Below are 41,777 nucleotides of genomic sequence, written 5' to 3' on the forward strand. Positions count from 1 at the left end.
CCAAAAGTTCCTTCTCAATGGCCATGTGATGATTCTCCTTTCCATCATCATGGCCTCAGACACAAAATTCCTGACAGTCCCGCGCCGCAAAGCCTAAACGTCCGCGCCGGTCAACAGAGGAACAAAGCCGTTTTCCGCATTCTAATCGAAGACGCTCTTCGTCGGGGGTACCAGGCGTTGGGTTCCACCACTCCCCAAGCTGAACCTTCGATCTGTGGGCATTGCCCATGAGGGATGAGTGAATCTCCAGATTAGGATCCAGCTCTTCCACGACGGACTTGGTTCTATCAATCGGCCCCCGAACTGTCCGCCTCCGGTTGAGGTGGCCGGACGACCAGACGCCTGAGCACTCGCCCGAGCCGCCGTTCAAGCTCGTCCATGAACGTATAGACAACCGGCACGTAGAGAAGGCTAAGCGCGGTCGAACTGACGAGACCACCGATCACGACGATCGCCATCGGGGCGCGAAATTCGGCGCCAGCGCCGATACCGAGCGCGATCGGCAGCATGCCGGCGCCCATCGCCACCGAGGTCATGATGATTGGCCGGGCCCGCTTTCTTGCCGCATCGATGAGCGCGGAAGTCCGGTCGAGCCCGCGCTCGCGGCGCGCGAGAATGGTGTATTCGACGAGCAGGATCGAGTTCTTCGCCGCGATCCCCATCAAGAGCAGAATGCCGATCAGCGCGGACACGGCGAGGGATTGCCCGGCAATAGCGAGCGCGCCGAGGGCGCCTCCGAGCGACAGCGGCAGCGCGGTAAGAAGGGTGATCGGCTGGATGAAGGTGCCGAACAACAGGACCAGCACCGCGTACATCAGCACGACGCCCGATGTGATCGCCATGGCGAAGCCACCGAACAGTTGCCCCATGCGCTCCGCGTCTCCGCCCGGGATTTCGACGACGCCGGGGGGAAGGTTGCGCATGGCTGGCATTGCGCGAAGCTGCTCCAGCGCTTGGCCGAGCGTAAGCCCCACAAGCTCGCCCTCGACTGTGGCACTCCTCTGCCGATCGAGCCGGGCGATCTCCGTCGGGCCGACGCCGAAGCTGATATCCGCCACCGAGCCGAGCGGGACGATCGCGCCGCCGGCAGGAAGCTGCAGACCGGCGATCCAGCCGACATCGTTGCGGGCCTTCTCGTCCAGCATGACGCGGATCGGGATCTGCCGGTCGGGCAGGTTGAACTTTGGCAGACTCTGCGCCGGCGCGCCGAGCGTGGCGACGCCCACCGTCTGGGCGAGTGCCGCTGCGGACACGCCGAGCTCGGCTGCCTTGTCCGGCTTCGGCATGATGAGGAGCTCAGGCTGTGCCAGGCTCGAAGTCGAGGCGGCGTTCCTGATGCCTGGTACCTTCCGCATATCGCGCTCGAGCGCATCGATCGCAAGCGACAGTGCGTTCGGGTCGTCGCTTGCAAGCCTGATCGCAATCGTGGCGCCGGATTGCCCCTCCCCGCCGAAGCGCATGCGGGCCCCGGGGATGGCCGCGAGCGCCTCCGCGGCAGCCCGCTCGAAGGCCTGCTGGGACCGGCCACGCTCGCCGCGCGGCTTCAAATTGACGGTCACCGTGGCCTTGCGGACCTCGCCGGCAGCACCGCCGCCGCCACCATGAAGCACCGCCATGCCGCCGGCGGCAACCGGCGCGCCGACAGAGGCATAGACCGTTTCGACCTCCGGGAATCCCTTCAGAATATCGGTCGCCCTCACAACCGCCGTGTCGGTCTCGGCCAGGGTCGCGCCCGGAGGCAATTCGACGGAGAGCACCGAACGGCCGCGATCTTGGACCGGGGCAAACTCGGTTGGCAGGAAGCGCATGAGCGCAAGCGAAGCGGCAAAGAAGGCGATGCCGATGACAAGAGTGATCGCGCGGAAGCGCAACGCCGTTCGGAGCAGCCAGAGATAGGTCGGCAGCCAGAACGGCTCGTCGCGCCCCCTCCGCCCGTCCTTCAGGAGGAAGGCGCCCATCAGCGGCGTCAGCATTCGCGCCGTGAGCAGCGAAAAACCGGAGGAAACGCAGGCGACGATGGCGAAGTCGCGGAAAAACTGCCCGGGCACACCAGGCACGAAGGCGACTGGCAGAAAGACGGCGACGATCGTGGCGGTGGTCGCCACGACGGCAAGCCAGATTTCGTCGGCCGCCTCCATCGCTGCCCGATGGACGCTCTTGCCGCTCTGCCGCATGTGGCGCACGATGTTCTCGATCTCGACGATCGCATCGTCGACGAGAATGCCGACCATGAGCGCCAGGGCGAGCAACGTGATGTTGGTGAACGATATGCCGAGGATGCCCATCACCGCGAAGGTGGGAATGAGCGAAGTCGGCAAGGAGACGGCGCCGATGACCGTCGCCCTTCCGTCGCGCAAGAACAGCCAGATCGCGACGACGGTCAGCAGCGCGCCGAGCCACAGTGCCTCCAGCGCCGCGTTGTAGCTCTCCACGACATGATCCGTCGACGACGTCACCTCCTCGATGGTTACGATGTCGCGCGCCCGGTCGATCTCATTGACCTTTGCCCGTGCGGCTTGGGCCACTTCGACTTCGCTCGATCCGGTCGTCCGGTAGACGCTGAAGGCCACGACCTCCTCGCCATCGAGCCGCGCGCGCTGGCGCGGCTCCGCCCACCGATCCTCGACGCGGCCGACATGCTTGAGGCGGATCGCCCGCCCGTCGGAAAGCGCAATGCGCGTATTGGCGAGCGCCTCGACGGTCGGTGCGGAGCCGAGCATACGGATCGCCTGCTCGCCTTCGCCGATGGTGGCGCGGCCACCGGGCTGGTTGGTATTGACTTGGCCAAGCTGCCGGCTGATCTCGGCGGCCGTCACCTCGAGCGCCATCAGGCGACCGGGATCGAGCGACACGCGGATTTCGCGGTCGACGCCGCCGGAGCGCTCGATCTTTGAAACGCCTGGCACGGAAAGAACGGCCTTGGCGACATCGCTATCGACGAACCAACTCAACTCCTGCGGGTTCATGGTCGGCGCGCTGACGACGAAGGTCAGGATCGCACCGCCGGACACGTCGAGTTCCTGAACAAGAGGTTCCTCCGCGTCGGCCGGCAGGTTCCCCCGGATGCCGGAGACCGCGTTGCGAACGTCGTCGACGGCTTCCTGCATATCGATCCCCAGCGCGAACTCGACATTCGTCGTCGAGACGCCCTCGGTGACGGTGGAGCGGATGTGGTCGACATTGCCGAGACCGGCCACGGCATCTTCCACGATTCGCGTCACCTGGGTCTCGAGCTCCGAAGGCCTTGCGCCGGGCTGCTCGACCGTCACCGTGATCGTGGGAATGTCCATGTCCGGCATGTTGTTGATGCCGAGCGTGCGGTACCCGGCTATACCTGCCAGCACCAGGATGACGAAGAGAACGATCGTCGGAACCGGATGCCGGATCGACCATGAGGAGAGATTGCTCACCGGGCAGTCTCCGCGGTTTGGCCGGCCGCGGCAAGCTCGACCCGCACGCGGTCGCCGTCCTTCAGGAAGGCGGCGCCGGCGACGGCCACCCGGTCGCCTGGAGCGAGGCCCTCCCCGATCTCGATCCAGCCGTCGCTTTCAATTCCGGTCTCGACCGGCCGGAGAGAGGCAGTCCCCTCCTGAACGGTAAAGACCGCATTCCGGCCGTTCCGCCAGATCACCGCTTTCTGCGGTACCGCAAGGGCGACCGCTTGGTCGGTCGCGATCTCAACACGCGCGAACATTCCTGGCTTCAGTCCGGTGTCCGGCGGCAACGCCACATGCACGGTACCGAGCCGCGTTCGCGGATCGACGAGGGGAGCAATGGTGCGCACACGCGCCTCGATGGCCCGGCCGGCGGGGTCGGTGACACGCACTGGCTGGCCGGAGGCTATGTCGAACAGATCGCCTTCGGGCACCTTGGCCTCGACCTCAAGCCGCCCCTCGCGCACGATGCGGAACAAGGGAGCGCCGGTCTGGACCACCTGCCCGATGACGGCCGACTCCTCCAAGATGTAACCGTCAGCGGGCGCGAGGATCCTGGTTTGCGCGCGTTGCGCTTCCAATCGGGAAAGACCCGCCCGGGCGACACCAAGGCGGGCCTCCGCGGTCTTGGCCGCGGTGGCGCGAGCCTCCAGGTCTTGCCTGCTGATGGCATTGCGCGCGGCAAGCTCCTGCCCCCGCCGCAACTCCGCCCGCGCGGCCTCCAGAGTGGCCTCCGCTTCGGCGATCGAGGCCTTCTGCTGCTCGATCTGGGTCCGCAGCTGAATGTCGTTCAGGCGCGCGAGGAGCTGTCCTTCTTCGACGCGATCACCCTCCTCGACCGGCACCTCCGTGATCGCCAATCCGGCGATTTCCGTGGATACCGGCAGGTCCTCCCAGGCGACGACGGTGCCGGTGGCCAGCACGCTGGTCTCCACGGAGCGCGGCTCGACGGAGACGACTGTCACGGTGAGAGCGGTCTGCTCCGCGGCAGCCAAGGGCGAGACCTCCTCCTTAGCTTCACTCGACTGAAAATGGCGAACGGGGCCGTGGAGACCGCCGAGACCGCCAAGGAGGCCGCGTGCAAGCACCAGGATGACGACCAGCAGGGCCAGCACCACGGCAGTGATCCCGAGTGCCTTCATCCAGCGCACGCGGGGCTTGGCCTCAGCCATACGCATCTCCTTTTTCGCACCTCGTCGAAGGTTCCTGGCGGCAGCGGATCGACCGGCCCCCGCTCGGGATGGCGGTCACCCTGCGGCACCGATGCGCGCCTGCCGGCTGCGGGCGCGACCTTGCGGAACGGTTTCGGCCAGAATAGCCGTTCGCCGGAGGGTCCGGTTTTAATTGATGTTAAGAAATGTTGCGGTGCGGGCGGAAAACTGTGCCGATCCCAAAAAAAACATATCTAAGCAGCTGACGTCGCCGCGCCCCCCTGTGAAAATAGGCCGAACTTTCAAGCCGGTGAGAACAATGTCGTCCGTTCACTCGACGCATCCTGAAACGAGGTCGCATATCCTGCTCGTCGAGGACGACCCGGAAATCTCCAGTATGCTGGAGGACGTGCTCTCGGAGAGTGGATTCGTAGCCTCCTCAGTCGGTTCGGCGACCGAAATGGACGGCGTTCTTAAGCGCGGCGGGATCGACCTTGTCCTGCTCGACATCATGCTGCCGGGCGAGGACGGGCTCAGCATTTGCCGGAGGCTCCGGGCGGGGTCTCAGATCCCCATCATCATGGTCACCGCGCGCAGCGAGGACATAGACCGCATCGTCGGCCTGGAAATCGGCGCCGACGACTATGTTTCCAAGCCGTTCAATTCGCGCGAGCTGGTCGCGCGCATCCGCGCGCTCCTGCGCCGTGCGCAAGGAGGCCACGAGGGAGCGAGCGCCGGAGTGCACCCGTTGGCATTCGCCGGATGGCGGATCGACCCAGTCTCGCGCCAGCTCCGCAGCCCGGAGGATGTGCAGGTGGCGCTGACCAGTGCCGAGTTCGATCTGCTCCTGGCCTTTTGTCGGACCCCGGGGCAGGTGCTCTCGCGCGAGCGGCTGCTCGAGCTCACGCATGGCGGAGCGGCCGGGCCGATCGAGCGCAGCATCGACGTTCACGTGAGCCGTATTCGGCAAAAGATCGAGCCGAACCCTCACGACCCCATTTTCATCAAGACGGTACGGCTGGGCGGCTACATCTTCACGCCCGCCGTGAAGGAGGTCTGATGCGGCTTCTGTCCCGCCTGGCGTCGTTGAGCATCGCCACCCAGATCACCGGCATCGTGGCCGTTTCCGTTCCGCTCGGTGTCGCGCTCGTAATGAGCGGCCTGTACTTTTTCGCCGATGGTGCCCGGCACAATCCATCTACCGCAGCCGCGAGAATCGCCGAAACGTCGACTGGCGGCCTGTGGCACCTGATTTTGGCGCCGACCGTCCTGACGGTAAGCATTGTTCTGGTCTTCGTTACGCTCCTTTCCGTCTATGCGGTCCGCTGGATCATCGCACCGCTGTCGGAGGTCGCAGCCGCCGCGCATTCCTTCGGCCGGTCTCCCGACGACGACCGAGCCGTGAGCCGCAGCGGCCCGCGCGAGATCGCGCAAGTGGCCGACGCCCTCGACGACATGCGCACCCGCATCCGCGCCCTCATTGACGACCGGACGCGCATGCTCGCGGCCGTCAGCCACGACCTGCGCACACCGCTGACCCGCCTCCGGCTCCGGGCCGAGCGAATCGCCGACGAGCAGTTGCGCGAAAGTATGCTGAACGAGATCACGCGGATCACGCGAATGATCGACGAAACCCTCGATTATCTGCGCGAGGACGTCCGTTCGGAGGGCATGTCCCGCATCGACCTGCCGAGCGTCCTGCAGACGATCTGCGCCGAGTTCGCTGACGTCGGCCACGCGGTCGCCTACCAAGGCCCGGCACGGCTGACCTGGACCGGCCGGCCCGCCGCCCTGCGGCGGGCAATCGCCAATGTCGTCGAAAACGCCGTGAAGCACGGCTCCGCCGTGACGGTCGCATTGCACTCAGAGGACGATGGCGCGGTCGAGATCGAAGTCGCCGACGATGGTCCGGGCATACCTGCGGCGATGCGTGAGAAGGTGTTCGACCCGTTCTTCAAGGGTGATAACGCCCGCGGCTCGGCAAAGCCCAGCGGCTTCGGCCTTGGGCTGTCGATCGCCCGCGACGTTGTCGCAAGCCATGGTGGCACAATCGAACTTCTCGATCGGCAACCTTGCGGACTGATCGTGCGCCTCTCCTTACCCTGCGAGACCTTCTGAACTTGAGCGGCAGTCGCCTGTATGACCCGCGGCTTATGTCCATTTCCGGACGTTTTTTCTATTAGCAGGGACATAATGGCAAGCTCTGCCATGCAAACGCAACCAGTGATTTTCCACCCCTGCCTGCCGGGCGGCTCAGCGTCGCGCGCTGCTCCCGGAGCTTCTGTCGTGCTTCGCGGCAGTGGTCTCCGCCCGTCCAGGCGACGATCCCGCAGCCTAAAGCCGTCGAACACCGAGCACCCGGCAGAACGGATTACGTGGCCGCTGCGTTTCAATGGCGTGCCCAGGGCATCAATCTGCTGATGCTGTAAGCCGTGGCCAAGCGCTTTGCTGCGCCCATCTGGATGACCTTCCGGCAGGGCGGGCACCTATGAACCCGCAACAGGCAATGCCGTGCGATGCACGACCTGCCGAAGCGCAAAGCTGCTCTGGATGTTGGCAATGCCGGGGATGGGCGTGAGCACCGATTTCAAGAATCGCTCATAGGCGAAGAGATCGGCGGCCACGACGCGCAACAGATAATCGCTGGTGCCGGTCATCAGGTAGCATTCCATTACCTCGGGGCAGGCCGCGACAGCGGCTTCAAAGGCCTCGAGTTCGGACTCGACCTGGCGCACCAAAGTGACATTCACAAACACGCTGACCGGCAAGCCGACGACGACCTGATCAACATGGGCTGCATAACCCTTGATAACGCTATCCTCCTGCAACCGTTTGACACGGCGCAGGCAGGGTGTCGGTGATAGGCCCACCTTCTCGGCCAGGTCGTTGATGGTCATGCGGCCATCATTCTGAAGTTGGGCGAGGATGTTTCGGTCGATCTGGTCAAGCTTCATTTTGCATTATTTCGCTATTTTGCCGGTGTTTCCAGAATTCTTCTGCTATATCGATCGCATTTCAAGCAGCATTTGCAGGGACTCACTCATGCCGTTGCCTGTAAGCTTTTCATTGTCACTGGTGGCCAGACCGGGAGGTGAGCGATGTCGGCTTTGCCTGTGTTGGAGGATGGACAGCAGAAGGCGGGCTGGGCTGAACGCCTCGAAATGCTGCGCGCGCTGGAGCGTCAGGTGCTCTGGCTTTCAACCTGGGCGGTCCATCACGCCAACGCCATCCGGCCGAAGCGCGACGGCCTGAAAGTCGGCGGCCACCAGTCGTCCAGCGCATCCATCGTCAGCCTGATGACGGCGCTTTATTTCCATGCTCTGCGGCCCGAGGACCGGGTCGCGGTCAAGCCGCATGCGTCGCCGGTCTTTCACGCGATTCATTATCTGCTCGGTCGCCAAAGCCTCGATCAGCTCATCAACTTCCGCGCGGTCGGCGGGGCGCAGTCCTACCCGTCGCGCACCAAGGATGCCGTCGAGGTCGACTTCTCTACCGGCTCGGTCGGCCTCGGCGTGGCGGCAACGCTCTTCGCCTCGCTCGCCCAGGATATGGTGCTCGCCCGCGACCTTCTGCCGGCGGGACGCCGGCCGGGCCGCATGGTGGCACTGATGGGCGATGCCGAGTTCGACGAAGGCAATATCTTCGAGGCCGTGCTCGAAGGCTGGAAGCACGATCTGCGCAATTGCTGGTGGATCGTCGATTACAATCGCCAGAGCCTCGACGGCGTGATCAGCGACCAACTCGCCCCGAAACTGCGGCGACTGTTCGAGAGCTTCGGCTGGCGGACCAAGACGCTCAAATACGGCCGCAGGCTGGAAGCCTCCCGCGAGGGGCCGGCCGGCGAAGCATTGCTGAATTGGATTGATGCCTGCCCGAACCAGCTTTATTCGGCGCTCTGCTTCAAGGGCGGAGCGGCCTGGCGCGAGCGGCTGAAGATCGATCTGTCGGGAACCGCCGGGATCGGCGAATTGCTCGATGCGCATGACGACGAGGCCCTCGGTGAATTGATGGGCAATCTCGGCGGACACGACCTGGATACCATTCTCGACGCCTTCGAGAAGGCCGATGACGAGCAGCCGACGCTCTTCCTCGCCTACACCGTCAAGGGCTACCGGCTGCCGCTCGCCGGCCATAAGGACAACCATGCCGGTCAGTTGACTGCCGCCCAAGTGGCGACCTTCCGCGACTCTCTCGGCATTGCCGAGGGGCAGGAATGGGAGCCGTTCGCGGCGACGAGGCTGCCGGAACCGCGCGTTCGGGCATTCCTCAGCTCAGTCCCCTTTGCCGGCCGGAAACCACAACCCGTTGCTCCGGCTATGCCGGTCAAGCTGATCGCCGTGCCGGAGGGCACAGAAATGTCGACCCAAGAGGCCTTCGGCAAGATCATGACGGCACTCGGTCGCGGTGGCGGAGAGCTGGCCGAACGGATCGTCACAACCTCGCCCGATGTCACGGTTTCGACCAATCTGTCGGGCTGGGTCAATCGGCGCGGCCTGTTCAGCCGCTTCAAGTCTGCCGACGTCTTCCAGGCTGAGAAGGTCCCGTCGACACAGAAGTGGCAGGGTCAGCCCGATGGTCGGCATTTCGAGCTCGGCATCGCCGAGAACAATCTGTTCCTGATGCTGTCACAACTGGGGTTGGCGCATGATTTCTTCGGCACGCGGCTGTTGCCGGTCGGCACCGTCTATGACCCGTTCATCAATCGCGGCCTCGATGCACTGATCTATGCCTGCTATCAGGGTTCCCGCTTCATGCTGGCCGCCACCCCGTCCGGCATTACCTTGGCGCCGGAGGGCGGGGCGCATCAGTCGATCAACACGCCGTTGATCGGCATGGCCCAAGACGGGCTTGCCTATTTCGAGCCGGCCTTTGCCGATGAGCTCGCCGCCATCATGGAATGGGGCTTTTCCCACATGCAGGCCGAGGATGGCGGATCGGTCTACTTGAGGCTTTCGACGCGGCCGCTCGAACAGCCGCAGCGCACTTTGCGGGAAGAAGACAAGGCGGCGATCGTTACAGGCGCCTACTGGCTACGCCGGCCCGATCCCGGCACAAAACTCGCCATCGCCTATTGCGGCGCCGTCGCGCCCGAGGCGATCGAGGCGGCTTCCGCCTTTGGCGAACGCGCGCCCGGCATCGGCGTGCTTGCCATCACCTCGCCCGACCGGCTCTATGCCGGCTGGCAGGGGGCGTGCGAGCGCCGACGCAATGGGGAGGGGGAAGCCCGCTCGCATGTCGAGACGCTTCTCGGCCTGCTTCCCAGGGATGCGGGCATCGTCACGGTGCAGGACGGTTATCCGGCCGGGCTCGCTTGGCTCGGCAGCGTGCAGCGCAATCCGGTGCATGCCCTCGGCGTCACATGCTTCGGCCAGAGCGGTGATCTGACCGATCTCTATCGCGAATACGGCCTTGATGCGGAGGCGGTGTGGTCGGCCGCGCGGGAGGTCGTGGGGCGGCGGTAGTCCGGGCTCGCGTCGAGAGCCGGTCGCACGCTTCCTCTTACCGTTCGTGTGCCAGAGTAGGCTTGCTCGGCCGCCATCGGGTAATCGGATTGATGCGCGACCCAAGGGCCTGACCCAAGTCTCGCTTCGACCGATGGAGAACGCTTACCCTGAAGATTCCGCCGAAGGAGAGCTGCCAACACCTTGGAAGGCATTCTGCAGCCTCCCAATCCGGACGAGGTCGGCAAGTGCTCCGCGAATCTGCGGCCAGGGAAATTCCGGGCAACCCTTGCACCATTCGCCCTCTGCTAGGACGGCATCGAGTTTGGCGGCGACGCCGGCAAGCGAATGGGCCGGAGCTGCCCACAGCGTCTCGATCAGCTGGCGCTCGCGTTCTGCGGCCTCTTCCTCGACATGTTTTGCTTGCGAATAGCCGATCGTTTCGTCGGCGGCATCCCAGCGCGCCTGATGGGCGATGAGATCGGCTCGCGCCCGCGCGCGCAACGAGGATGTCGCAGGCTCGCAGCCGAGAAGGTCGTCGAGTTCTTCCATTGAGACGATCGGCACCGGCTCAGGTTCGCCAGGCGCCGCCACAACAATGCGCGGAAAGCCGATCTCCTTGACCAGCCGTGTTTCCAATCGCTGCTGCTTGCGGCATGCCGCGGCGGTTTTCTCGTGAGCGGTCAGCCATTCCTGCCATAGAGCAAAGGCCATGTCGGGGACGTGCCGGGTTTCTTCGGGCGATCTTGCACTGACTGGGCCAGAAATGTGGGAGGCGCTTGCCAGAGATACCGTCGCGGTGCCCACCAGCAGTCTGCGGCGGGTGACGGAAGACAGACTCGTGCTATGGTCGGAATCAGCCATGATCCGAGCTCCTGGTTAGCTGGATTGTGGTCAGGCTGCTGAAGGTGGTCGTTACACCGTCAGCAGCCGCTTTTCATTTGATCAACGAAATCGTATCGGCGATACGATAATCTGAGTGCGCTAGCAGATCAACAAAAATCGTATCCGTGTTACGAAATGAATGCGATCCAATGTAAGATGGCGCGCGCCGCGCTCGGATGGGGAACTCGGGACTTGGCTCGAAATGCTCGCGTATCACCCGATACCATCGCGCGCTTGGAGCGTGGCGAGCAGCTGAAGTGCTCAACGATCACCGCGATTCGCGCCGCATTCGAGAACGCCGGCATTGAATTCATCCCCGCGAATGGCGGGGGCCCGGGCGTTCGTCTCGCGAAATCCCGGTAGCATCCCAAGATCTGGCGAGTGACAGAAACCTGAAACCGTTCACATGATTGGCCTCCTATCCGGAGGATCATGCGATGGTCTCGGGCAAATCGGCACCGCGCGGCCGCCGATCCGGTGGCGGAGCCAACAGCACCGACAGGCAGACTGAGCGTCGGCTTCAGGTCGGGGTTGGCCGCGCGATGGCGCATCATGGCGAACTCTTGCAGGGTGTCTTCGAAGGTGCGGATGGAAAACTCCATCGCGGGCTAATCACCCTGCCACTGGCCGCACAGCAATCGACAGTCACCTTCTGGCCGGGAGGGAAGGGCGGCATCCGCACCCGGCCGACGGACCGCAGGAAGGCCGCCCGGGCAGCGGCGCTGACGCTCGAACTTCTGGGTTTTGCCAATGTCGGTGGCGATCTCACCATCGAAAGCGACATTCCTGTGGGCCACGGCTATGGCTCGTCGACGGCCGACGTCATGGCGGCGATCCGTGCGGCGGCCGCAGCAGCCGGTGCGACGCTGCGCCGCTCAACGGTTTGCCGGCTGGCGGTCGAAGCCGAGGGGGCGAGTGATGCCATCGCCTATGGCGACCAGGCGGTGCTGTTCGCGCATCGCGAGGGCCGCATCCTCGAACATTTCGGCGGCGAGTATCCGCCGCTCCTGGTGGTCGGCTTCCGGACCGGCGGTGCGAGACCGATCGACACGCTCGGCCTGCCGCGGGCGCGCTATGATGGCCAGGAGATCGAGCAGTTCCGTGTTCTGCGCGGCCTGGCATCTCACGCGATCCGGCAGCAGGATCCCCGCTTGATCGGTCGCGTCGCCACCGCGAGCGCCCGCATCAGCCAGCATCATCTCGCCAAGCCGCGCTTCGAGGCGGTGACCGATTTGGCCGAGGCGCATGGCGCGTGCGGTGTCCAGGTCGCCCACAGCGGCACGCTGATGGGCGTGCTCTTCGATGCCGATGAAGGCGGCGTCGCGACACGTACTACCGCATTGGCCAAGACACTGCGGCAGGCCGGATTCAAAGGGATCGTGACCTTTGCCGTCAATGTCGACGGAGTTTTCCTGCAATGAGCGGCGAAGGTGATTTCCTTGCCGCCTATGAAACGCCGCGCCTCGCGCGCTTGGCCCCCAATCTCTTCGCCGCCTGCTTCCCGCTGATGAAGCTGCTGCCGGCCCGCTTCATGCTTGAGCGTGCCGAAGCCACCGGCCATCTGCAGCACGGCGGGCCAGTCGCGGAAACCACCTCGGGTACCTTCGGCCTGGCGCTTGCCTTGCTGGCCGCGGTGCGCGGGTTTGATCTCACTCTGGTCAGCGCCGCCAGCCTGATCGACGATAGGCTCAGGCGCCGCCTGGAGTTCCTGGGCGCCATTGTCCATATCATTGACGACCCCGAAGGTTCCGGCGCCCAGCGCGAGCGGCTCGCGCAGCTCCATACGATCCTGGAAGACCGTCCGGAGACATTTTGGCCACGGCAGTACGACAATCCCGATAACCGGATGGCCTATGGCCGGCTCGCCGAATGGATTACCCGCGAGATCGGCCGCGTCGATTGCCTTGTCGGCTGTGTTGGCTCCGGCGGCTCCCTGTGCGGTACCGGTGGCTTCCTGCGCGAGGTCTTCCCGGACTTGACGATCATCGCTGTCGACACCCATCGCAGCGTCCTGTTCGGTCACGCGCCCGGCCGGCGGCTTCTGCGCGGCCTCGGCAACTCTCTCGTGCCGTCAAACCTGCGCCATGAGATGGTCGACGAGGTCCATTGGGTCGGCGCGTTTCCTGCATTTGCTTCGGCGCACCGACTTCACCATGACCATGCCCTCTTCATGGGGCCGACCAGCGGGGCGGCAGCGCTCGTGGCGGCGTGGTACGCGCGCAAGCATCCCGATGCGGTGATCTTTGTCATCCTGCCCGATGAAGGTCACCGCTATCAGCACACGGTCTATGATGATGGCTGGCTTGCGGCGCTTGAGGGCTGGCCGGCGGCTGTTCCCGACGAACCTGAAACGCTCGCGCGAATCGAGGCGCGAGGGGAGGGCGAATGGACACGCCTTGTCTGGCACCGCAAACCGCTGGCCACAATGATCGGGGCCGAGCGTGGCGTGTAGATCGTCAGCCTTGCATTGTAGTCACCAATGCAAGGCTTCGACCACGCTTCTTTCGGTGAGTATTGCCGAGCGGGGGTCGCGCACCATTGTCCGATGCTCCTGGAAGCTACCCCGCCGCCCATGCGCAAGTTCTTGTCACGCCACATTGCCGGACCTCTGCCAGCGCAGTTGCCGCATCAGCGGAAGGACCAGCGTCAGCGTCGCAATAACGAGGAAGGCGAGGCTGATCGGGCTTGTGACGAAAAGCACCGGACTGCCGAAGCCAAGGATCAGGCCTTGACGGAGATTTTCCTCAAGCAGCGAGCCGAGCAGGAACGCAAGGAGCAGCGGCGCGAGATCGAAGCCACTTTTTCTGAGGCCATAGGCAAGGAAACCGCAAATGATGACGACGCCGACATCGAACAGGCTGTTGTTGATGGAAAAGGCGCCGATCACGCAGAAGATCAGGATCGATGGGGCCATCATCGCCGGCGGGATGCGCAGCAACAGCACGAAGACGCGGATGAGCGGCACGTTGAGAACAATCAGCATGGCGTTGCCGATCAGCATGCTGGCGATCACGCCCCAGAAGAGCTCGGGGTGGTCGATGATGAGCCGCGGGCCGGGCACGACGCCTTGCATGAGGAGCCCGCCCATGATGACTCCGATCACCGCATTGGCGGGAATGCCGAGGCACAGGAGCGGGATGAAGCTCGCCTGCGCGGCGGCGTTGTTAGCGCTTTCCGGCCCGGCCAGCCCCTCGATCGCTCCCTTGCCGAACCGCTCCGGCGACCGCGAGAGGCGCTTTTCCATGACGTAGCTGGCAAAGCTCGCGATCAGCGCGCCGCCACCGGGAAGAAGGCCGAGAAAAAAGCCGAGCGCCGTGCCCCGCGTCATCGGTATGGCGGAATCCTTCCAGTCCTTGGCGTCAGGCAGCAGATCGCGCAGGCGGTAGCGTGCCGACAATGCCGGAGTGAAGTCGCGTTGGCGCTCGGCGAGGATCAGCACCTCGCTGACCCCGAACATGCCCATGGCGAGGACGGCGACGTGGAATCCGTCGCGCAGATAAGGGATGGAAAAGGTGTAGCGTTCCTCGCCCGAGACGAGATCGACGCCGACGGAGGAAAGCAGGAGACCGAGCGCTACCATGGCCCAGGCACGGATGCGTGGCCCCTCGCCGATATTGGCGGCAAGGGTCAGGCCGAACACCACGAGGGCGGTCTTCTCGACCGGACCAAAGGCCAGCGCCGTCGAGGCGAAGGCCGGACCCACCAGCGCGATCACGAAGGTCGCCACGACGCCGGCGATGAAGCTCGCAAAGGCAGTGATGCCGAGCGCCACGCCGGCGCGGCCGGCCTGCGCCATCGGATAGCCGTCGAAGCAGCTGACCACGCTCGCTGCTTCCCCCGGCACGCGGAGCAGGATCGAGGCCGTCGAGCCGCCATAGAGCGACCCATAGTAGATGCCGGCGAGCAGGATGACCGCAGCGGTCGGCTCCAGCATGATCGAGACCGGCAGCAGCAGGCTGATGGTTGCGGTCGGACCGAGACCCGGCAGGATGCCGATTGCGGTGCCAAGGACAGCGCCTAGGAAGGCGACGGCAAGATTGGTGGGCTCAAGGGCAACGCCCAGCCCGCCCATCAGATTGACCATGGCATCCATTTATCCGATCCCCAAAATACCCACTGGCAGTGGCACGCTGAGAAAATAGCGAAAGACGCCCCAGGACAGCGCGGCCAGCACTACGGCCACGACAAGCGCGTGTGCCCAGGAGCGGTTTTCGATCCCGCGCAACACCCCGAGGATGAGGCCGAGCGTGGCAATGACTGCGCCAAGAGGCTTCATTGCGAGCCCAAATCCGGCGACCGCGGCTGCGTAGCGCAAGAGCCGTCTGCGATCGACCGGCTCGTCCTCAGCCTCTGCGATCTCGCCCTGAATGGCCGCAGCGATGGAGGTGGCGAACAGCAGCGCTCCGGCGGCGAAAGGGAACAGGCCCGGTCCTGGCCGGTCCATCGTCCACAGGCCGAGTCGCCACGCCATTGCCGCGGCGGCAAGCCCGACCGCCGCGAGGCAGATCGCGCTCAACCGGGCCGCGTTCATGGACGCAGCCCAAGGGTGTCGATCTGCCGGCCAATCTCGCGATAGCCGTCGACCACGGTCTGCGTGAAGCTGGCGTTGTCGGCATAGACCCTGTGGCCGTGCAGGGTCTTGAGGAAGCCCTTGTAGGCGTCGCTTGCCGTCATCTCCTCGAGGAGTTCCTCCCACCACGAAACGATCTCAGCCGGCAGATCGGCTGGCCCGAACAGGCCATAGGCGGCGGGAATGGCGAGCGGATAGCCACGTGTCTTGAAGGTCGGCAGCTCAGGCTGTTCGGGAATTGGATCCGGCCCCGTCTCGATCAGCAGGCGGATGGAGCCGGCTTCCAGATGCGGGCCGTAGCCGGAAGCGACCACCGCGTCGATATGGCCGCCGAGCAGCGCGGTGACCGCCTCGGAGCCGCCGCCGAACGGCACGAATACCGCCTCGACCCCTTCCTGACGAAAGGCGGCTTCGGTGGCGATGTGTGCCAGTCCGCGTGGTGCGGCCGTCGCCCATCTGAGCCGACCCGGATTGGCTCTGGCGTGATCGAGTAGTTCGTCCCAGGTCGCAAACGGGCTGTCCGCGTGCACGAAGAGCGGAATCGAGATGCCTGCATAGGCGGCGACATAGGTGAAGTCCTTCGCCGGATCGTAGGGCACTTTCTGGATGTGAGGGGCCACCATCAGGGGGCTTACGGAAAAGAGCGACAGGATTGAACCGTCCGGCTTGGCGCGGGCCACCTGGTCGGTGGCGATCGTGCCGCCCGCCCCTGGCCGGAAATCGAGTGTTACGGCCAAATCGCGGGCGGATTTGGCATATTTGGCGACGGTGCGCGCTGCGAGGTCACCAGCGCCACCAGCGGCAAAGCCGACGACAATAGTGGCGTCCCCGGCCGGATAGGGACGTGCGGCGGCGAGCACCGGCAATGGCAGGGGAGCTGCGGCCAGTGTTGAGCCGATCAAAAAGCTGCGTCGATCCATATTCCCACTCCTTTGTCTGTTCTTCTTAGTTGGCCGGCTGAAGGCTCACTTCGTGGTCTGCCTCCGTGCCGAGCAGGTCGTTTCGGGACAAATGTCCCCAAGCCTCCGCAACCGACGTGAAGGGTCGTTGGGCTTTCTTGTCTGGCAGCGAACGGTCGATGTCCTTCAGGCCGCTGGCGGTCACCACGGCGACGACTCGATCATCTGGTGCGATGACGTTTTTCTTCCGGAGGAACTCGATGGCGACAAAGGGGGTAACCGAGGCCAGTTCAGCGAATATCCCTTCCTTGACGGCCAGGTTCTCCTGCCAGGAGATCAGGTCGCCATTGCCGACCGGCACGGCGACGCCATCGGACTGCCTGAGCGCGTTCAATGCCTGAAACGTGCTGCGCGTGGCACCGATCGAAACAGCAAGAGAGTCGAACCCGGCCTTCATGTCGGGTACGCAATCACCATCGTCGGCCAGCGCGGCAGTCAGCGATCCGTGCACTTCGGCGGCAACCAGCCGCGGCAGGCGGGCGATCGTGCGCTGCGCATGGAGTTCCCTAAAGCCTTGCCAAAGGCCGGCCAGTGCATCGCCATAACAAACCGGCAGAACGCACCATTCGGGAACCGCACCTCCTATCTGTTCGACAATCTCGTAAGCGAGCGTCTTGTAACCTTCGATGCCGGCCGGATGACTGCCGACAACGGGAGCACGGAAGGGAGAGGTGGCAAACCAGCCATGACGCTCAACTCCCTCGGCGATGAAGTTCCAGCGATCGGCCTTGTCCGCAAAGGGTACGACAATTGCGCCGGTCTTGTGGATCTGGGCGAGCATCGGCCCGGCGGCGCCGGCAAAGGTGGCAACGATACAGGTGAGGCCGGCCCGTGCCGCATAAGCGGCGAGCGAGGCGCCGGCATTGCCCGATGACGCGGTTGCCACGACATGTGCCCCTTGCATGCGCGCTACTGAGACGGCAACAGACGAAAAGCGATCCTTGTGCGACCAGGTCGGGTTGCGGCCCTCGTCCTTGATGTAGAGATAAGGGAGACCGAGCCGCGCGCCGATGGCCGGTGCCGGCACAAGCGGTGTCAGGCCTTCTCCGAGGGAGACGGCATTGGACGCAGGGCAGGGGAGGCGGTGGGCATAGCGCCACAGCGAAGGCAGCGGCGGCGCGGAGGGTGAGAGACTCTTGTCCGGCCTGATATCTTCGCCATTCGGCAAGAGCTGTAGATTGGCCGGGGCGTCATCGTAACAGGCCGGACAGCCGCGCGAGTCGATGGCAAACTCCGCGGGATAGCGGCATCCGCAGCGGATGCAGACATAGCCGAGGAACGTGGTCATGGCGCCACCACGATGAGGTCGCCGCTGGTGGCCATCAGCCGCTCGACACCGTCGGCCCGCACCACCACCATGTCCTCGACCTGCAGCCCCCAGCGGCCGAGCTCGTAATAGGGCGTCTCGACACACAGGACCATGCCGGCTTCGATGATCTCGTCGCTCGTCGCCGTCAGCGACGGGGCATCATAACCGTCGATCCCGATGCCATGGCCAACATGGTTGCGGCGGTAGTGGCCGATACCCTCCCGGCGGACCGTTTCAACGGCCGCCTCGAAGACGTCGGCGACGCGCGCGCCCGGCCTGATCAATTCGCAGGCCCGTTCGACCCCGGCTAGCAGGGCGCGGTGATAGCGGCGCACCTCCTCTGACGGCTCGCCGAAGGTAGCAATGCGGGCAATGTCGGCGCGATAGTGACGGTAGCGCCCACCGACATCGAAGCGGATGACATTGCCTTGTCTCAGCCTGCGATCGGAAGGCTGGACGTTCATCAGCGCGCTTCTCTCGCCGAAGCCGATGCAGCCCAGCACCGGAAAGGCGTCGTCCTGAACGGTCTGGGCATGGAAGGCGCGCGCGAGTTCGACTTCGCTTACTCCCTCACGGGCGACACCGAGTGCGGCCTTGATCGAGCGCTCAGCGATCTCGGCGACCCTGGCTAACCTGGCGATCTCTTCCGGCGTCTTGACGGCACGCGCATTGCGGAACAGTCCAGCGGCCGGGACCAGGCTGGCGCCGGGCAGGCGTTCTCGAAGGGCTTCGAGCTGACCGGGCATCAACCCGATCTCATCAATGCCGATACGGGCGCGACTGAGACCCGCATCCGTTATCCCCGCGACGAGCGCGGAAAGCGCATCGCCATGATCGTGCGCCTCCTGCAGCTCGATCAGCCGCTGGCTGACCGGATCCTTTGCATCGGGGTTCCCGTCGACATGGAAGGCGCCATATCGGCGCACGCGCTCGACCCAGATTTGCTGGTCGGCGACCAGATCGAGCGTGGCCGTGCTGGTGACGATCTCAGCTTCCCCCTTGCCAGGCGCGGGCCATACGACATAGGCCTGAGGGCCGCGACGGATCCATTGTGGTAGCGCCCAGAAGCCGCTCGTATAGGTGACGTTTTCCGGGGTCGTGGCGATAACCGCATCGAGCTGCAGCTCGGCCATCCGAGCGTGAAGGCGATCCTTGTTGAGCAGCACGGCATCAGGCGGCATGGCGGGGATCCCTGCCTTCCGGCTCGCTCTCACTAGCGAAACCCAGTTCCGCCGAGATTCGCGCGGCGGCCGCCATCACCTTTTCCCCCACCTCGGCAATTTCGATCTGCGGGCCGACGGAGCGGGGATAGGCCACGCTGATGGCGGCGACTACCGAGCCGCTGGAACCGCGCACCGGCGCGCCGACCGAAATGACGCCAAGGATGTTTTCGTCGAGCGAGGTGGTGTAACCGACCGTGTGTGCGGTGCGGAGCTGGCTGATCAGTCGACCGGGCTCGGTCACAGTCCGCGGCGTCAGCCTTTCGAGCGGCGCTTCGCCGAGTATCTCGCCGATCGCCTCATCGGAAAGTCCGAGAAGCAGAGCCTTGCCGAGTGCGGTTGAATGAAGCGCCATCCTCTCGCCGGGTGAAGATCGGATGACGACCGGGCTGCGGCTCTGGACGGCCAGCAGATAAAGACCTGCCGAACCGCGGCGCACCCCCAGAAAGGCATTGAAGCAGCCCTCGGCTGCCAGCGCCTGCAATTCCGGTTCGGCAAGGCCGATCAACCGGTCCTTGCGCAGCACGTGCTGGGCGAGCGCCAGCACGCCATGGCCGATGCGATAGCGCCGCGTGTCGGCTGCCTGTTCGACATAGCCGTGGTCAGCAAGCGTGTTCAGAAGTCTCTGGATGGCGGGGGCGCTGAGTTCCAGTCGCCGGGCGATCTCGCGCACGCCGACCGGTTCGTCTGAGTCCTTCAACACCTCCAGTACCGAAAGCCCGCGTTCCAGGGAAAGGCTGCCTGACATGATCGTTCCTTTAATAGGAATATCGTTCCGATGATTGACAGTTAAGCGGATGATCCTGCACGCTGTCAAGCACGAATGTTCACTATAGTGTGTCGCTCTAAAGTGTGCGGTGCGGCGACCATGCGGCCATGGATATCCGCGTGGTGGTCGGTCTCAACGTGCAGCGCCTCAGGCGCGAGCGCGACATTTCCCAGGAGGAACTGTCGCTGGAGTCGGGCTGCACGCGCGGCTATCTGAGTGGCATCGAGACCGGTCGCCGCAATCCCACTGTCCTGTTTCTGGCAAGCCTAGCCAAAGCGCTAAAGGCCGACGTGTCGGAGTTCTTCGTCAAGCCGGCAAAGATCCGGGCCAGTAAGAAGGGTGGCACTCCGGCGGCGGGGCAAAGTGTGAAAGAGCCGGTTTTGAAAGCGAGAAGGGCGCGAGCGCGCCCTTCGAAATAGCCGGGTGGCCAAGCCAATTCGATTGGCCCCGGGATTTCAGTGCCGGGGCGGCAGCTCGCGCCGGATCAGCCGCTCGACGTCGACCTGCAGCGCCAACGCGATCGCTTCGAGCGTGTCGACCGTTGGCGAATTCTCCTCGCGCTCGAGCTTGCCGACATAGTTACGGTCAAGCCCGGCAAGATCGGCCAACTGCTCCTGCGTCAGGCCGGCAGCCTGACGCAGCAGTCTCAGATTGCGGGCTACGACCGATCTCAGCCTCATGCGCCGAGACAGTCAAGATGCCGCGTTTGCCTCCACCTATTATAGTAATCATTCGTATGCTGGAGGCTTGTTTCGCCGTTGCAGCCATAGGTAAGTTTTTCCTTCTGGAGTCGCCTGGATCGGGCGGAATTCGCCCGCTTCGTTGCAGATGAAGCAAAACGAACTCTTCGATGTTCTTCAGGCCGCCGAAAAAATCGACCAGGCGACAAACGTCGACGAAATTCTCGGCACGCTCTGTTCTTGCCTCGAACAATACGGCTTTTGCGCCTGCCTGATCACCCAGCTGCCGCTGACGCATGAATCGCGCTGGCAGGAATATATCCTTGCCAACTGCTGGCCGCAGGAATGGTACCAGCATTACAATGCCACCGGTCACTTTCGCCACGATCCTTGCGTGGCTCACTGCCGCCGTACGGCCGATCCGTTCCTCTGGAGTGAAGTCAGTCGAAAGAACCTGGAGGCGTCCGCCCGCTTGGTGATGGATGAAGCAACCGAATTCGGCCTCCGGCAGGGCATTTGCGTACCGGTTCACGCGCCGTTTGCGCCACCTACCGTGGTCACGGTATCGGGGGAGATTGCCGATCTTGTACCTGCCACCCGACTCATTGTCTGCCTTCTCGCCCGTCAGGCTCTGGAGTCGGTATCGCGGTTGCGTTCTGGTTCGGGCGACTCCGCGAAGCCGGTTCTTTCCGGCCGGGAGCGCGAGGTCTTGCGGTGGGTGGCCGACGGCAAGACGGCCTGGGAGGTCTCTCGCATCCTATCCCTCTCCGAGCATACCGTCCTGACACATCAGCGCAACGCCAAGCAGAAGCTTGACGCCGCCAACAATGTCCATGCAGTCGTGAAGGCCTTCCTCAGGCACGAAATCCAGCCCTGATAAATCCCCAGATCTCGGTATGGCGGGCACGATCCTTCCCGGCCTAGGAACATGGAAAGCGGGGGGATTCGCCATGTTCCATATTCACATTGTCGATCGTTCGAACCGAGGCGCTTATCGTGATGAACTCGAACAGCATTATCGACTGCGCCATGAAATCTATGTCGGCGAGCGCGGCTGGCACAATCTCGCACGCCCCGACGGCCGCGAGGTCGATGCCTTTGATACCGAGGACGCCGTCTATCTGCTCGGTATCCTGCCCGGGAAAGGTGTGGTTGCCGGCTCGCGTCTGGTGCCGAGCCTAAAGCCGCATCTGATGAGTGAAGTTTTCCCTCAGCTCGCGCCTCAGGGTGTGCCGCGGGCTAACGACATCTTCGAGTGGACGCGGATATTCGTCGTGCCGGCGCTGCGTCGCCCGGGAAGTCCCTGTCTGGCCGCCGGCATCGTCTATTGTGGCATCGTCGAGTTCTGCCTCCAGCGGGGCGTCAGCCAGCTCTCGATTGTCTGCGAGACCTATTGGATCGATCGCTTGGCCAAGCTCGGCTGGAGCCCGCGCCCGCTCGGGCGGCCGATCGAGCATCGTGGTGAGACCATTATCGGCCTCATGGTCGACACGGGTGAGGCCGCGCTCGAAACAACGCGGCAGGCTTACGCCATCAGCCATTCGGTGCTGTGGGCGCAACGCCACCAGGATCCTAGCCGCTCAGGCGATTTCCATTACACAGCGGGGGCAGCGACAGGAGGGTGAGAACCGGATGACGGAAGTAAGCGAGGATACTTCCTTCGAGGACTGGCGGGACAGCACCAACTACCGCCACCTGCTCAATCTCGATCGCGCCGACTGGGCCTGGGAATTCCTGCGCCGCCATCCCGATTGTCCCAGCTTTCTGATCATGCCGAGGTCACGCCAGCTCTTGCGCGCGGCGCCACCAATCAATCTTGTCACCCTCGAGGAAGAACTGGACCATGCCCTGTCTTGGGGGTTGCGATTTCGCCGATGCGCTGTCCTCACCGGCCTACGCCTCTTCGGTCTTCTGGCGCGGCGATTGCCATGCCAACATCCTGCCGGTCGAGGCCTTTCCGGCCGGCTTCGTCGGCGACGCTGATTCCTTTGACCTTCTCAGCGTTCCTCATCCGGTCACTGTTCTGCGTTCGCTGGATGGTGAGCATGTGCTGATTTGCGATGGGCCGCGATCACTGCGTCTCGATGTCATTGCCGGAAGCCTTCTTTCCGGTCCGGTACGGCTCGGCTACTGCCTGTCGGGCTTTGCCGGCGTCGAGGCCAAAGTGATGACCCTGCGTCGACTTCTGGCGCTCGAACGGCTCGGCCGCCTGCCCAGCGCATTGTTTCGCCCCGAACGCAAAGCGCGGCGCTGGGGCATGGTGCTGCAGGCCTATGACGGCATGCGCGCCGGAGCCAGCCAGCGCGAGATCGCGACCATCCTTTACGGCGAAGAACGTGTCCGGGCTGACTGGGAGGCCGGCTATCTAAGAACCCGCGTCCAACGCCTCATCCGCACCGCCGAGAAGATGATCGTCGGTGGTGGCTATCGCGTGCTGCTGCAATAGGCCCACGCGGCTTTGAAGGTGCCGCTCTTCCGTGGGGCTTGGTGCGTCTCGTACAGCGAGCAGCGGCTCCAATCCTCCGGAGCCCTACGCCGGGTGCGAGAGGAAAAGGGTGGCCTCGGGCGGGCGAAGGGCTGACAGCCGAGTGAAGGCTGGAAGCCGGAAACCCCGTGAGAAGGAGCCGCCTCCATGTTCCAGTTCGTCCGCCTGTCCGCCGCCATCGGGATTCTGTTCTTCGCCTTCGTGTCCTTCTGGCCCGCGCTCGACAAGGAACATTCCGGCCCGGCCAAGGTGATCGATGCCGACACGATCAAGATCGACGGCGAGAGACACCGTCTCTACGGCATAGACGCCGTCGAATTCGACCAGACCTGCCGCAGCCGCGACGGCGCGACATGGCCATGCGGCAGGGAAGCCGCTGCCGCGCTCACCAAATTCCTCAAAGGCCGCACGGTCACCTGCGAGGTCAGGGGCGGCGGAAAGCGTGACGCCTACGGACGATTCATATCCATCTGCTACGCGGGCGGCGACAACATTGCCGCTTGGGCATCGCGCAGCGGCTGGGCTGTTGCCGACCCTGACGCCCACCGCCTCTACAACTATACGAGCGACGAGGGCATGGCCCGGTTCCTGCGCAAGGGAATCTGGGACGGAACCTTCGATCCGCCCGACGAGTGGCGGCGCAGGCGGCAGGCGGGAGATCGGCCATGAACGCGCTCTTCCCGCCGCCCGATATTCCCACCATCCGGCTGCGCGTGCTCTCGCTCGGCGCCGGCGTGCAGTCCACCACGCTCGCGCTGATGGCGGCCCATGGCGAGGTCAGGCCAATGCCCGATTGCGCCATCTTCGCCGATACTTGCTGGGAGCCGCGGCCGGTCTACGACCATCTTGCTTGGCTGACGTCGCCGGACGTGCTGCCCTTCCCCGTGCATGTCGTCTCGGATGGCGACATCCGCGAGGGGCTCATTCGCGGTGCACGGGGGGAGCGCTGGGCGTCGATCCCGGCCTTCACCAGATCGAAGTCCGGCAAGGTTGGCATGATCCGCCGGCAGTGCACCAAGGAGCTGAAGATCGTGCCGATCCGCCGGAAGGTGCGGGAGCTGGCCGGCATTGCCGGCAAGCGCTCGCCTGACCATCCCATCGTCGAGCAGTGGATCGGCATTTCGCTCGATGAGGTCGTGCGCATGAAGCCGTCCTTCGAGACGTGGCAGGTCAATCGCTTTCCCTTGATCGAAAAGGGCATGACGCGCCGCCACTGTCTGCGCTGGCTGGAGAACCACGGTTATCCAACGCCCCCGAAAAGCGCCTGCATCGGCTGCCCGTATCATTCCGACGCCATGTGGCGGCAGATGCGGGACGAGGATCCGGACGGCTTCGCCGATGCCGTCGCAATCGACCGGATGATCCGCACCGGCTTCCGCAACCTGCGCGGCGAGGTGTATCTCCATCGCTCCTGCGTGCCGCTCGATAAGGCTGACCTCGACACGCTGGAGGACAAGGGCCAACTCGACCTCTTCGCCAATGAGTGCGAGGGGATGTGCGGGGTGTAGCGCATTTCTCTTGGGCATCGGTCTGGCCGCTCTCGCGTTCGAGGGCGGCCCTTCCCCGCTGACGGGTTTCGATGCGCGGAACGGATCCGCGCCGCCCGTCGCGGGAGAAAGGACATGGACGACCGCGATTACAGCGCCGACATCGCCAAAGCGCTCGCCACGCCGGGCGGACATCTGCATGTGGGGCAAGCGGGCTGGATCCTGCATTACGTCAATGAATCCGGGGGACGCAGCAGCCTGTCCTGGTATCGCGCCGAGAAGATCAAGGCGCTGGCCATCGCCGCCGCTCTGCCGGTGATCGATTCCTCCGGCATCGATTTCGGCGACGCCGTGCGGCTCGCCGTCTCCGGCCCGATGATCGCCGTCGGCGGTAAGCCGGATCCCAAACCCTGGGGCGCGTTCTCCTATGCGCCGCTGATCGAGGTGGCGCGCACCTACGCTGCAGCCGGGGCGGAGGTTTACAACCTCGACCTGGAGGGTACGGCGGAACTGGCGGCCTGAAGAGGGAAAGGGAAGTGGGTGTCTTCGTGACGAGTCTGGTTGGGGAAAGAGGGCTTTCTCCGGCTCGTCACGGAGAACCTGAAATGGCAAAGGCGAAGGTTGAGAAGATTACGCTGTCCCAGACGCGGGACATTCCATTCGACAGGCTGGTGCTCAGCGCCCGCAACGTTCGGCGGGTGCGGGCCGGCGTATCGATCGAGGAACTGGCCGAGGACATCGCCCGGCGCACGCTGCTGCAGTCCCTGAGCGTGCGGGCGGTGATCGGCGAAGACGGTCAGCCCACCGACAAATACGAGGTGCAGGCCGGCGGGCGGCGCTACCGGGCGCTGGAACTGCTGGTCAAGCAGAAGCGGCTGGCGAAGAACGCGCCGGTCCCCTGCATCGTGCGGGAGGACGGCATTCTGGAAGAGGATTCGCTGGCCGAAAACTGCCAGCGCGTATCGCTCCACCCGCTCGACCAGTTCCGGGCCTTCCAGTCGCTGAAGGAACAGGGATTGGGCGAGGAGGAGATCGCCGCCCGCTTCTTCGTGACGCCGCAGATCGTCCGGCAGCGGCTGAAGCTCGCCAGCGTGTCGCCCAAGCTGCTCGACATCTATGCCGATGTCGGCATGTCGCTGGAGCAACTGATGGCCTTCACGATTTCCAACGACCATGCCCGACAGGAGCAGGTCTGGGAAATCGTGCAGCGCGGCTACAACAAGGAGCCCTATTACATCCGCAAGCTGCTGACGGAAAACACCGTCCGCGCCACCGACAAACGCGCTCGCTTCGTCGGGCTCGCCGCCTATGAGGGAGCGGGTGGGGTCGTGCTGCGCGACCTGTTCTCGCAGAATGACGAGGGATGGTTGCAGGATGTGGCGCTGCTGGACCGGCTGGTCGCCGAGAAGCTCGAAGCACAAGCGGAGGCGATCAAGGCCGAAGGCTGGAAGTGGATCGAGGTCGCTCCGGACTTCCCCTATGGCCACACCGCCGGCCTGCGCCGCGTCATGGGTGAAACGGAGCCGCTGTCCGATGAGGAGCATGCCCGCCGCGAAGCCCTCCGGTCGGAGTTTGAGGAGATCGAACAGCGCTATTTCCAGGAGAGCGACGAGGACCTACCCGAGGAGATCGACCGGCGTCTCTCCGAGATCGAGGCGCAACTCGATGCTTTCGAGGAGCGGCCGGTTCGCTATGATCCCGACGAGGTCACCCGCGCCGGCGCGTTCGTCTCAATCGACGGCGACGGCCGGCTGAAGATCGAGCGTGGCTATGTCCGTCCCGAGGACGAAGCGCCAGTCGAACCGGGCAGCGATGGTCAGGACACGGATGGCTTCATCCGCGACACGCAAGAGATCGTCCATGTCGGTGGGAATGGCGAGACGCGGCAGGTCAATCCCGCCGCCGCGCTATCCGGCAATGGGGCGCAAGCTGACGATGCCGAAGCCGAGGAAGACGGCCTCAAGCCGCTGTCCGAGCGCCTGGTCATGGAACTGACGGCGCACCGGACGCTTGCAATGCGGGACGCGCTGGCGAACGACCCGGACATCGCCTTCCTCGCCGCGCTGCACGCCCTCGTTCTCCAGAACTTCTGGCGTTATCCGACGGCGAGCTGCTTGGAGATTCGCGCCGAAAGCCCAACGCCGACCGTTCAGGGGCCGGGGCTGAAGGAGAGCCAGTCGGCCAAGGCCATCGGCGAGCGGCACGCCAACTGGGAAAAGCAGCTTCCCGGCGAGCCGGAGCTGCTCTGGGAATCCTTAAGCGATTTCGACCACGACAGCCGCATGGCGCTCTTCGCCCATTGCGTCTCGCTCACCGTCAACGCGGTGCATGAGCCGTGGAACCGGATACAGGGACGCCGGCGGCACGCCGATCAGCTCGCCTGCGCGGTTTCGCTCGACATGACCACGGCCGGGTGGACGCCGACGGTGGAGAACTACTTCAACCGCGTGCCGAAGGCCCGCATCCTCGAGGCGGTCACCGAGGCCAAGGGCGCCGGCATGGCGGAGCTCATCGAAGGGCTGAAGAAGTCCGACATGGCTGAACAGGCCGAGCGGCTTCTGGCCGATACCGGCTGGCTGCCCGAGCCGCTGCGCACGCCCGGCGTCGAGACAGCGTCGCATGCCGGTGAAGGCGCTGAGGCTGAGCCCCACGATCAGGCCCAGGGAGGGCCGGCTGCCGATCTGCCGGAGTTCCTCACCGCCGCTGAGTGATCTCTCCGGCTGTTCCCGTCAATCCCATCCACATTAAGCCCGGCCCCGCGCGGCGTCAGCCCGGGCAAGTCGAAAGACTGGCCGGGCTTCGCTTTTTCTGGAGACGTCACGTGCAACGCGAACGCATGATTTTTCCGAACGAAAGACCAGTCCGCACGCCCTGGGGCATTGCCGATTATGCCCGCGAATACGCCGAGGGCATCGTCTTCTACGGCACGCCGTCCCATGGCGGCTTCAAGCTTTCCGCCGAACGCCTGGCGCGGATGCATCCCGCTCTGCGTGAAAAGGGCGGGTGGTTCGAAGAGGACTGCGCCTGGGCCAAGGTCGCCTTCGCCTTTCCCGAATGCTTTGCCGATGAGCAGCGCGAGGCGGCGATCCGGACACTGAAGGATTGGTGCCCGGATGAGTATGAGGCGGTCACCGGCGAAACCCTCGCCCCCGGCGACTCCTACATCAAGGACCAGCGCCTCTTCCACGAATGCCATGCGCATGACTGGGTAGTGATCAGCGCCAGCAGGTCGGACCAGCATTCCGGCATGGTGGAGTGCATCGCCACTCTTGGCGGCAAGTGCGGGGAATGGGGCAAGTCCGATCGAGAGAAGCGCCGCTATCTCGTGTCGGATGCCGAATATGACCGGCGCAGCAAATTCGGCTTCGTCATCGATCCCGATCGCCACGCGCTCTGCGACGGCACCTCCAGCTTCCTCTCAGAGAGGGCGGCGTCATGATCCCTGATCACATCCGCGCCAACTTCCAGACCCTCATGCGCGCCGCGGAAAACGGCGACTTGGCGCTGATGGAATGCTCGGACGCCGAAACTGGCGCGCCGCGTTACGTCATATGCGCCGTCGGCCGCAACGGCGGCGAATACCTTTTCACGCCCTTCGGTCATCTGGCGGAGGGGAATCCCTACGAGGCTTACCGGCCGCCAGAGTGAGAGCAGACCGGGATGAGGGTGGGCCGGGAGCGGGCAAGAGAGAGCCTGCCCCGGCTTTTCCCTGGAAACCTCAATCCCGGAGCAATCTCATGAATCTGATGACGCCAGCGGCGGAGGTGACGACCGCCGCACCGATCCGTGCGCCCGAAGAAGAGGCCGCTTTCATCCTCAAGGCGGCGGAGCGCATTCTCGCCGGTCTCGAACGCGGCCTTCTTATCGAGGCCCGCGTCCTGCGGCAGGCGATGGAGGAGGCGTTCGGCGGTTCGGACGCCGAGGGTTTCTGGGCCTGGAAAGCCGCATACGAAGCTTGCGAAGCCGCACAGGTTCTGTTCCTCCGCAAATATGGTCGCGCCATGCGGGAGAAGGCGGGCTCGCCCGTAGCGATGCTCGCCATGGTGTCCCGCATCGCCGAGCTTCTTCCCACCCACACCCGCCGCACGCAGGAGTCCGAGGAGTTCCAGCAGTTCAGCACCCCTATGCCGCTTGCCTATGCGGCCAGCATCGCAGCGGGCGTCACCGGCGACGATGTGGTGCTGGAGCCGTCGGCCGGCACGGGGATGCTCGCCATCTTCGCCGAGATTATGGGCGCGCGGCTGGCGCTCAACGAGATCGCCGAAACGCGGGCGGCGCTCCTGAAGCGGCTGTTCCGGGACAACCCGGTCAGCACGCATGACGCCGCCAGCATCGATGACCGGCTGGCGGACGATGTCGCTCCGTCGGTCGTTCTCATGAACCCGCCCTTCTCGGCGGCGCTCCATGTGCAGGGGCGCGTGTCCGACGCGGACTTCCGTCACGTGTGCTCGGCGTTGGCGCGGCTGCCCGAGGGCGGTCGCTTGGTCGCCATCACCGGGCACAATTTCCCCGTCGATAAGCTGAACGGCGCGGTGCGCTTCACCTGCGTCGTGGACGGCTCCGTCTATTACAAGCACGGGACCACCTTCGACACGCGCCTCACCGTCATCGACAAGTCGCTTGAATCGGCTTCGCCGCCGGTTTCGCCGCGCGCGGAGAACGCCGCCGACTTGCTCGCCCGCGTCATCGAACATCTGCCGCCTCGCCTGGAGGTGAACGGCGAAATCGGGCTCGGGACAGTGGCGAAGCCCGCTGTTGTGCGCAAGGTCGCGCCAATCGCGCGCAGGCCGCAGCCCGTCATTTCTGCGGCACCCGATGCTGTCGAGCTCACCTATGAGCCCATCGAATGGAAGCCGGCCCAGGGCGCCGACCTGACCGACGCGCTCTACGAGGGCTACGCCCTGCAATCGATCCATATCCCAGGCGCCAAGCCGCATCCTACGAAGCTGGTGCAGTCGGCGGCTATGGCCTCGGTGGCGCCGCCGCACCCTTCCTATCGGCCGCATCTTCCGGTGCATATAATAAAGAGTGGCATTCTCTCCGACGCTCAGCTTGAGAGCGTCATCTATGCCGGCGATGCGCATTCCAGGCATCTCGTGGGATCGTGGACGGTCGATGAGACCTTCGACAATCTCCATGCTGCCCCCGAAGATTCTGAGAATGCCGTGCGCTTCCGCCGTGGCTGGTTCCTCGGCGACGGCACCGGCTGCGGCAAGGGCCGGCAGGTCGCGGGCATTATCCTCGATAACTGGATCAAGGGCCGCCGCAAGGCGGTATGGATCTCCAAGTCCGACAAGCTGATCGAGGACGCGCAGCGCGACTGGTCGCCGCTCGGCATGGAGCGCTTGCTGGTTCAGCCGCTATCGCGCTTTAAGCAGGGCACGCCGGTCCGGCTGTCGGAAGGGGTGCTGTTCGTGACCTATGCCACCCTACGCAACGAGCCGCGCCTGCGCCAGGTCATCTACTGGCTGGGAGACGGCTTCGACGGCGTCATCGTTTTCGACGAGGCTCATGCCATGGCCAACGCCGCCGGCAGCAAGGGTGAGCGTGGCGAACAACTTCCCTCCCAGCAAGGTCGTGCCGGCCTGCGCCTGCAGCGCGCCTTGCCGGACGCTCGCATCGTCTATGTCTCCGCAACCGGCGCCACCGACGTGCGCAATCTCGCCTATGCCGAGCGGCTGGGCCTGTGGGGCGGCGAGGATTTCCCTTTCGCCAACCGGGCCGAGTTTGTGCAGGCGGTCGAGGCCGGCGGGGTCGCGGCCATGGAGGTGATGAGCCGCGATATGAAGGCCCTCGGCCTCTACACGGCGCGGTCGCTGTCCTATGAGGGCGTCGAGGTCGAGATCGTCGACCACAATCTCACCCCGGCGCAGGTGGAAACTTACGACGCCTATGCCGAGGCGTTTCAGGTGATTCACTCCAACCTGAATGCCGCCCTCGAAGCCTCGAACGTCACCGGGGAGCGAAAAGCCCTCAACGGCCAGGCGAAGTCCGCCGCCCTGTCGGTGTTCGAGGGCGCCAAGCAGCGCTTCTTCGCAGCGCTGCTTTCAGGGCTGAAGACCGCCACGCTCATCAAATCCATCGAGGCGGACTTGGAGACGGGCCATGCCGCAATCGTCCAACTGGTTTCGACTGGCGAGGCGATCCTCGACCGCCGCCTGTCTGAGATTCCAGCCGAGGAATGGGCGGACCTGAACGTCGATTTGTCGCCCCGCGACGTGATCTTGACTTACCTCCAGCACGCCTTTCCGACGCAGCTCTATGAGCCTTACACAGACGAGGACGGCAATCTGCGCTCGCGCCCCGCGTTCGATGCCGAGGGCAACCCGATCCAGTGCCGCGAGGCCGCCGCGGCGCGTGACCGGATGATCGAGCGTCTCTCCTCGCTCGATCCCGTGCCCGGCAGCCTCGACCAGATCATTCAGCGGTTCGGGACAGACAAGGTCGCCGAAGTCACCGGCCGCTCGCGACGCATCGTGCGCAAGGGCGACCGGCTTTGCGTCGAGAATCGTCCGCCCTCGGCCAATCTCGCCGAGACGCAAGCCTTCATGGATGACGAGAAGCGCATCCTGATCTTCTCGGACGCTGGCGGGACGGGCCGCTCCTACCATGCCGACCGGGGCGCGAAAAATCAGCGCCTGCGCGTCCATTACCTCCTCGAAGCGGGCTGGAAGGCCGACACCGCCATCCAGGGCCTCGGTCGCTCCAACCGCACCAATCAGGCGCAGCCTCCGCTGTTCCGCCCCATCGCCACAGACGTGAAGGCCGAGAAGCGTTTTCTTTCGACGATTGCTCGCCGCCTCGATACCCTTGGCGCCATCACCCGCGGACAGCGCCAGACCGGCGGTCAGGGCCTGTTTCGCGCCGAGGATAATCTCGAAGGCGATCAGGCGCGGGCGGCGCTCAGGCAATTCTACATGCTGCTGGTGCAGGGCGGCATTGAGGACTGCTCGCTCCAGCGGTTCGAGGAAGCCACGGGCCTCTCGCTCACCTTCGAGGGCGGGGCGCTGAAGGAGGACTTGCCGCCGATCACGACCTTCCTCAACCGGCTGCTGGCGCTGCCCATCGCCATGCAGAACACGCTGTTCGCGGCGTTCGAGGAGATTTTGAACGCCCGCATCGAGGCGGCGATTGCAGCGGGTGTCCACGATATCGGCCTGGAGACCATCCGCGCCGAAAGTCTGATCGTCACCGACCGGCGCACGGTCTGGCGGCACGACAGCGGCGCCGAGACGCGGCTGTTCACGATCGAGCGGCGCGATCGCAACCGCCCCATGACGGCGGAAGAGGCGATCACCGTGGAAGGCGGGCGATTGCTCGTCAACGAGCGTTCCGGCCGCGCCGCCGTCAAGACATCCGCGCCGAGCCTGATGCGCGATGACGGCAGCATCGAACGCCGCGTCCGGCTGTTGCGCCCCACGCAGCGCGACACGATGAGCGTCGATGGCTTCTCCGCCACGCACTGGAAGGAAGCGGAGAGGGAAGAATTTATCGCCGCATGGGAAAGGGAGATCGCCGGAATCCCGGAATTCTCGACAAGCACGTTCCACCTCGTCACCGGGCTGTTGTTGCCGATCTGGCGACGTCTTCCGGAGAGCAACGCCCGCGTTTACCGGCTGCAAACCGACGATGGTGAACGCATCATCGGCCGGATGCTGACGCCCATCGAGGTGGAAGCGTTCTGCCGCAATATCGGTATGGACGCGCCGAATCTCTCCGCCGGGGATGCCTGGGGCCTGATCAATGAAGGCAAGGTCACGGCCCATCTCGCTGACGGTCTCGTTCTCCGCCGCGCGCGCGTGATGAACGAGCACCGCATCGAACTGACCGGCTTCACCTCCGGCATGGTCGACGCCCTGAAGGCCCGCGGCCTGTTCGGCGAGATCATCTCCTGGAAGCTGCGGTTGTTCGTGCCTATCGGAGAGGCCGGGAAGTCCATCTTCGAAGGACTCACCGACCGCTGGCCAATTACTGAAATCGCGGATCGGGGGTGACATATGTCCCGCGCCGCCGATCTGGCGCGCCGTCTTGGTGAACAGGCCGAGGCGGTGTGTCGCTATTACCTGCCGAACGGCCGCCGGCAGGGTCGATACTGGATCTGCGGCGATGTCATGGGAACGCCGGGGCGGAGCCTTTATGTCCGCCTTTCCGGCGAACGTGCCGGGAAGTTTTGCGATGCCGCTGATGGAACGCATGGCGATCTTCTCGACCTCATTGCCCTCAATCGTGGCCTCGACTTCCGCGCCGCACTCGATGAGGCGCGGGGATTCCTCAGCCTGCCGGCTCTGCCGATCCGCCAGGTCGCCCCGCCCGAGCCGACGAACTCTTCCGAAGCGGCGCGGCGGCTCTTTGCTGCGTCGAAGCCGATCCGGAGCACGCTGGCGGAACGCTATCTCCAGAGCCGCGGTATCATTCTGCCTGCGGACATTTCCGTCCTGCGCTTTCATCCGCGCTGCTTCTATCGCGGACCTGCGGGGCGCGAGACATGGCCAGCGCTCATCGCCGCCGTCACCGATCTCGACGGCGCCATCACTGGCGTGCATCGCACCTGGCTTGATTCTGACGGCGGTAAGGCGCCTCTCGATCAGCCGCGTCGCGCCATGGGGCATCTCGCGGGAAATGCGGTCCGGTTTGGCGTCGCTTCCGACGTCCTGACGGCGGCGGAAGGCGTCGAAACGGCTCTGGCGCTCAAGACCGTGATGCCCGCCATGCCGGTCGCCGCCGCGCTCTCCGCCGCCCACCTCGCCGCCCTGGTCCTGCCGGCCGGGCTGCGCCGTCTCTATGTCGCGCGCGACAATGACGAGGCCGGGCGTTTCGCGCTGGAACGCTTGCGCGCCCGTTCCAGGGCCGACGATATCGACATCCGCGCGCTCGCCTCGAGGACAGAGGATTTCAACGCCGATCTTCTCTCCCTCGGTCCGGACCGGCTCAGGGCGTGGCTCGCCGAGCAGCTCGCTCCGGACGATGTTCAGCGTTTCCTTGTCGCGGGCGGGCGGACGCGATGCGTGTGATGGTCGTCAGTGCCGGACGGGGAAGGGGCGAGCATCGGGACCGCCTCCCGGTTCGGAAGGGGCCGCGCCACGGCCTTTCCAAGAGAGGGATCTGCCAGCGCCGGTCGGCTTTGCAACGGCCTGACGGCCGTCCTCCACTCCGTTGCGGCCCGGCGGGTGCAAAGCCGCCCCTTGGCGCTGGCGGGCGATCCCCGGAAAGGCCGCGACGGGCGCGGCTTTGAGACCGGGAGACAGACCCATGCTGCACGACCTCTTCACCGACGACGCCTTCGAACCCCATCACGCGACATCGCCAACCGCCCATGTCCTCGACGAAATGGCGCTTCACGGTACCCGTCCCAGCCCGGACGATCCGGAGCGCCTGACCGTGCCCGAAGCCGACCGGGCCGAGCAGGAGATCGAGAACGCGACAGCCGCCCTCATCGCCCTCATGGCCGATACGGCGCTCGATGACGATCTCGATGACGTCCTCTGGGGCTTCGCCAATCTCTTCCACCGCCGCCTTGGCTATCTCGACCGTGTGCTCGACGACAACGAGATGGCGCAGCGCCGCTTGCAGGAGGAGCAGGACGGCTCGGAGGTCAAGTCCGTCGAGCTCGAGCGCCTGATTGCCCGTGGCGAGGCATTGCTCGAACGCCGCGCCGCCTTCGAGAGCCTCCGCGATCTTGCCGCCATCCAGTTCGAATCTGCGACCGGTTCCGCCTGGCGGCCGCATACCGGCTCGATGACAAACCGGCGGATGATGACGGCGGCCATGATCGACAGCCGCGATTTCGTCGCCGCCAAGCGCCGCGCCGAGCTCGAACCGCTGCTGCCCGCCGGTCCGCGCATCGCCTTCACCGGCGGCGTCGACTGCAACGATCACGCCCGCATCTGGGATGCCCTCGACAAGGCGCGCGCCAAGCATTCCGACATGGTGCTCATCCATGGCGGATCGCCCAAGGGCGCCGAGAAGATCGCCGCCTGCTGGGCCGACAATCGCGGCGTGCCGCAGATCGTCTTCAAGCCCGACTGGACCCGCCATCGGAACGCCGCGCCCTTCAAGCGCAACGACCAGATGCTCGAAGCAATGCCCATCGGCGTCATCGCCTTTCCCGGCTCCGGTATCTCCCAGAACCTCGCCGACAAGGCGCGGAAGATGGGGATCGCGGTGTGGAAATTTGGCGAGGGCGGCGCGTAATGCGCCGCCCCATTCTCATGCAAGTCTTGCTCCATTGAATGCCGGCGCAGACACGTCTGCTCCTGCGGGCCGAACCCAGCTCAGCCGCTCCGCATTCCTTCTTCCGGAGACCAGGTTCTATGTCCGACTATGCGCCGTGGCGGTGGGCTGCCCAGCAATGCCAGGCCATCCCGATATAGAGCGTAGGCGTATTCAGATTCGGGCGAAACATCGCTCCCTTCGCCTCGATCCATGGAGAAACCGGAGGGTTCGACACGTGGAAGTTCGAGGACTGCGGGCATGTTCTCTCGCCCGCTGCGGATGATGGCGCTCAGAGAGTTCAGAAACTGTTCAGCAGACTTTTCCTCCATGACGAACCATCCCGCAAAGCCATCGCCGCTTCGTCGTAGCAAGCGCCTTCGCGGAAAACGCGGCCACCATCTCGGATCATGCCAGAGGTCGTCCAGCCAGTGGGGATAGTCGTGGAATGGCCAGAGGGGTTCCGCGCTGCCGAGAAACGTTCGACCCGCGTATGGAATTGCCAGGAAGCTGAGTGGTGAATCAACATCGGGGCGCTCCCCTCCAGCGCGAGCCCAATCGATCCAAGCTACAACGCTCGGCGCATCCATGAGAGAAAAATTGGCACGATGCGTCGCGAGCGCGAGCGAGGTCGGTGCCGACTCCGGGCTCAAGCCCGAGGTCGATTCCGTGGGAGGCGACCGCTTGCCACGCGGCTTGGAAATGCGCGTCTCGGCAGCATGCAGAAAGGCGCCCGCTGCTCCTGGTCTTGAGCCGAACGCAATCGAGTAGCCGTGAATGACCTTGCCGTGGAGCGATTCGGCCGCCAGATGGGGCTTCACCTGCTTGCTGTACTTGCGCTTTGCCTGTCCGGTGATGGTCGCGGCCGAGACGTTAGCGGCGAACGATCCACGCGCTTCCGCCAGCACCACTCCGTGGCCCGAAACCGCACCGTCCCCATAGATGAAGTCGGCATGCGGGGCGAGCGCACTCGAAAGGCAGACAGCATTGTCTCGCCACGTATAGCCGAGCGCATTCATGAGCAGGTCGGTGACGCCGGCTCCGAGGCGCCCGGCGAAGGTGGTCCTTTCGGCGTCGGCCAGCGAGTTGATGTGCTGTGTGAGCGCGAATGCGGGGCCATCCTCGATCAGCCATTCCACTTCAGTCAGGGCGCTGTCTCCCCACCGCGCCAACATTTCCGGCGGTGCATCCCGCAGCGTTGCCGTTCTTGCCATCGACGCCGCAAGAGCGGTCGGCCCGAACGTCAGGGTCTTGCACATACCGGGGGCAATGAAGCCCACGGAGATCGGACTTGGGTTATGCCGATGGCGCGTGTGTCCAGTAATGCCGATCGACTTTTCGGCTCGCCAGACCGCAGCGGAGGTCAAGATATCGCTCATGAGATGCTTCCGGCCGACAGCTTGCCCTGTCCGCTCCGCGTCTGTCGTAGCACCTTCATGATGCATCGTCCGCCGAGGGAAGAATCGATGCGAGCTCGCCCTCGATATCGATGCCATATTGATAGGCGAGCGCAGCGACATGGGTGCCAAACGTCGCCCGCAGTTCCCCAAGAGCGACGAAGAATGGTGGGCTGCCTTCTTCGTCGCCGAAGCGCCCTCTGCCATACAGGGGTGGCAGGTTGCGGAAATCCGGATGCGGCTCCTCGAGGAACTTTCGACAGGCGGCTCGCATAGCCCGGACGGACCCGGCGGCACGAGCGGTCTCAGGCAGTGCTTGCAATGTCTGTGTCAGCAGTTCGCGCATCTGCAGCACCGAAGCGGTCACTTGTGAGACGACTTCGAGATGGTATGGGACGAAGAGAACGCGCCGGTCTTCCAGCGCGGTCAGCAAGCCCCGGATAATCTCTCGTTCGTCAGCGGGAGGTGTCCACTGAACGCCAAAAAATGGCAGCGAGAACCCGGTTAATCGATGGGCCAGCGATTTCGCCGCTATCTTTCCCTTCTTCGTGATGTCACCCGATTTGCTCACGCCCAGGTCCCCCAATTGTTCGACGGCTCTACAATAACCCAAGATTGAATCTACCATCGTTTGTGAAATTTGCGGCAGATCAAACCAGCCGAGGGCATCAGAGAAGCCCTTATCGCGACAATCGTAACAGGGTGAGAAGGATGCCTGAAAATGTGGCGCCCGCGCGGGGACAAGCCCCGCGCGCCGGGCTCTCGTGAACCGAATCGCCTTCGGCGTTTCGGCCTTCGGCTTCGATCCCTGGCGCGAGCGCCCGCTCCGCGGGCGGATGGCGGTCCAACAGTGGCGGCCATGACGCGCCCCGCCGGACGCGATGGTGATGGGGCCTGGAGGGGAGAATGCGGCGTGGGCCATGGCTCCCGAGAGCAGGTTGGAACGCCATCCTTCCTGCATCTCCGGCGCCGATGGACTATGCGCATGAGGTCGAAAGGCGCACGGCACGCAGGCGGTCGGATTGGTCTTGCTGCCTGCGGCTACAGTGGCGCACCGGCGCCAGTTTCATCGGCGCGGCGATGCCGTCAACGGCGCGGAGCGGGAGCTTTGGACATGCCCGGGGCGCGGTCGAGGCCGAGTGGTTGGCGGTTTTCGTGTCGTTTCAACCCCGGCCAAGCCGTCGTCCGATGCGGTGAATTCGGTGGCGGGGAAGGCTATGGCGCTCCTTCGCCGGCTGTTCATCGAGGCAGTCACCATCCCTGCATGCCTCTCATCGCGTAAATCCCGCGCCGGTCCGTTCAACCCGCCGTCCGGGAAAATTTCCCCTGCCGCGAAAAGTGCTCCGCTGACGCTGCGCCCCCCGGCGGCCTATGGCCGCCTATTCTTACGAATAGCGCGCAAAGCGCGCGGGGGTGACGGCGAAGCCGTCAACTTTTCCCGGCATTCCTCGCGCCCGCTTCGCTCCAAATTTTCCCTCCCGGCGGGTCCTCCACTTCGTTCCGGCCCTCCGCTCACGCTGCGGGTGAACCGGCCCGCCTATGCGGTCTTTCCGCTGGAGCCATCGCAGGGATGGTCCCTGCGACGAACAGCGAAAGGATCATCACCATGGCCATCACCCTCGGCACGTTCACCAAGCAGAACGACGGCAGCTTCACCGGGACCCTCAAGACTCTCAACGTCACCGCCAACCTCGTCATCGTCCCCGTGGACAAGATGTCCGAAAACGCCCCCGACTATCGCGTCTATGCCGGCAACGGCCAGCGCTACGAGGTCGGCGCCGGCTGGAGCCAGGTCGCCAAGTCGAGCGGCGAGACCTACCTGAACCTCAAGATCGCCGCGCCGGAATTCGGCCCCAACTGGGTGCGCGCCCGCCTCGTCAAGCTGGAGACGCCGATGGAGGACGGCACCTCGCACCTCGCCCTGTGGGAGCCGCGCGAGCGCTGATCCCGCCCACTCCCGAAGACCCCGCCGGAGCGCATCCGGCGGGGCTTATCTTCATGCATTCCGCCGCGCCCGACCGCCGCATTCCAAGCGGTGTCGGCGCTGGTCGCGCCGACGGGCTTTCCGTCTCGATCGTCCCATTCTGCCATCCGGCGCAACGAGCCTGTAAAGGATCGCGGGCACCCTCCAAAATGCTCCGTTCCGCTGGCGCTCCACTCCGCATTTCGGCTCCTCCCGCGCCCGCTTCGCGGCGGCTTCGCCGTCCTTGACAGGCTCTATCCGGATGACCGGGGACCCCCGTTCTCGACCGGAGAACGGCTCAATCAAGGAGGTTCCCATGTCCATCCAGATCAATTTCGCCCACGACATCCGCGTTGAATATCGCGGCCATCTCTACGCCGAGGACGAGCTGCGCGAGAGCATCTGGCTCGTCAATATGGAGCTCCGCAATGGCCTGCCGAGGCGCGAGCGCATCGAGGCCAAGCGGCAGATCGCGGAGATGGAAGTAGCGCTCGAGGCGCTGCTGAACACCGCGGAGGCGGGGCACTGAGCCCCGCTTTTCGCGGCGTTTCCGAGCCGGACGCCGGTCTCTCGTCCATCCATCGCGAGGGGGGATCGTTTTTGGCACCCCCCGTTTTTCGATCCTGAGCAAGCGCGCTCCCCGCCGACATCCTTCGCCCATTCGCGTCGATCTTCGCCGAAAGGAGCCAAAGGATTGATCGATCACACATCAAGGGCGGCCGAGGCCCGCAAAGGCTCGCCGTTCCTCTCCACACGGGAGGCCGCATTCTATCTCGGCCTCTCCTTCCGCACCCTTGAAAAGATGCGCCTGACGGGCAACGGCCCGCGCTTCCGCAAGCATGGCCGCTTTGTCCGCTACCACATCGCCGACCTCGATGCCTGGTCGGAAGGACGGCGGCATTCCTCCACATCTGACGAGGGAGAACGCGGATGAAAAGGCCCGCCGTTCTTCCTATCGCCGCCATGCTTGCGGGCATCGCGCTCGTCGGCTTCTCCGCCATCGCGCACCCCCAGCCGCGTCTTGTCTGGAACGCCTCGGCCAGCGCGCCGATCGGTCTTTACCGCGTCGTCTCCGGCGCGCCGGAACGCGGCGATTTCGTCCTGGTCCGCCTCCCGAAATCCATCGAAAAGCTGGCCGCCATTCGCGGCTATCTGCCTGCCGGCGTGCCGCTCATCAAGCGCGTTGCCGCCGTCGCCGGGGATGATGTCTGCGCCTTCAACGGGGCCATCATCGTCAATGGCGAAATCGTTGCCGGTCAGCGCAAGGCAGATCGGGCAGGGCGTTCCCTGCCGCGCTGGAATGACTGCCGGGAACTTGTCCAGGGTGAGTTCTTCCTCTTGGGCGACGCCCCGGACTCCTTCGACAGCCGCTATTTCGGGCCGATGCCGAGCGCCCGCGTGATCGGGAGGCTCGCGCCGCTATGGACCGACTGAGTCCCCTCATTTTCGCCGCGGTGGTGGCCATCGTCGCCTCTGCAGAGGCCGGTGTCCTCGACCGATGGCAGGCCCATATCGCCGAGGCGTCGACGCGGTTTGGAATCCCCGAAAGCTGGATCCGAGCGGCCATCATGGCCGAGAGCAACGGCGACCCCAAGGCGGTCTCGCCCAAGGGCGCTATGGGGCTGATGCAGCTCATGCCGGAGACCTGGGCCGAGTTGCGCGATCAACATGATCTCGGCGCCGATCCCTTCGATCCGCGCACGAACATCCTCGCCGGCACCGCCTACCTCAAGGCCATGCAGGACCGCTTCGGTTATCCGGCGCTGTTCGCCGCCTACAACGCCGGACCGGGCCGCTACGAGGATCATCTGCGGACCGGAAAGCCGCTTCCCGCCGAGACCCGCGACTATGTCGCGCGCATCGCAGAGATGCTCACGGGTGCGGGCCATCTCGCTTCGGACGGAACGAATTTACCGCCGACCGGCACGCGGAATCCCGATCAAATCGCCTCCGGGCAGCGGCTCTTTTTCTGGCTCTCGACGACGAAAAACGAGGCCGCACGTGACGAAAATTCCGTCCCGAATGGCGAGCTTTTCGTGCCGCTTTCGACGCGAAAGTTGGATGAAAAATGAGGCGAGAATGCGTCGCCGAAGTCCGTTTCCCGTGCGCTTCTCGCTCCTTCCTTCGCCCGGCGGCGCGACTTCGCCGCTGCCGGGCTTTCTCGCCACCAGTCGATGTGATCGCAGACGATCGTGGATGGTCGCAGACAGGCTCAGGGAAGCAGCGTAAGGCAAGATGAAGCTCCGGCACCATCCGCGGTGTCGCGGGCTGTAAGCCTGTGTCTGCACATCGATTTTTCTGTTGGTGGGTGGTGCTATGCACCCCCGCCGTGGTGCCATGTGGGCCGCAACTCCCCGGTTTTCCTGGGGTCGGTTGGCACCAATTTCCAGAGGCTCGTTTCGTGCCCATTCTATTGGGGTCTATGAGGAGCAGACCGTGTTCGACGACGACGATTTCAAACTCAAGCCCGGCAAGATCCGCTCGCGCGGCTCGAAGGTCGGACGCAAATTCCTGCATCAGGTATTGGCTGCATCGAACCTCGCGCGCGGCGGGGCGGGCGGCACACGCAAGTCCCGCTTCACCGGCAGCCGCATCGGGCGCGGCGCGGGCGTCGGACGTGTGCTTGCCAATCGCGACCGCTATGCCGCCTTCCGCCAGCGCCGCGTCATCATCAAATCCCGCATCGTCAAGCTGGCCGGCAAGGGGATGGCCAAGGGAATGGAAAATGCGCGGGCGCACCTGCGGTATATCCAGCGCGACGGTGTGACCCGCGAGGGGGGCGCGGAGCGCGGCGAGCTTTACGGCGCCGAGCAGGACCGAGCGGACGGAAAAGCCTTCCTGGAGCGCTCGGAGGGCGACCGCCACCAGTTCCGCTTCATCGTCTCGGCCGAGGACGGCGCGGAATACGACAATCTCAAGCCGCTCACCCGCCGCCTGATGGCCCGCATGGAGGAAGACCTCGGCACGAAGCTCGATTGGGTGGCGGTCGATCACTACAACACCGGCCATCCGCACACGCATATCCTGCTGCGTGGCCGCGACGAGGGCGGCAAGGACCTCATCATCGCCCGCGACTACATCACCACCGGCATGCGCGAGCGCGCTGCCGAGATCGTCAGCCTGGATTTCGGGCCGCGGTCGGATTTCGAGATCGAGAACCGGCTGCGTCATGAGATCGAGCAGGAGCGTCTGACGAGCGTAGACCGCCGCCTCATCCGCGATATGGACGAGGCGGGTCTCGTCGCCGCGACTGACCGCGACGCCTTCCAGCAGAGCCTGCGCGCGGGCCGGCTGCACAAGCTGAGGCGGCTGGGCCTGGCCGAGGAACTTCGCCCCGGCCAATGGCGGCTGGAGGTGGGGCTGGAGGATACGCTCCGCCGCATGGGCGAGCGCGGCGACATCGTCAAGACCATGCACCGCGAAATGGCCGGGAAAAACATCGCCCGCAGTCCCGGCGATTACGCGATCCTCGACCCCGGAGACCCGACCGCGAACCCCGTCATCGGGCGCGTGGTGGCGCGTGGGCTATCCGACGAACTCAAGGACCGCCACTATCTGATCGTCGACGGGGTGGATGGGCGCACCCATTATGTCGACATCGGCAGGGGCGAGGCGACCGAGCCGACACCGGACGGCAATATCGGTAAGCGGCGGCGCGGCACCATTGCCGAGGGGAGCACCACGTCGACCGTCCCCGCGAGCGCTGCAGATTTGTTTCCAGATAACTTTGCAATCTTTGTTGCAAAGCCGTTGCTGGCGGCGGGTCGTAGTTTGGTGGGTCGGACTTCAAAGGTTCCGATCAGGCCTGTGGCGTGAAG

General features: G+C 64.7%; 38 protein-coding genes and 1 pseudogene. 26 read left to right on the top strand and 13 right to left on the bottom strand.

The annotated features are described in order from the left end of the window. Positions 1-287: 287 nt before the first annotated feature. Together NYR58_RS17370 and NYR58_RS17375 are read right to left on the bottom strand one after the other, a co-directional pair. Complete coding sequence (locus tag NYR58_RS17370) at positions 288-3,410, bottom strand: efflux RND transporter permease subunit (protein ID WP_261522422.1); 3,123 nt, start codon at positions 3,408-3,410, stop codon at positions 288-290. Next, a complete protein-coding gene (locus NYR58_RS17375; protein ID WP_261522423.1) occupies positions 3,407-4,606 on the bottom strand; it encodes an efflux RND transporter periplasmic adaptor subunit in 1,200 nt (399 codons plus the stop codon). The genes NYR58_RS17370 and NYR58_RS17375 overlap by 4 nt, the downstream gene beginning before the upstream one ends. 298 nt (positions 4,607-4,904) lie before the next feature. Here NYR58_RS17375 and NYR58_RS17380 point away from each other — a divergent pair, with 298 nt between their 5' ends. Both NYR58_RS17380 and NYR58_RS17385 read left to right on the top strand, forming a co-directional pair. Continuing rightward, the gene (locus tag NYR58_RS17380) at positions 4,905-5,645 is read left to right on the top strand and encodes a response regulator (RefSeq protein ID WP_261522424.1); all 741 of its coding nucleotides are present in this window, start codon (positions 4,905-4,907) and stop codon (positions 5,643-5,645) included. After that, on the top strand, positions 5,645-6,703 hold the full coding sequence (locus tag NYR58_RS17385) for an ATP-binding protein (RefSeq protein ID WP_261522425.1): 1,059 nt from the start codon (positions 5,645-5,647) through the stop codon (positions 6,701-6,703). The genes NYR58_RS17380 and NYR58_RS17385 overlap by 1 nt, the downstream gene beginning before the upstream one ends. Positions 6,704-7,071: 368 nt before the next feature. Here NYR58_RS17385 and NYR58_RS17390 read toward each other — a convergent pair whose 3' ends face one another. Beyond that, positions 7,072-7,539 (bottom strand): Lrp/AsnC family transcriptional regulator, encoded by a 468-nt coding sequence (locus NYR58_RS17390; RefSeq protein WP_261522426.1) that lies wholly within the window; start codon positions 7,537-7,539, stop codon positions 7,072-7,074. Positions 7,540-7,683: 144 nt separating this feature from the next. Here NYR58_RS17390 and NYR58_RS17395 point away from each other — a divergent pair, with 144 nt between their 5' ends. Beyond that, on the top strand, positions 7,684-10,047 hold the full coding sequence (locus NYR58_RS17395) for a transketolase (protein ID WP_261522427.1): 2,364 nt from the start codon (positions 7,684-7,686) through the stop codon (positions 10,045-10,047). 144 nt (positions 10,048-10,191) lie between these two features. Here NYR58_RS17395 and NYR58_RS17400 read toward each other — a convergent pair whose 3' ends face one another. Continuing rightward, the gene (locus tag NYR58_RS17400) at positions 10,192-10,890 is read right to left on the bottom strand and encodes a hypothetical protein (protein ID WP_261522428.1); all 699 of its coding nucleotides are present in this window, start codon (positions 10,888-10,890) and stop codon (positions 10,192-10,194) included. 156 nt (positions 10,891-11,046) lie between these two features. Between NYR58_RS17400 and NYR58_RS17405 the strand changes: the two genes are divergently transcribed. From NYR58_RS17405 to NYR58_RS17415, 3 genes are all read left to right on the top strand, one after another. Then, complete coding sequence (locus tag NYR58_RS17405; protein WP_261522429.1) at positions 11,047-11,274, top strand: helix-turn-helix domain-containing protein; 228 nt, start codon at positions 11,047-11,049, stop codon at positions 11,272-11,274. Positions 11,275-11,348: 74 nt separating this feature from the next. After that, the gene (locus NYR58_RS17410) at positions 11,349-12,332 is read left to right on the top strand and encodes a GHMP family kinase ATP-binding protein (RefSeq protein ID WP_261522430.1); all 984 of its coding nucleotides are present in this window, start codon (positions 11,349-11,351) and stop codon (positions 12,330-12,332) included. 86 nt (positions 12,333-12,418) lie between these two features. Beyond that, the gene (locus NYR58_RS17415; protein WP_390880975.1) at positions 12,419-13,363 is read left to right on the top strand and encodes a PLP-dependent cysteine synthase family protein; all 945 of its coding nucleotides are present in this window, start codon (positions 12,419-12,421) and stop codon (positions 13,361-13,363) included. A gap of 135 nt (positions 13,364-13,498) precedes the next feature. On the opposite strand, the gene NYR58_RS17420 is transcribed toward NYR58_RS17415, so the two are convergent. The 6 genes from NYR58_RS17420 to NYR58_RS17445 are packed head-to-tail and all read right to left on the bottom strand — an operon-like array spanning position 13,499 to position 19,717. Next, positions 13,499-15,004 carry a tripartite tricarboxylate transporter permease gene (locus NYR58_RS17420; protein WP_261522432.1) on the bottom strand — a complete coding sequence of 502 codons (1,506 nt, stop codon included), beginning with the start codon at positions 15,002-15,004 and terminating at the stop codon, positions 13,499-13,501. Next, positions 15,005-15,442: a tripartite tricarboxylate transporter TctB family protein gene (locus NYR58_RS17425; protein ID WP_261522433.1), complete on the bottom strand. Its 438-nt coding sequence runs from the start codon at positions 15,440-15,442 to the stop codon at positions 15,005-15,007. Then, complete coding sequence (locus tag NYR58_RS17430; RefSeq protein ID WP_261522434.1) at positions 15,439-16,401, bottom strand: Bug family tripartite tricarboxylate transporter substrate binding protein; 963 nt, start codon at positions 16,399-16,401, stop codon at positions 15,439-15,441. Before NYR58_RS17430 ends, NYR58_RS17425 begins: the two co-directional genes overlap by 4 nt. 25 nt (positions 16,402-16,426) lie before the next feature. After that, a complete protein-coding gene (locus tag NYR58_RS17435) occupies positions 16,427-17,728 on the bottom strand; it encodes a pyridoxal-phosphate dependent enzyme (protein ID WP_261522435.1) in 1,302 nt (433 codons plus the stop codon). Continuing rightward, entirely contained in the window at positions 17,725-18,915 is a 1,191-nt protein-coding gene (locus tag NYR58_RS17440) for a M24 family metallopeptidase (RefSeq protein ID WP_261522457.1), read from the bottom strand. Before NYR58_RS17440 ends, NYR58_RS17435 begins: the two co-directional genes overlap by 4 nt. Before the next feature lie 4 nt (positions 18,916-18,919). Then, positions 18,920-19,717, bottom strand: a complete 798-nt coding sequence (locus NYR58_RS17445; protein WP_261522436.1) for an IclR family transcriptional regulator — start codon at positions 19,715-19,717, stop codon at positions 18,920-18,922. Between the two features lie 128 nt (positions 19,718-19,845). Between NYR58_RS17445 and NYR58_RS17450 the strand changes: the two genes are divergently transcribed. Beyond that, a complete protein-coding gene (locus NYR58_RS17450) occupies positions 19,846-20,157 on the top strand; it encodes a helix-turn-helix domain-containing protein (RefSeq protein ID WP_261522437.1) in 312 nt (103 codons plus the stop codon). A 36-nt stretch (positions 20,158-20,193) separates the two neighbouring features. Here NYR58_RS17450 and NYR58_RS17455 read toward each other — a convergent pair whose 3' ends face one another. Further along, a complete protein-coding gene (locus NYR58_RS17455; RefSeq protein WP_261522438.1) occupies positions 20,194-20,418 on the bottom strand; it encodes a helix-turn-helix domain-containing protein in 225 nt (74 codons plus the stop codon). Positions 20,419-20,566: 148 nt separating this feature from the next. Between NYR58_RS17455 and NYR58_RS17460 the strand changes: the two genes are divergently transcribed. From NYR58_RS17460 to NYR58_RS17515, 13 genes and pseudogenes are all read left to right on the top strand, one after another. Beyond that, a complete protein-coding gene (locus tag NYR58_RS17460) occupies positions 20,567-21,295 on the top strand; it encodes a LuxR family transcriptional regulator (RefSeq protein ID WP_261522439.1) in 729 nt (242 codons plus the stop codon). Positions 21,296-21,368: 73 nt separating this feature from the next. Beyond that, positions 21,369-22,043, top strand: a complete 675-nt coding sequence (locus tag NYR58_RS17465; protein WP_261522440.1) for an acyl-homoserine-lactone synthase — start codon at positions 21,369-21,371, stop codon at positions 22,041-22,043. A 7-nt stretch (positions 22,044-22,050) separates the two neighbouring features. Then, positions 22,051-22,158: pseudogene (locus tag NYR58_RS20610) on the top strand (transcriptional regulator domain-containing protein); the annotation flags it as partial. Between the two features lie 103 nt (positions 22,159-22,261). Further along, a complete protein-coding gene (locus NYR58_RS17470; RefSeq protein ID WP_261522441.1) occupies positions 22,262-22,864 on the top strand; it encodes a DUF2285 domain-containing protein in 603 nt (200 codons plus the stop codon). A 186-nt stretch (positions 22,865-23,050) separates the two neighbouring features. Beyond that, positions 23,051-23,572 carry a thermonuclease family protein gene (locus NYR58_RS17475; protein ID WP_261522442.1) on the top strand — a complete coding sequence of 174 codons (522 nt, stop codon included), beginning with the start codon at positions 23,051-23,053 and terminating at the stop codon, positions 23,570-23,572. Further along, positions 23,569-24,411 carry a hypothetical protein gene (locus NYR58_RS17480; protein ID WP_261522443.1) on the top strand — a complete coding sequence of 281 codons (843 nt, stop codon included), beginning with the start codon at positions 23,569-23,571 and terminating at the stop codon, positions 24,409-24,411. Before NYR58_RS17475 ends, NYR58_RS17480 begins: the two co-directional genes overlap by 4 nt. A 114-nt stretch (positions 24,412-24,525) precedes the next feature. Then, positions 24,526-24,912, top strand: coding sequence for a hypothetical protein (locus NYR58_RS17485; RefSeq protein WP_261522444.1), 387 nt, complete (start codon positions 24,526-24,528; stop codon positions 24,910-24,912). Between the two features lie 83 nt (positions 24,913-24,995). Then, positions 24,996-27,101 carry a ParB/RepB/Spo0J family partition protein gene (locus tag NYR58_RS17490; RefSeq protein WP_261522445.1) on the top strand — a complete coding sequence of 702 codons (2,106 nt, stop codon included), beginning with the start codon at positions 24,996-24,998 and terminating at the stop codon, positions 27,099-27,101. Between the two features lie 110 nt (positions 27,102-27,211). Further along, positions 27,212-27,829 carry a DUF7007 domain-containing protein gene (locus tag NYR58_RS17495; RefSeq protein ID WP_261522446.1) on the top strand — a complete coding sequence of 206 codons (618 nt, stop codon included), beginning with the start codon at positions 27,212-27,214 and terminating at the stop codon, positions 27,827-27,829. Continuing rightward, positions 27,826-28,038 carry a DUF6117 family protein gene (locus tag NYR58_RS17500; protein WP_261522447.1) on the top strand — a complete coding sequence of 71 codons (213 nt, stop codon included), beginning with the start codon at positions 27,826-27,828 and terminating at the stop codon, positions 28,036-28,038. The genes NYR58_RS17495 and NYR58_RS17500 overlap by 4 nt, the downstream gene beginning before the upstream one ends. 98 nt (positions 28,039-28,136) lie before the next feature. Continuing rightward, a complete protein-coding gene (locus NYR58_RS17505) occupies positions 28,137-32,384 on the top strand; it encodes a strawberry notch family protein (protein WP_261522458.1) in 4,248 nt (1,415 codons plus the stop codon). Between the two features lie 3 nt (positions 32,385-32,387). After that, positions 32,388-33,401, top strand: coding sequence for a DUF7146 domain-containing protein (locus NYR58_RS17510; RefSeq protein WP_261522448.1), 1,014 nt, complete (start codon positions 32,388-32,390; stop codon positions 33,399-33,401). Between the two features lie 238 nt (positions 33,402-33,639). Beyond that, a complete protein-coding gene (locus NYR58_RS17515) occupies positions 33,640-34,581 on the top strand; it encodes a DUF2493 domain-containing protein (RefSeq protein WP_261522449.1) in 942 nt (313 codons plus the stop codon). Positions 34,582-34,661: 80 nt separating this feature from the next. Here the strand turns inward: NYR58_RS17515 and NYR58_RS17520 are convergent, their stop codons facing one another. Beyond that, the gene (locus NYR58_RS17520; protein ID WP_261522450.1) at positions 34,662-35,978 is read right to left on the bottom strand and encodes a hypothetical protein; all 1,317 of its coding nucleotides are present in this window, start codon (positions 35,976-35,978) and stop codon (positions 34,662-34,664) included. Positions 35,979-36,033: 55 nt separating this feature from the next. Beyond that, complete coding sequence (locus tag NYR58_RS17525; protein WP_261522451.1) at positions 36,034-36,957, bottom strand: DUF6650 family protein; 924 nt, start codon at positions 36,955-36,957, stop codon at positions 36,034-36,036. Between the two features lie 609 nt (positions 36,958-37,566). Between NYR58_RS17525 and NYR58_RS17530 the strand changes: the two genes are divergently transcribed. The 6 genes from NYR58_RS17530 to NYR58_RS17555 all read left to right on the top strand — a co-directional run bounded on the left by NYR58_RS17530 (position 37,567) and on the right by NYR58_RS17555 (position 41,775). Continuing rightward, positions 37,567-37,941 (top strand): DUF736 domain-containing protein, encoded by a 375-nt coding sequence (locus NYR58_RS17530; RefSeq protein ID WP_261522452.1) that lies wholly within the window; start codon positions 37,567-37,569, stop codon positions 37,939-37,941. 334 nt (positions 37,942-38,275) lie between these two features. Next, positions 38,276-38,488: a hypothetical protein gene (locus tag NYR58_RS17535; protein ID WP_261522453.1), complete on the top strand. Its 213-nt coding sequence runs from the start codon at positions 38,276-38,278 to the stop codon at positions 38,486-38,488. 165 nt (positions 38,489-38,653) lie between these two features. Next, the gene (locus NYR58_RS17540) at positions 38,654-38,893 is read left to right on the top strand and encodes a helix-turn-helix transcriptional regulator (protein ID WP_085126727.1); all 240 of its coding nucleotides are present in this window, start codon (positions 38,654-38,656) and stop codon (positions 38,891-38,893) included. Further along, positions 38,890-39,393 (top strand): conjugative transfer signal peptidase TraF, encoded by a 504-nt coding sequence (gene traF, locus NYR58_RS17545; protein ID WP_261522454.1) that lies wholly within the window; start codon positions 38,890-38,892, stop codon positions 39,391-39,393. The genes NYR58_RS17540 and traF overlap by 4 nt, the downstream gene beginning before the upstream one ends. A gap of 23 nt (positions 39,394-39,416) precedes the next feature. After that, positions 39,417-40,031: a lytic transglycosylase domain-containing protein gene (locus NYR58_RS17550; protein ID WP_261522455.1), complete on the top strand. Its 615-nt coding sequence runs from the start codon at positions 39,417-39,419 to the stop codon at positions 40,029-40,031. Positions 40,032-40,395: 364 nt separating this feature from the next. Then, positions 40,396-41,775 (top strand): relaxase/mobilization nuclease domain-containing protein, encoded by a 1,380-nt coding sequence (locus NYR58_RS17555; protein WP_261522456.1) that lies wholly within the window; start codon positions 40,396-40,398, stop codon positions 41,773-41,775. The last annotated feature ends 2 nt before the right edge of the window (positions 41,776-41,777 follow it).

The sequence above is a fragment of the Chelativorans intermedius genome (assembly GCF_025398255.1).
GTDB classification, from domain to species: Bacteria; Pseudomonadota; Alphaproteobacteria; order Rhizobiales; family Rhizobiaceae; genus Chelativorans; species Chelativorans intermedius.

Bases quoted from the DNA above. Each gene is read 5' to 3' on its own strand.
- NYR58_RS17405 (WP_261522429.1), top strand. From the start codon at position 11,047: ATGAATGCGATCCAATGTAAGATGGCGCGCGCCGCGCTCGGATGGGGA.
- traF (WP_261522454.1), top strand. From the start codon at position 38,890: ATGAAAAGGCCCGCCGTTCTTCCTATCGCCGCCATGCTTGCGGGCATC.
- NYR58_RS17415 (WP_390880975.1), top strand. From the start codon at position 12,419: ATGAAGCTGCTGCCGGCCCGCTTCATGCTTGAGCGTGCCGAAGCCACC.
- NYR58_RS17485 (WP_261522444.1), top strand. From the start codon at position 24,526: ATGGACGACCGCGATTACAGCGCCGACATCGCCAAAGCGCTCGCCACG.
- NYR58_RS17410 (WP_261522430.1), top strand. From the start codon at position 11,349: ATGGTCTCGGGCAAATCGGCACCGCGCGGCCGCCGATCCGGTGGCGGA.
- NYR58_RS17425 (WP_261522433.1), bottom strand. From the start codon at position 15,442: ATGAACGCGGCCCGGTTGAGCGCGATCTGCCTCGCGGCGGTCGGGCTT.
- NYR58_RS17395 (WP_261522427.1), top strand. From the start codon at position 7,684: ATGTCGGCTTTGCCTGTGTTGGAGGATGGACAGCAGAAGGCGGGCTGG.
- NYR58_RS17525 (WP_261522451.1), bottom strand. From the start codon at position 36,957: ATGCAGGAAGGATGGCGTTCCAACCTGCTCTCGGGAGCCATGGCCCAC.
- NYR58_RS17375 (WP_261522423.1), bottom strand. From the start codon at position 4,606: ATGGCTGAGGCCAAGCCCCGCGTGCGCTGGATGAAGGCACTCGGGATC.
- NYR58_RS17420 (WP_261522432.1), bottom strand. From the start codon at position 15,004: ATGGATGCCATGGTCAATCTGATGGGCGGGCTGGGCGTTGCCCTTGAG.
- NYR58_RS17450 (WP_261522437.1), top strand. From the start codon at position 19,846: ATGGATATCCGCGTGGTGGTCGGTCTCAACGTGCAGCGCCTCAGGCGC.
- NYR58_RS17385 (WP_261522425.1), top strand. From the start codon at position 5,645: ATGCGGCTTCTGTCCCGCCTGGCGTCGTTGAGCATCGCCACCCAGATC.
- NYR58_RS17390 (WP_261522426.1), bottom strand. From the start codon at position 7,539: ATGAAGCTTGACCAGATCGACCGAAACATCCTCGCCCAACTTCAGAAT.
- NYR58_RS17530 (WP_261522452.1), top strand. From the start codon at position 37,567: ATGGTCCCTGCGACGAACAGCGAAAGGATCATCACCATGGCCATCACC.
- NYR58_RS17430 (WP_261522434.1), bottom strand. From the start codon at position 16,401: ATGGATCGACGCAGCTTTTTGATCGGCTCAACACTGGCCGCAGCTCCC.
- NYR58_RS17435 (WP_261522435.1), bottom strand. From the start codon at position 17,728: ATGACCACGTTCCTCGGCTATGTCTGCATCCGCTGCGGATGCCGCTAT.
- NYR58_RS17455 (WP_261522438.1), bottom strand. From the start codon at position 20,418: ATGAGGCTGAGATCGGTCGTAGCCCGCAATCTGAGACTGCTGCGTCAG.
- NYR58_RS17500 (WP_261522447.1), top strand. From the start codon at position 27,826: ATGATCCCTGATCACATCCGCGCCAACTTCCAGACCCTCATGCGCGCC.
- NYR58_RS17510 (WP_261522448.1), top strand. From the start codon at position 32,388: ATGTCCCGCGCCGCCGATCTGGCGCGCCGTCTTGGTGAACAGGCCGAG.
- NYR58_RS17380 (WP_261522424.1), top strand. From the start codon at position 4,905: ATGTCGTCCGTTCACTCGACGCATCCTGAAACGAGGTCGCATATCCTG.
- NYR58_RS17445 (WP_261522436.1), bottom strand. From the start codon at position 19,717: ATGTCAGGCAGCCTTTCCCTGGAACGCGGGCTTTCGGTACTGGAGGTG.
- NYR58_RS17480 (WP_261522443.1), top strand. From the start codon at position 23,569: ATGAACGCGCTCTTCCCGCCGCCCGATATTCCCACCATCCGGCTGCGC.
- NYR58_RS17490 (WP_261522445.1), top strand. From the start codon at position 24,996: ATGGCAAAGGCGAAGGTTGAGAAGATTACGCTGTCCCAGACGCGGGAC.
- NYR58_RS17400 (WP_261522428.1), bottom strand. From the start codon at position 10,890: ATGGCTGATTCCGACCATAGCACGAGTCTGTCTTCCGTCACCCGCCGC.
- NYR58_RS17505 (WP_261522458.1), top strand. From the start codon at position 28,137: ATGACGCCAGCGGCGGAGGTGACGACCGCCGCACCGATCCGTGCGCCC.
- NYR58_RS17465 (WP_261522440.1), top strand. From the start codon at position 21,369: ATGTTCCATATTCACATTGTCGATCGTTCGAACCGAGGCGCTTATCGT.
- NYR58_RS17470 (WP_261522441.1), top strand. From the start codon at position 22,262: ATGCCCTGTCTTGGGGGTTGCGATTTCGCCGATGCGCTGTCCTCACCG.
- NYR58_RS17515 (WP_261522449.1), top strand. From the start codon at position 33,640: ATGCTGCACGACCTCTTCACCGACGACGCCTTCGAACCCCATCACGCG.
- NYR58_RS17460 (WP_261522439.1), top strand. From the start codon at position 20,567: ATGAAGCAAAACGAACTCTTCGATGTTCTTCAGGCCGCCGAAAAAATC.
- NYR58_RS17535 (WP_261522453.1), top strand. From the start codon at position 38,276: ATGTCCATCCAGATCAATTTCGCCCACGACATCCGCGTTGAATATCGC.
- NYR58_RS17520 (WP_261522450.1), bottom strand. From the start codon at position 35,978: ATGAGCGATATCTTGACCTCCGCTGCGGTCTGGCGAGCCGAAAAGTCG.
- NYR58_RS17475 (WP_261522442.1), top strand. From the start codon at position 23,051: ATGTTCCAGTTCGTCCGCCTGTCCGCCGCCATCGGGATTCTGTTCTTC.